Annotated in this window: 46 protein-coding genes, 1 tRNA gene and 1 pseudogene (2 of these 48 only partly in view); 26 read left to right on the top strand and 22 right to left on the bottom strand. The window is 65.2% G+C overall.

Features of this window, described 5'->3' with window-relative positions; translation table 11 throughout:
• Positions 1-689: the final stretch of a M56 family metallopeptidase gene (locus R2834_01395; GenBank protein ID MEZ4698955.1), read on the top strand. 1,960 nt of this gene lie to the left of the window's left edge; the window shows 689 of its 2,649 coding nt (coding positions 1,961-2,649); the start codon falls outside the window, past its left edge; the stop codon is at positions 687-689.
• Here the strand turns inward: R2834_01395 and R2834_01390 are convergent.
• From R2834_01390 to R2834_01370, 5 genes are all read right to left on the bottom strand, one after another.
• Positions 670-1,038, bottom strand: coding sequence for a hypothetical protein (locus tag R2834_01390; protein ID MEZ4698954.1), 369 nt, complete (start codon positions 1,036-1,038; stop codon positions 670-672). The two genes, R2834_01395 and R2834_01390, sit on opposite strands and share 20 nt — an antisense overlap.
• A 5-nt stretch (positions 1,039-1,043) precedes the next feature.
• The gene (locus tag R2834_01385) at positions 1,044-1,430 is read right to left on the bottom strand and encodes a response regulator (protein ID MEZ4698953.1); all 387 of its coding nucleotides are present in this window, start codon (positions 1,428-1,430) and stop codon (positions 1,044-1,046) included.
• Positions 1,431-1,489: 59 nt separating this feature from the next.
• Entirely contained in the window at positions 1,490-3,574 is a 2,085-nt protein-coding gene (locus R2834_01380) for a hypothetical protein (protein MEZ4698952.1), read from the bottom strand.
• A 51-nt stretch (positions 3,575-3,625) separates the two neighbouring features.
• The gene (locus R2834_01375) at positions 3,626-3,895 is read right to left on the bottom strand and encodes a hypothetical protein (GenBank protein MEZ4698951.1); all 270 of its coding nucleotides are present in this window, start codon (positions 3,893-3,895) and stop codon (positions 3,626-3,628) included.
• Between the two features lie 116 nt (positions 3,896-4,011).
• Complete coding sequence (locus tag R2834_01370) at positions 4,012-4,863, bottom strand: hypothetical protein (protein MEZ4698950.1); 852 nt, start codon at positions 4,861-4,863, stop codon at positions 4,012-4,014.
• Between the two features lie 160 nt (positions 4,864-5,023).
• Between R2834_01370 and R2834_01365 the strand changes: the two genes are divergently transcribed.
• Complete coding sequence (locus R2834_01365) at positions 5,024-5,944, top strand: DUF4835 family protein (GenBank protein MEZ4698949.1); 921 nt, start codon at positions 5,024-5,026, stop codon at positions 5,942-5,944.
• 17 nt (positions 5,945-5,961) lie between these two features.
• Here the strand turns inward: R2834_01365 and R2834_01360 are convergent.
• Positions 5,962-6,043, bottom strand: a tRNA-Leu gene (locus tag R2834_01360).
• Between the two features lie 148 nt (positions 6,044-6,191).
• On the opposite strand from R2834_01360, the gene R2834_01355 reads away from it, so the two are divergent.
• The 4 genes from R2834_01355 to R2834_01340 all read left to right on the top strand — a co-directional run bounded on the left by R2834_01355 (position 6,192) and on the right by R2834_01340 (position 12,601).
• Positions 6,192-8,339: a S46 family peptidase gene (locus R2834_01355; GenBank protein ID MEZ4698948.1), complete on the top strand. Its 2,148-nt coding sequence runs from the start codon at positions 6,192-6,194 to the stop codon at positions 8,337-8,339.
• Positions 8,340-8,407: 68 nt separating this feature from the next.
• Positions 8,408-10,651: a S46 family peptidase gene (locus R2834_01350; protein ID MEZ4698947.1), complete on the top strand. Its 2,244-nt coding sequence runs from the start codon at positions 8,408-8,410 to the stop codon at positions 10,649-10,651.
• Positions 10,652-10,904: 253 nt separating this feature from the next.
• A complete protein-coding gene (locus R2834_01345) occupies positions 10,905-11,867 on the top strand; it encodes a TIM barrel protein (GenBank protein ID MEZ4698946.1) in 963 nt (320 codons plus the stop codon).
• Between the two features lie 32 nt (positions 11,868-11,899).
• Complete coding sequence (locus R2834_01340) at positions 11,900-12,601, top strand: c-type cytochrome (protein ID MEZ4698945.1); 702 nt, start codon at positions 11,900-11,902, stop codon at positions 12,599-12,601.
• A gap of 114 nt (positions 12,602-12,715) precedes the next feature.
• Here R2834_01340 and R2834_01335 read toward each other — a convergent pair.
• Positions 12,716-12,808: pseudogene (locus R2834_01335) on the bottom strand (DUF1232 domain-containing protein).
• Positions 12,809-13,296: 488 nt separating this feature from the next.
• Here R2834_01335 and R2834_01330 point away from each other — a divergent pair.
• The 14 genes from R2834_01330 (at position 13,297) to R2834_01265 (ending at position 29,253) form a co-directional block, all read left to right on the top strand.
• On the top strand, positions 13,297-16,251 hold the full coding sequence (locus tag R2834_01330; protein MEZ4698944.1) for a glycosyl hydrolase: 2,955 nt from the start codon (positions 13,297-13,299) through the stop codon (positions 16,249-16,251).
• 123 nt (positions 16,252-16,374) lie between these two features.
• Entirely contained in the window at positions 16,375-17,049 is a 675-nt protein-coding gene (locus R2834_01325; protein MEZ4698943.1) for a response regulator transcription factor, read from the top strand.
• A gap of 225 nt (positions 17,050-17,274) precedes the next feature.
• The gene (locus R2834_01320) at positions 17,275-18,288 is read left to right on the top strand and encodes a tetratricopeptide repeat protein (protein ID MEZ4698942.1); all 1,014 of its coding nucleotides are present in this window, start codon (positions 17,275-17,277) and stop codon (positions 18,286-18,288) included.
• Positions 18,285-19,661 carry a VCBS repeat-containing protein gene (locus R2834_01315; GenBank protein ID MEZ4698941.1) on the top strand — a complete coding sequence of 459 codons (1,377 nt, stop codon included), beginning with the start codon at positions 18,285-18,287 and terminating at the stop codon, positions 19,659-19,661. Before R2834_01320 ends, R2834_01315 begins: the two co-directional genes overlap by 4 nt.
• Positions 19,549-21,465 carry a choice-of-anchor D domain-containing protein gene (locus R2834_01310; protein ID MEZ4698940.1) on the top strand — a complete coding sequence of 639 codons (1,917 nt, stop codon included), beginning with the start codon at positions 19,549-19,551 and terminating at the stop codon, positions 21,463-21,465. The genes R2834_01315 and R2834_01310 overlap by 113 nt, the downstream gene beginning before the upstream one ends.
• Positions 21,466-21,567: 102 nt before the next feature.
• Positions 21,568-23,259 carry a hypothetical protein gene (locus tag R2834_01305; GenBank protein ID MEZ4698939.1) on the top strand — a complete coding sequence of 564 codons (1,692 nt, stop codon included), beginning with the start codon at positions 21,568-21,570 and terminating at the stop codon, positions 23,257-23,259.
• A gap of 12 nt (positions 23,260-23,271) precedes the next feature.
• On the top strand, positions 23,272-24,270 hold the full coding sequence (locus tag R2834_01300; GenBank protein MEZ4698938.1) for a MotA/TolQ/ExbB proton channel family protein: 999 nt from the start codon (positions 23,272-23,274) through the stop codon (positions 24,268-24,270).
• Positions 24,246-24,905 (top strand): hypothetical protein, encoded by a 660-nt coding sequence (locus R2834_01295; protein MEZ4698937.1) that lies wholly within the window; start codon positions 24,246-24,248, stop codon positions 24,903-24,905. The genes R2834_01300 and R2834_01295 overlap by 25 nt, the downstream gene beginning before the upstream one ends.
• A 34-nt stretch (positions 24,906-24,939) precedes the next feature.
• Positions 24,940-25,341 carry a biopolymer transporter ExbD gene (locus tag R2834_01290; protein ID MEZ4698936.1) on the top strand — a complete coding sequence of 134 codons (402 nt, stop codon included), beginning with the start codon at positions 24,940-24,942 and terminating at the stop codon, positions 25,339-25,341.
• A gap of 19 nt (positions 25,342-25,360) precedes the next feature.
• Positions 25,361-25,792 (top strand): biopolymer transporter ExbD, encoded by a 432-nt coding sequence (locus tag R2834_01285; protein MEZ4698935.1) that lies wholly within the window; start codon positions 25,361-25,363, stop codon positions 25,790-25,792.
• Positions 25,789-26,862, top strand: a complete 1,074-nt coding sequence (locus tag R2834_01280; GenBank protein ID MEZ4698934.1) for a hypothetical protein — start codon at positions 25,789-25,791, stop codon at positions 26,860-26,862. Before R2834_01285 ends, R2834_01280 begins: the two co-directional genes overlap by 4 nt.
• 31 nt (positions 26,863-26,893) lie before the next feature.
• Positions 26,894-28,237 carry a hypothetical protein gene (locus tag R2834_01275; GenBank protein ID MEZ4698933.1) on the top strand — a complete coding sequence of 448 codons (1,344 nt, stop codon included), beginning with the start codon at positions 26,894-26,896 and terminating at the stop codon, positions 28,235-28,237.
• Between the two features lie 276 nt (positions 28,238-28,513).
• Positions 28,514-28,828 (top strand): hypothetical protein, encoded by a 315-nt coding sequence (locus R2834_01270; GenBank protein ID MEZ4698932.1) that lies wholly within the window; start codon positions 28,514-28,516, stop codon positions 28,826-28,828.
• Positions 28,825-29,253 (top strand): hypothetical protein, encoded by a 429-nt coding sequence (locus R2834_01265; GenBank protein MEZ4698931.1) that lies wholly within the window; start codon positions 28,825-28,827, stop codon positions 29,251-29,253. The genes R2834_01270 and R2834_01265 overlap by 4 nt, the downstream gene beginning before the upstream one ends.
• Positions 29,254-29,307: 54 nt before the next feature.
• Here the strand turns inward: R2834_01265 and R2834_01260 are convergent, their stop codons facing one another.
• Positions 29,308-29,715, bottom strand: a complete 408-nt coding sequence (locus R2834_01260) for a hypothetical protein (GenBank protein MEZ4698930.1) — start codon at positions 29,713-29,715, stop codon at positions 29,308-29,310.
• A 536-nt stretch (positions 29,716-30,251) separates the two neighbouring features.
• Here R2834_01260 and R2834_01255 point away from each other — a divergent pair.
• Together R2834_01255 and R2834_01250 are read left to right on the top strand one after the other, a co-directional pair.
• Positions 30,252-30,842: a hypothetical protein gene (locus tag R2834_01255; protein MEZ4698929.1), complete on the top strand. Its 591-nt coding sequence runs from the start codon at positions 30,252-30,254 to the stop codon at positions 30,840-30,842.
• A 93-nt stretch (positions 30,843-30,935) separates the two neighbouring features.
• Positions 30,936-31,664 carry a DUF6503 family protein gene (locus R2834_01250; protein ID MEZ4698928.1) on the top strand — a complete coding sequence of 243 codons (729 nt, stop codon included), beginning with the start codon at positions 30,936-30,938 and terminating at the stop codon, positions 31,662-31,664.
• A gap of 386 nt (positions 31,665-32,050) precedes the next feature.
• Here R2834_01250 and R2834_01245 read toward each other — a convergent pair whose 3' ends face one another.
• The 5 genes from R2834_01245 to R2834_01225 form a co-directional block, all read right to left on the bottom strand.
• Positions 32,051-33,295, bottom strand: coding sequence for a peptidoglycan DD-metalloendopeptidase family protein (locus tag R2834_01245; protein ID MEZ4698927.1), 1,245 nt, complete (start codon positions 33,293-33,295; stop codon positions 32,051-32,053).
• Positions 33,296-33,568: 273 nt separating this feature from the next.
• Positions 33,569-34,123, bottom strand: coding sequence for a cob(I)yrinic acid a,c-diamide adenosyltransferase (locus tag R2834_01240; protein ID MEZ4698926.1), 555 nt, complete (start codon positions 34,121-34,123; stop codon positions 33,569-33,571).
• Positions 34,120-34,908, bottom strand: a complete 789-nt coding sequence (locus tag R2834_01235; GenBank protein MEZ4698925.1) for an ABC transporter ATP-binding protein — start codon at positions 34,906-34,908, stop codon at positions 34,120-34,122. The genes R2834_01240 and R2834_01235 overlap by 4 nt, the downstream gene beginning before the upstream one ends.
• Positions 34,905-35,042, bottom strand: coding sequence for a hypothetical protein (locus R2834_01230; GenBank protein ID MEZ4698924.1), 138 nt, complete (start codon positions 35,040-35,042; stop codon positions 34,905-34,907). The genes R2834_01235 and R2834_01230 overlap by 4 nt, the downstream gene beginning before the upstream one ends.
• Positions 35,033-36,391 (bottom strand): gluconokinase, encoded by a 1,359-nt coding sequence (locus tag R2834_01225; GenBank protein ID MEZ4698923.1) that lies wholly within the window; start codon positions 36,389-36,391, stop codon positions 35,033-35,035. The genes R2834_01230 and R2834_01225 overlap by 10 nt, the downstream gene beginning before the upstream one ends.
• 40 nt (positions 36,392-36,431) lie before the next feature.
• Here R2834_01225 and R2834_01220 point away from each other — a divergent pair, with 40 nt between their 5' ends.
• Positions 36,432-36,980, top strand: a complete 549-nt coding sequence (locus R2834_01220) for a hypothetical protein (GenBank protein MEZ4698922.1) — start codon at positions 36,432-36,434, stop codon at positions 36,978-36,980.
• Here the strand turns inward: R2834_01220 and R2834_01215 are convergent.
• The 5 genes from R2834_01215 to R2834_01195 all read right to left on the bottom strand — a co-directional run bounded on the left by R2834_01215 (position 36,977) and on the right by R2834_01195 (position 47,237).
• On the bottom strand, positions 36,977-38,656 hold the full coding sequence (locus tag R2834_01215) for a patatin-like phospholipase family protein (GenBank protein MEZ4698921.1): 1,680 nt from the start codon (positions 38,654-38,656) through the stop codon (positions 36,977-36,979). The genes R2834_01220 and R2834_01215 overlap by 4 nt on opposite strands.
• Before the next feature lie 63 nt (positions 38,657-38,719).
• Positions 38,720-39,685, bottom strand: a complete 966-nt coding sequence (locus R2834_01210; GenBank protein MEZ4698920.1) for an L-threonylcarbamoyladenylate synthase — start codon at positions 39,683-39,685, stop codon at positions 38,720-38,722.
• Between the two features lie 56 nt (positions 39,686-39,741).
• Positions 39,742-42,783 carry an efflux RND transporter permease subunit gene (locus tag R2834_01205; GenBank protein MEZ4698919.1) on the bottom strand — a complete coding sequence of 1,014 codons (3,042 nt, stop codon included), beginning with the start codon at positions 42,781-42,783 and terminating at the stop codon, positions 39,742-39,744.
• Entirely contained in the window at positions 42,780-46,079 is a 3,300-nt protein-coding gene (locus R2834_01200) for an efflux RND transporter permease subunit (GenBank protein ID MEZ4698918.1), read from the bottom strand. The genes R2834_01205 and R2834_01200 overlap by 4 nt, the downstream gene beginning before the upstream one ends.
• A 99-nt stretch (positions 46,080-46,178) precedes the next feature.
• Positions 46,179-47,237: an efflux RND transporter periplasmic adaptor subunit gene (locus R2834_01195; GenBank protein MEZ4698917.1), complete on the bottom strand. Its 1,059-nt coding sequence runs from the start codon at positions 47,235-47,237 to the stop codon at positions 46,179-46,181.
• A gap of 183 nt (positions 47,238-47,420) precedes the next feature.
• Between R2834_01195 and R2834_01190 the strand changes: the two genes are divergently transcribed.
• Entirely contained in the window at positions 47,421-48,389 is a 969-nt protein-coding gene (locus R2834_01190; protein MEZ4698916.1) for an isoaspartyl peptidase/L-asparaginase, read from the top strand.
• A 1-nt stretch (position 48,390) separates the two neighbouring features.
• Here the strand turns inward: R2834_01190 and R2834_01185 are convergent, their stop codons facing one another.
• From R2834_01185 to R2834_01170, 4 genes are all read right to left on the bottom strand, one after another.
• On the bottom strand, positions 48,391-50,355 hold the full coding sequence (locus R2834_01185) for a TonB-dependent receptor (protein MEZ4698915.1): 1,965 nt from the start codon (positions 50,353-50,355) through the stop codon (positions 48,391-48,393).
• Between the two features lie 92 nt (positions 50,356-50,447).
• Positions 50,448-51,848, bottom strand: a complete 1,401-nt coding sequence (locus tag R2834_01180) for a SpoIID/LytB domain-containing protein (GenBank protein MEZ4698914.1) — start codon at positions 51,846-51,848, stop codon at positions 50,448-50,450.
• Between the two features lie 128 nt (positions 51,849-51,976).
• Positions 51,977-52,831, bottom strand: coding sequence for a LytTR family DNA-binding domain-containing protein (locus tag R2834_01175; GenBank protein MEZ4698913.1), 855 nt, complete (start codon positions 52,829-52,831; stop codon positions 51,977-51,979).
• Positions 52,832-52,864: 33 nt separating this feature from the next.
• Entirely contained in the window at positions 52,865-55,414 is a 2,550-nt protein-coding gene (locus R2834_01170; GenBank protein MEZ4698912.1) for a histidine kinase, read from the bottom strand.
• Between the two features lie 704 nt (positions 55,415-56,118).
• Here R2834_01170 and R2834_01165 point away from each other — a divergent pair.
• Both R2834_01165 and R2834_01160 read left to right on the top strand, forming a co-directional pair.
• Positions 56,119-56,907 (top strand): TatD family hydrolase, encoded by a 789-nt coding sequence (locus R2834_01165; GenBank protein MEZ4698911.1) that lies wholly within the window; start codon positions 56,119-56,121, stop codon positions 56,905-56,907.
• 116 nt (positions 56,908-57,023) lie between these two features.
• A protein-coding gene (locus tag R2834_01160; GenBank protein ID MEZ4698910.1) for an ATP-binding protein crosses the window boundary here: on the top strand, positions 57,024-57,671 show its 5' portion. The gene runs 2,487 nt beyond the window's last position; 648 of the gene's 3,135 nt are visible here — the first part of the coding sequence; its start codon is at positions 57,024-57,026; its stop codon lies beyond the right edge, outside the window.

The raw sequence follows: 57,671 nt of genomic DNA, 5'->3' as shown, positions 1-57,671 counted from the left end.
ACGTCGAAGTGCGGCGCGTGGCGGCGCAGGCGCTGAGTCAACTGAATTACGAGGGGGATGGTCGCCCGACCGTGGTCGGCAAGGCCTTCTGGGGCAGCGTTGGCGCCGGATCGCCGGCCACGCTCACCACTCCATCCGCGGATGTCATCTACAACGCGGCCCGGTTAGATGCCCTTCGAAGCACGATGGACAGCAGCCGCACTTTCGCCTCCCGGCAGCGTGCGGAGATGCTTCAAAACCAGCTGGCCGAGTATCAGGCCCAATCCATCTCCGGTCGTTCGGTGTTCGAAGTCCGCTCCTCGCAGCACGCGCAGGATGTGAAGCGCGATCTGGAGGCGGCGGAGCTGGTCTATCACAATTTGCTGGTTCACCTGACGCAGGAGCAGGATGCCGAAAAGAAGCAGGAAATTAAGAGATCGGTGGAGGAGTTGAGGGCCCGGATCGGCGCATTATCGAATGAGATCGCCAGACTGCAATCGCGCACGGTAATTCGTGGATCGGGCAACGCAGACGCCGTCATCTATCGGGATCAGGTGCAGGAGCTTCAAATTACCGAGTTGATCGGGCTCATCGAACAGAACCCGGCCGGCGTGCAATGCAAGGAGGCGATGGAAAAGCTGGAGGCCCTGAAGGACGTCAACAGCCGCGCGCGGATTGCGGTGGATACGCTCAGCTGCGAGAAAGAATAGCGTCGTAATGCGCGAGCGCCGCCGGCGTGGCGACGATGCGTGTCCCGTTCAAATCTACTTCGTAGAGGGAGGCCTGGCTATCTTGCCGGGCCTTCCACGTTTTTATCTGCTCGGCGATGAATTGCACCGCGCCGTCGTTTGAACGCAGTGCCAGCGTCTGGGCGTCGATCCCCAGCTCCTGCTGCATAAAAACAAGCCAGCTGCCGTCCGTCAGCACGGCGCGGACGTGCCCGTCCTGGACATACAGCTGGCGGATCGTGCCGGAGAGGTCGGGCGCGAGATAGCGTCCGAGACGCGAGGAAGCAATCGGACGCCCCCGCGATTGAAGCGATGCGCGGCGGGCGGCCATCGGGGCTAGCCGGCCAGGACCTGGTTGATGGTATCGAGGAGTTGCTTCTGCGTGAACGGCTTGCTGACGTATCCGTCGAATCCCATGTTGATGAACCGGTTGCGATCCCCGGGCATGGCGTAGGCCGTCAGGGCAATGATCGGCACCTTCGCGTATTCCGGCTGCTGGCGCAGGAGATGCAGGAGGTCGATGCCGGTGCGCTCCTCGCCGAGATGGATATCCATGAGCAGCAGGCTGTACGTGGTATGCGCCGTGAGCTGGATGGCCTCGTCCACCTTGCAGGCGAGTGCAATCTGATAGGAGGACTGCAGAAAATACCTCAGCAGGATCTGGGTATCGACATTGTCCTCGACCACCAGGATGCTCGTTTTCGAGCCGGCTTGTGCACTCATGATATCGGAATCAGAAAAATCTTCAGACGTGGACCGCATGGCTATTGCAAGGTTTGTTTTCATCGTTTCAAACGCAACTGGACGCGCACGGCGCGCGCCAGCAAACCTTCAAATTGATCCGGGCCACTCCCTGTACGCCGCATCGTCGGATACGACGACTGCTCGTATTTGAAGTCGATCGACAGTACGGGCCCCAATCGACGCGAGAAAAGAATATAAAACCGATCGCCGACACCCGCATACTGCGTGACAGAAAAGCGTGAATATACGTCATCCTCGTACGCGAAGGGGGTTGTATCTGCACTTGAGGAGGAGAAGGAAGCCCACCGCGCCACGAGCCGCGTGCGATCGGAGGGCGACCAGCGCACGTCGGAATACAGGAGGAAGCCCTCATGCGCCCGCGAAGCCCCCGGCGTGCGGCTTCGGATGCGTTCACCGCGCACGCCAAGCTGCACCTTCCGGCTATGCGTATACCGCACATCCACCCGAAGCACGCTCCGCCGCTCATCGCTCAGCCCGTCGATCAGGCGCCCGAGGCCATCGACGTGATCGGCACCGGTTTCGCCGCGGGTGGTCCGAAACTGGATATACGATGCCAGAAAGGGGTGAGGGCGATGGCTCAGTCGGACAGAAAACGCCTGTTCGCGCGCCGGCAGGGGCACCGTTGCGCCGACCCAGGGATGGGAAGCCGTGTCGAGATACGTCGACACGTCGAGTGCGGGCGAGAGCGCGATCTGTAGCGCCATGTAGACCCCGCGCTCGTTTTGGGCCATCGTGCCCGAGGCGCGAAACGCGTTGCCCAGGGTCGGCGTGAACGCCGGCGGGTACCGGCGCGCGAGCCAGAGCGCCTCGATACGCGGCGCCAGGCGCACCTGCACGCCGGCGAGCAGTCCGTACGCACTCGCGCCCGTCGTCCCCGCTTCGAGGAATACATTCCCGGACGGCAACGCAAACCGGCCATAGACGCCGGCGCCCCGCTGGATGCGCCCGCGCACGGCGTAGATCTGGTGCAGGGCCGGTCCCGGTTCGAGCGGGAGGGTAAGCCGGCTCTGATAGGCCAGCATCCCGAGCCGGAGGCCTCCGCGCTCGATCATCCAGCGCCCGCCGGCGACGATTTGCCCGGCCGAACCGCGCCGCGCGCGTTCGCCTGCCGTCCGATGCAGCCCGGTCCGGTCGATGCTGCGCAGGGTGGGGCGCAGCGCCTCGTCCACGAACAGCGAATCTACCGAGGCGGACACCGCACGTTGGGAGGCGAAGAGCAGCAGCCGCGTCCCGCCGCCGGGGTGCAGTTCGACGCCGACGCCGCGATAGAACGCGGATTCGCCGGCGCTGCCATAGGGCTTCAGGCCGGACTCCGAGGCGACGGGGTCCCGCGCCGGCGCCGCGCCGGCGAGCGATCGGTAGGGCGGCCCCAGCAACAGGCCGGATCCAGTTTGAACGAGATAATCGCCAAGCACCAGACGGCGCAACGCGCGCGGACCGGCATAGGCCAGGCTTCCCGAGACGTGATCGAAACCGTATTGCCGCGCGCCCGGCGCCCAGCGGAACGCCTCGCCGGCGTCTTTTTCGCCCGCGCCCCGCAGGGATAATGCGCCCCGATCGATCCGGAATCGGGTGTAGACGGCGTCGGGAGAGCCGGCAAACGGGACGCTTCCGGTCTCGGTCGCCCGGTAGCCGCGTCGGAGCGTGAGGTCACGGCTCGCGCGCTGGAGCCACTCGACGCGGATTGGGCCCCGCCAGCGCGTCGGCGCGGGGTCGGGCGATGCGGTCGCGACGAACGGGCGCAAGCGGTCGATGGTGGCGTCATCGAAGCCCGGCACCAGAAGCAGTTCGTCCAGCGAGGTCAGGGCAGGGCCCTTCCGGAGGCGTGCGGCCAGCGCGGTCTGCTGCGCCAGCGAGAGATAGGGGAGCTGGTCGACCTCGTCCGCCCCGGCGCGATGGAGCACGAGGGGCTGTTCGAGGAGGCGTTGCCAGGATAGCAGGAGGTGTTCCGCCTCGGTTTCGTCCGGCGGCAGCGTGGCGAGGAGGGTGTCCCAATCGTCGAACGGCAGCGGGTTCGGCTGGGCGACGGACGCGGCGGGTAGTTGGAAGGAGAGGGAGACGGCCAGCAGCGCCAGGGCGCCGGCCTCGATCGGTGTGCGCATGGAGGTAGCCGGTTGGGGAAGGGGCTACCTCTTCTAGACAGGTTCGCGGGCTCAGGCGTACCGTTCGGCGCGACGATTTTTGATCAGGTGATAGGCTACGGCCGCAAAAAAGGACACAAACCAGACGGCGAAGGTGGCGCCGAAGAGAAAGGTCGGCCGGCTGCCGGGTGTCGTCATAAACGGCTCGAACCGGGCGGCATACCAGGCACCGATGGCATAAAAGAACCAGTAGAGCGACATGATGGCCGCGAAGACGCCGGCCTTGTGGGAGATCGCGTTTTTCGTGCGCGCCATGAGGGATGCCAGGAGGGTGCGGTTCATCGGGTCAGGAGGCTGGGGGGAGCGAGGCGGGTGATGGCTCTAATTAACGAAAGGCGTCCGCCGGCGGGGTAGGTCGGCGTGCGCGACCGTCCGGGACTTTTGGCGCACCCGCACTGCTATTTCGCGCCGCGACGCGTCAGATGAATGGCCAGCGAGGGCGTCCACCCCAGGAGTTCGTGGTGTTCGGCGGCGGCCTCGATGCAAATCCAGGGCGCGCGAACCGCAAATCCGCCGCTGAGCCGCAGCGGGCTCCCGCCGGCGCCCCCTCGAAGCTCCAGCGCTGCCAGCGGACGCCAGGCGACGCCGGCGTGGAGGGCCGAAGCGGTACGCGATGTCATCTTCATCGCGAGCAGGAGTCGCACCGGGCCGTCGCGGGGCGTGTAGGCGATGCCGGCGCTCAGTCGCCTCGGGAGCGGTTCGCCGCGTATCCAGGAGGGCCCGTTGAGGTTCTCGGCGGCGGCGCCGAGACGCAGGGCCGGCCCGATGTCGGCCTGCCAGCCGATGGCGAGCCCGATCGCACGCGCCGCACCATAGCCGTCGATGCCCAGATGGTAGAGGGTGAGCCTGGCGCCGACATCCACCGCGCGCCGCGTCCCGGGAAACAGCGGGCGCGCAACGCCGAGCGACCAGGCCGTTTCCCGATAGACCTTGTCGCCAAACGTTGCGCCACTCGCGGTGACATGCGCGAGGCCCACGGGCATTGCGAACACGCTGCCGCCGGAGCGGAGGGCCGAAAGGCCGTACCCTTCGGAGGCGACGACCGCGGCGTGGACGCCGGCCAGTCCTGCCCAGGCCGCCGGGTTGGCAACGCCCCAGACGTCGCCTGAGAGCGCGGTGGCCGCTCCGCCGAGTGCGGCGCTGGCGGGGCCTTCGCGGAGCGGCTGGCCGGCGACTGGCGAGGCGCTCAGCCACAGGGCAAGGAGGAGGATCAACCCGGCGAAGGAGGGCCGGGTGCAACGAAGGGGCATGCGCGCATACGATCGGTGAGGGTGACGCGTTTATCCTTCAAGACGTTTTTACGTGTGCCGGCGTACCGTGCAACCCGCTAAATGCCCTTTCGGTGCGGAAACAGCACCCTCATTCGCTCGTAACAGCCACGAATCTGATTCGCAAGCCCATCGCAACCGCATGTCGAACGCAGCCCGTCGTGTTTCAACGCGCCTGAACGGCCTCTGGCTGATCCTCGCGCTGTGGGCCCTTGCATCCCCATCCTCCCGCGCGCAAGAGTTCAACTGCCAGGTCAGCGTCTCCATCGCCCAGATCACGGGCTCCGACTTCACCTTTCTGCAAGAGCTGGATGAGCAGATCGAGCTCTACATGAACGAGCGGCCGTTCACGCAGGACCGGTTTCAGGACATCGAGCGCATCGACTGTTTCATGCAGGTCATTTTCGAGGAGGCGATCACGCTGACCAGCTTCCAGGCTCGGCTTGTGTTATCGAGCCGGCGTCCCATTTACGGGGTGCCGCAGGTCTCCACCGTGCTCCAGATCAGCGATGCCAGCTGGCAGTTCAACTACGCCCAGGGCACGCCGCTCACGCACGACCTGGAGCGGTTCGACCCCCTGACGTCGGTGCTCGATTTCTACGCCTACATCATGCTGGGCTACGACTACGACACGTTTTCGGCGTTTGGCGGTACCCCCTATTTCGAGCGCGCGCGACGCATCGCCGCGCTGGCGGAGTCGCAGGGCGCGATCGGCTGGTCGGATCTCGGGGACAACCGGGGCCGGAAAGATTTGATCGAGCAGGTGCTGGACCCCCGGTTCAAGCCGCTACGGCAGGTATACTTCGATTATCACTACGACGGGCTGGACGCCTTCGTCTCCGAGACGGAAGTGGCCCGGTCGAGCATTCTGTCCGCGATCGAAAGCCTCGACGATCTGTACGACGAGATGTCCCGATCGTATGTGTTCGACCTGTTTTTTACGAGCAAGGCAGAAGAAATCGCGGCCGTCTTCGACGACTCACCGCTCAGTTCGCAGGCGTACGATGTGCTGCGGCGCGTCGACCCGGCCAACCTGTCCAAATACGACAAGCTGGTGAATTAGCGCAACCGGAGGGAGGGTGCGAGAGGGGGGACTCGAACCCCCACTCCATGCGGAACTAGATCCTAAGTCTAGCGCGTCTACCAATTCCGCCACTCTCGCAAAAAAAAGCGAAAACTGATATGGCACTAAGCCCTCCGAGGTTCCTTTTGAGACCGTGGAGAACGGCGCGCGCGGGCGCGTCGGATTTGATTTAACATCCCACCATGCATTCGAAGCTATGATCAGAGGAATCAGCGGAGGCACAGCCGTGCTTCTGGGCGTACTGGCGCTGATCGCGATCCCCGCAACAGGGTTCGCCCAGACGCCGCAAACCGACCCGATGAAGGCCGGCCGGTTCGACAACGGCAAGATGTGGACCTTCGACTATCCGCCGGCGGACTACTTCGAGGAGGCCTATGGCTTCGAGGCGACGGACGACTGGTTCGATCGCGCCCGTCTCGGCGCCCTCCGCATCCCCGGGTGCACGGCCTCGTTCGTGAGTTCGACCGGCCTCGTGCTCACCAACCACCACTGCGGGCGAGGCCCCGTGGCGCAGGTGACACAGCCCGGCGAAAACCTGCTCGATGAAGGATTTTATGCGCCGTCCCTCGCGGAAGAGCGGCAGGTGCCCGGCTTTTATGCCGATCAGATGATCGCCATCGCGGATGTGACGGATGACGTGTATGCCGCCCAGGAAGGGATGGAAACCGACGCCGAAAAGGCCGCGGCGCGGGACGAGGCGATCGAGCGCATCAAAGACCGCATCACCACCGAGGCCGGCGGCGCCGACGCCGGCATCGTCGTGGAGATCACGCCGCTTTATCACGGCGGCCGGTACGCGGCGTACACCTTCCACCGCTACACGGATGTCCGGCTCGTCATGACCCCCGAGTTGCAGATGGGCTATTACGGTGGCGACGACGACAACTTTACCTTTCCCCGCTACGCCCTCGACATGACGTTCTTCCGCGTCTACGGCGATACCGGCGAGCCGCTCGAAACCGAGCACTATTTTACCTGGAGCCTCGAAGGTGTGCAGCCCGGCCACCCGGTGTTCGTGATCGGCAACCCCGGAAGCACCAGCCGCCTGGAGACCGTGGCGCAGCTTGCGCTCCGCCGCGACGTGACGGACAAGGATCTGCTTGCGTTTATCACGAGCCGGCTGGGCGCGCTCCAGCGCTATCAGGCGTCGGTGCCCCCGTCCCAGCATGATCCCGCGACGCGCAATCAGATCTTCTCCCTGCTTAACGCCCAGAAAGCCTATACCGGCCAGCAGGCGGCCCTCGCGGACCCGATGATCATCGCCCGGAAGAAGGACGCCGAACGCGCCTTCGCCGCGGCGATCAAGGCGGATCCGGCCCTCGCGGCGGAATACGGCGGCGCCATCGAAGCCATGGCCGCCACGCAGGAACAGCTGCGCGAATTCGCGGCCGAATACGGCGCCTTCTTCGCCCTGACGAGCGGCGCCTACTCGTCGGCGTTGATGCGGCGGGCGGTGACGGCCTATACCTATCTCGAGCGACGCGCCGGCGGGCAGGAGCCGGCGGCGCTGGCCGCCCTCGAAACCCAGTTCAAAGGCATCGCCGACCAGCCCGAGATGCTGGCGCGTGAACTGCTCGCGGCCCGTCTGCAGGATTTCATGACCTACCTCGGCGCCGACGACCCGGCCGTCGCCGGCATCCTCGCGGGCGCCTCGCCGGCCGAGCGCGCGCGCGCGCTCATGCAGGCCTCGGCCCTCGCCACGGCCGATCAGGCCGCGCGGGCCTTCGACGAGGGCACGTTGTCGATGGATGACCCGGCGGTCGCCATGGTCGGGACCTTCGTCCAGCGCTATCGGGATTTCCAGAGCGGGTTCGCCGGCCTCAGCGCCCGGCAAACCGAACTCGCCAGCCAGCTCGGGCGCGCCCGGTTTGCGGTGTACGGCACGGACGTCCCGCCGGACGCCACGTTTTCGCTCCGCATCGCGGACGGTATCGTCGACGGCTATGCCTACAACGGCACCTATGCCTCGCCGTTCACCAGCTTCTACGGCCTCTACGACCACTACTACTCCTACGGCGCCGGCAGCGCGTGGGACCTCCCGCAGCGCTGGCTCAACCCGCCGGCGACGTTCGATATGGGCGTGCCCATGAACTTCGCGTCCACGAACGACATCATCGGGGGCAACTCGGGCTCGCCGGTGCTGAACAAGGACCTGGAGCTGGTCGGACTGATCTTCGACGGCAATATTGAGAGCCTCTCCGGCGAGTTCATCTATCTACCCGAGAAAAACCGCTCGGTCGCCGTCGACGCCCGCGGCATCCTCGAGGCGCTGGATGAGATCTACGATGCGGATCGCATCGTGCTCGAACTGACCGAAGACGAACTCGTCCCCACCGAAGACGAAGCCGACCGCCGGCTGGGAAGCCTTCGTTGACGCGGGCCGCATCCGACGGCCTTCCAAGACATCGATTGTTACGTAGTGCTATGATCCGGATCAGTGATATGAAATCATCCGCGCGGTTCCTCTTCATCGTCTTCGCCTGGGCCCTGGCCGGCGGCTGCGCCACCACGACCAGCGAAATGGCGGTCATCACCGAGCGGCCGAAGGCGCCGACGGAGAACGCGACGCCCAGAAACCAGCCGGCCGCCACGGCGCCGGCGGCTCCCGCCGACACCATCCAGGCGGGCCGGTTCGACGGCGGCAAGATGTGGACGTTCGACAACCCGCCGCTCGCCTATTTCAAGGAAGCCTACGGACTGGAGCTGAGCGACCAGTGGTTCGAAGTCGCCAGCCGCTCCGCCCTCCGCTTTGGCGAAAACTGTTCGGCGTCGTTTGTCTCCCGCCGCGGCCTCGTGATGACGAACCACCACTGCGCCCGGGAGAGCATCACCAAGGTGAGCCGGCCCGGTGAGGCGCTGCTCGATCGCGGGTTTTATGCCCCGTCGCTCCAGGAAGAACGGAAGGTGGAGGGTCTGTATGTCGACCAGCTGCTGATGATCACGGATGTCACCGACAAGGTGACGGACGGCATCCCCGACTATCAGAACGACGAGGAGGAGGCCGATGCGCGCGAGCGTGCGATCGACGCACTGGAGGAACGCATGACACGTGATGTGAAGGGACAGGATACGACCCGTCTCGTCCAGATCGTCTCGCTCTACAACGGCGGGAAATATTCGGCCTATACGTTCAAGCGCTACAGCGATGTGCGCCTCGTCGTCGCGCCCGAACTGCTCATGGGCAAGTTCGGCGGCGACCCGGACAACTTCACCTACCCGCGGTATTCGCTGGATATGTCGTTTTTCCGCGTCTATGCGCCGGACGGGACGCCGATCGAGACCGAGTACTTTTTCCCCTGGAGCACCGCCGGCGTGACAGAGGGCGACCCGGTGTTCGTGGTCGGCAACCCGGGGTCGACGAGCCGGCTCAATACCGTCAGCCAGCTCGAGTACGAGCGTGACTACGACCTGCCGCAGCAGCTTGAAGTCCTGACAACCTTCGCCGGCGTGATGAAAACCTACCTCGACGCGCAGGGCGACACCGAGGAGGACAGCGAACTGCGGAACGCCTACTATTCGCTGTCCAATTCGATCAAGGCGATGGAGGGCCAGCTGGCCGGCCTGCGCGATCCCGTGCTGATGGCCAAAAAGCGCGCCGCCGAGCGTGACTTCCAGCGTGCCGTCGCGGCCGATTCGAAGCTCAACGAAGAATACGGCCGGCTGCTCGATGACCTGCAGGCGGTCCAATCCTCGAAGAAGGCTACCGCGCGTCAGGCCGGCGCGTTGACCTATTACGGCTCCTCCATCGGTTCGCGCATCCTCACGCGCGCCCTGTACGGCTATGCCTATACGCTCCTCAAACAGCGCGGCGCCTCGGCGGAGACGCTGGACGACCTGCAGAAGGATGCCGGCGAACTCAAGGATTACCCGGATGAGGTCGAGCGCGGGCTGATCGTCGCGCGGCTGCATCAGATCGAAAAATACCTCGGACGCAACGACCCGACGCTGCGCGGCATCCTGCAGGGGATGACGCCCGAGGCGCTCGCGGATTCGCTCGTGGCGTCGTCGGCGCTGGCGGACTCCGCCGGCTTCATGGCGATGCTCGATGGGACCTACCTGTCGAGCAAGGACGTCTCAGTGCCAGTCATCAATGCGCTGGCGCCGCTGTATTTCACGCTCGGGCAGCAGATCGGGAGCTTCGGGGACCGCGAGTCCAACCTCAACGCCCAGCTGTCGCGCGCCCGTTTCGAGGTCGCCGGCTTCAACAGCCCGCCCGACGCCACGTTTTCGCTCCGACTGGCCGACGGCGTCGTGAAAAGTTATCCCTATAACGGCACGCGCGCGCCGATCATCACGACCTTCTACGGCGTCTACGACCACTACGTCACCTATGGCCCGAAGTCCGAGTGGGACCTCCCCGAGCGCTGGAAGCGCCGGCCTCCGACGTTCGATCTTTCCACGCCGCTGAATCTGGTTTCGACCAACGACATCACCGGCGGAAATTCGGGATCGCCGCTGCTCAACAAGAATCTTGAGGTGGTGGGGTTGATCTTCGACGGCAACATCGAGTCGCTGCCGAACGAGTACGTGTTCAGCGATGACACGGCGCGGGCGATTTCGGTCGACGCGCGCGGCATCATCGAGGCGCTCGACGAGATGTACGACGCCGACCGGATCGTCCTCGAACTGACCGCCGGCCAAATGGCCGCGACCGAGCAGGAAGCCGACGCCATCAGGGCGCAGTAGGGCCGGTCCACAACGATACCCGTGGAATTTGAACTGGGGCCCCGGGCGCAGAAGCGCTCGGGGCTTTTTTGTGCTCGGCCCGGTCGCTCTGCGGCATCGTGAGACGGACAAAGGGCCCCAAGCGCGCAAAATGAAGCCCCGGGGTTCGGTAACGGTTGCATCCTTCGGACGGGAATCCTACATAGAGGCGTCGCAGGGGGCGGAATCGGCGCCTCGCGGGACGACCGACGTCAATAACACGGAGCGTACGACCATGGATCTGACAAGACGGGATTTCGCAAAATGGGCACTCGCCGGAGCGGCCGGACTGAGCGGGCTGGGGCCCTTCGCCGGCTACGGCGCGGATGCCTGGGCCGCCGCGCCGGCCGGGCCGAACCGGTCGCTCATCCACGGCGTCCAGTTCGGGGTCCAGCCGTTCTGCTACCACGATCTCGTGATGAACCGCGAAAACCGCCCGGAGCTGGTCCGGCGGATGGTCCAGAACGGGTTCGGCATGGTGGAACTGCATGCCACCTGGTGCGAGCCCCGCTTCAACGCGCCCGGCGTTTCCCCCGCCGAGGCGCGCGAAAAACAGCGCGAATGGCGGGTGAATGCGCCGGCGGAGTACTACCAGGCCATACGGAAAGAATTCGACGACGCCGGCATCGAGATCTTCACCTATTACGTGAATATGGATGTGTCCTACCAGAATGTGTTTATCGACTACACCGACGAGGAAGTCGATGCCACATTCCGGGCTGCGAAAATCCTCGGCGCGAGAGGGTGCATCGGATCCCAGGGACTGAAGGCCACGCGGCGGCTGGCGTCGTTTCCAAGCAAATACGGCATGTTCATGTCCGTGCATAACCACGCCAACCTGTCGGACCCCGACGCCATCAACAACGAGGAGAGCTTCATCAAGGCCTTTTCGTACTCGCCGGATATCATGGCCACGTTCGATACGCGGCACTACACGGCGGCCAATGGGGATTGTATCGCGTTTCTGGAAAAGCACCACGAGCGCGTGCGGAACGTCCATCTCGGCGATCGGAGAAAGAACCAGGGACGCAGCGCGCCCTTTGGCCAGGGGGATGCGCCGATCATCGAGATCCTGCGGTTGATCAGGGACAACGCCTGGCCCATCGTCGTGATGCTCGAATTCGAGCATGGGACGCTGCGGACCGGTCTCGAGGAGACCCAGCTGATGTTCGACTACTGCAAACGGGCCCTCGCCTGACCTTCCACCCGATTCGAAGAGGACAGATGATCATGCGATCCTTTTTTACGGCATCCCTGCTGCTCGCCAGCGCCTTGCTCGGCGCGGATGCGCTGCAGGCGCAATCCCGGACCGGTTACGATCAGGCCTATATCGGCGACCCGCTGCCGGACCCCCTGATGCAGCATAACAAGGAGACCTTCGTGCTCTACGGCTGCGCGTATTGCCACGGCCTGTACCTCAAGCCGGTCGGCGAGGCCGCCGACCTGCGGATTTCGCCCGTCGTGGGCGCCGACGTCGATGCGAACCTGATCAGTCCGATCCTCCGCAACGGCATCCCGCAAACGCCCAAGTCCTCCCCGATGCCCCAGTTCTCGGATCTGAGCGAAAGCGAGATCCGGGCGATCGCGGCCTACATCCATTACGCGCGCGCCGAGGTGCGCTATCGGGATCTCATGGCCGCGCCGGCTTCGGCCGGCGACGCCTCGGCGGGCCGGATGTACGTGGAGCAGAACTGCGCCTCGTGCCACACCGTGCGCGGCGATCTGGCAGGGATCGGTGGGAAATACGACGCGGCGTCGCTGCGCAAACAGGTTCTGCAGCCGGCGCGTTTCGAGGGCGCGGCATCCTTCGCCATGGAAAGCCGCCAGAATAGCGTGTTGAAGGATGGACGAGCAAAGCACCAGGCCCTGCTCGAGAACTACGCCGAGCCGGATGTCTCGAATGTAGTCGCCTTCCTCCGCACGTTGAAATAAGACGCCTTCCGGCCGGCCGGCGACCGCCTCTCCTTCGGTGCGCTACGACTTCTGGCGCGTTTCCCACTCCTCGAACTTCTTGAGTTCGGGGCGGAGCGACTGATAGAGCAGGGCGATGAGCGCGGCGTCGTCCAGATACCCGATGCCGGGGATCAGGTCGACGATCAGGTCCATCGGGTTGATGAAATAGAGGAGCCCCGCGATGACGAGTACCAGCGGGGTTTTGGAGAAGTCGGTGTAGTCCTGCCGCAGCCAGCGGTACAGGAGCCGGGATAACGAGCCCAGTTCGCGCCGGAAGCGGGGGAGCAGCGCCGGCGTCTTGCCGGCCTTGTCGACCGCCTTTCGCAGCAGATCCCAGATACGCATCCGCCGCCCGAGCAGGCGCTGGGCCGACCCGATGCTACGGCGCAGGAAGGGCTTGAAGGGCGCCAGCATGGCGCGCGAAACGGGCTTGGGGGACGACGCCTCGCCGGCTGGACGACGACGCGCGCTCAGCCAGGTCCAGGGCCGTTTTCGCCGCGCTTGAGAAGGTGTTTCCTGCATCGTATCCTTGGGGCACTTCGTCGGTGGCGTAAGGTCACCGTGAGTAAGCCCACACATGCGCGTTGTTCCTTTCGTAACCGCTTAGATGCCGGCGCCGACACGGGGTACGCCCGCATTCCGCGATCATTCGCCGCACAGGACTCTTTCGCTCGATGAAATCCAATCCGTTCCGCAGTTTCTGGCTCATCCTGGTCCTCGTTGCGCTGTGCGCCGCGCCGCCGGCGGAGGCCCAGCGCCGCTCGAGCCGCGCCGCCGAAGCAAACGTGCATGCGCCCACGCCGGCCGGCGAGCGGCTTGCTGCGCGCGATGCCCGTCAGGCGCTGGAGGCGTCGTCCCTCGTGAACAACGTCGCCTTCCGGAATATCGGGCCGACCGTGATGAGCGGGCGCGTGGTCGACCTCGACGTCGATCCATCCGACGGCACCCGGTTCTACGTCGCCTACGCCTCGGGCGGACTCTGGCGGACGGACAACAACGGCGCGTCGTTTGAGCCGCTGTTCGACGATCAGCCGACCATGACGATCGGTGACATCGCGGTGGACTGGCAGCGGGGCGTCATCTGGGTGGGTACGGGCGAAAAAAATGCGAGCCGGTCTTCCTATGCCGGCACGGGGATCTACCGCAGCGACGACGGCGGCAAGACCTGGACACATCGCGGCCTCGCAGAAACCCATCGTATCGGGCGGATCGTGCTGCATCCCACAGACCCCAATACCCTCTGGGTGGCGGCGTCGGGGCACCTCTATTCTCCCAACGCCGAGCGGGGCGTGTATCGCTCCGATGACGGCGGCGCGACGTGGACGAGGACGCTGTTTATCGACGACACGACGGGGGCCATCGATCTGGCTGTCGATCCCGGCAATCCCGAGGTGCTCTATGCGGCCATGTGGCACCGCACGCGGTCGGCCTGGGATTTTGTCGAGGGCGGTGCGACATCGGGCATCTACAAAAGCATCGACGGCGGAAAGACGTGGACGCTCGCATCCGGTGCGGGCAGCGGCTTCCCGGGCGGAGAGGGCATCGGGCGGATCGGTCTGGCCGTCTATCCCGACAACCCGCGCATTGTCTATGCCGTGGTCGACAACCAGACCCGCCGGCCGGCGGATGAAGAGGCCGAGGCGGAAGCGGAAGCCGGCCTCACGCGAGATGCGCTGCGCGACATGAGCCGCGACGCGTTCCTCGAACTCGAAGCGGATTCGGTCGACGCCTACCTGCGTGACAACGGCTTTCCGGAGCGCTATACCGGCGAAAGCGTCCTGGAGGAGGTCCGGGACGGCGTCTACCTGCCTCGCGCGCTCGTCGAGTATCTGGAGGATGCGAACGCGCAGCTGTTCGATACCGACGTCACCGGCGCCGAGGTATACCGGTCGGATGACGCCGGCGCCTCCTGGCGGCGCACGCATGACGCCTACATCGACGACCTGTTTTATACGTACGGCTATTATTTTGGCGAAATACGCGTCGCGCCGCACGATGCCGACCGCATCTACGTGCTGGGCGTCCCGCTGATCGCCTCGTCGGATGGCGGCAAGACGTTCGAGGCGATCCACGGCGACAACGTCCATTCCGACCATCAGGCGCTCTGGGTGAGTCCGACGCGCCCCGGCCATCTCCTCAATGGCAACGACGGCGGCGTCAATATCTCGTTCGACGACGGCAAGAACTGGGTGAACGCCAACACGCCGGCGGTGGGGCAATTTTATGCGATTACGGTCGACGACGCCAGACCCTACAACGTGTATGGCGGTCTGCAGGATAACGGCGTGTGGGTCGGCCCGAGTACCTACGAGGCCAGCTTGCGGTGGCGGATGCGGGGCGAATATCCGTACAAATCGCTGCTCGGCGGCGACGGGATGCAGGTCCAGGTAGACACCCGCACGAACGACATCGTGTATACCGGCTCGCAGTTCGGTTTCTATTCGCGCATCGAACGCAGCACGGGGAAACGCGCGCGGCTGCGTCCGACGCATGTGCTGGGTGAGCGGCCGCTGCGGTTCAACTGGCAGACACCCATCCTGCTGAGCCGGCATAACCAGGATATCCTGTACATGGGGTCGAACAAATTGCATCGCTCGCTCAACCAGGGGGACGACTGGACGACCATTTCGGGGGATCTGACCCTGGGCGGCAAACCGGGCGACGTGCCCTACGGGACGCTCACCACGATCGACGAGTCGCCGCTCCAGTTCGGCCTGTTGTATACCGGCAGCGACGACGGGCTCGTCTATCGATCGCCCGACGGCGGCGTCACGTGGACGCGGATCTCGGACGGGCTGCCGCAAGGCCTGTGGGTCAGCCGCGTCGAGGCCTCGCATCACGACAAGAACCGCGTGTATGTCTCGCTGAACGGGTATCGCTATGACGATTTCACCCCGTACGTCTACCGCTCCGACGACGCCGGCGCGACCTGGCGGCGGCTCGGTTCCGCGCTGCCCGCCGAGGCCGTGAACGTGGTGCTGGAAGACGCCGTCAATCCCGACCTCCTCTACGTAGGCACCGATCACAGCCTGTACGTGAGCCTGGATGGCGGTGCGACGTTTATGGCAATGAACCGCGGGATCCCGCATGCGCCGGTCCACGACCTGGCCGTGCAGGAGCGGGAGCAGGAGCTGGTGGTGGGTACGCACGGGCGTTCGCTCTACGTGGGCAGCCTGGCGCACATCCGCCAACTCAGAGAGCCGTTATTGGAAGAAGAGGTGCATCTATTTGCCGTGGAGGGGGTGACCGCGTCGGATCGGTGGGGCCAATCGTTTTCCATGTGGAGTGAGCCGAGCGAGCCTGAGATACGGCTGGGCTATTACAGCCGCGAGGCCGGCCCGGCGACGATCCGCATCCTGGGCGAGGCGGACGAGGAGCTGGCCGTACTGCGGGACGAGGCGGAAGCCGGGCTGAACTATCCGGTATACGACGCCTCGATTGCGCCTGAAACCGTCGAGCGATGGGCGCGGGAAGCGCCATCGGAAGGGGAGGAACGGCCCACGGCCTCGGACAACGGGAAGACGTATCTTCCTGCGGGCACGTATACGGTGGAGGTCGCGCGCGCCGGCGCGACCGCTCGGGGATCGCTGAAGATTGCCGCGCCGAACGCCCGGACATCGGGGCGTTAGGCGCCGACGCCGGCAAATAAAAAACGTGTCGGTGTCGTTCTGAAGTCCTATTTTTTGCATTGTTGGATAGAGGCCCGCCCAGACTAGGCAGTACGTAACAAAAGCTGACGCGCGAACCAGTACATGCATCCAGAAAAAGATTTGGCGCCGATCCGCGTGGTGCTGGCGGACGATCATCCGCCGCTGCGCGCGGGGATCCGTATGCGGCTTGAACAGGAGCGGGATATCACCGTCATCGCAGAGGCCGACAACGGCCGCGACGCCTTGCGGCTCGCGCGCGACCTCAAACCCCATCTCCTCGTGCTCGACATGGAGATGCCCGACATGTCCGGCGTGGATGTCGCGCGGCAGTTGCGCGAGACGGACGACACCATCCGCATCCTCGTCCTGAGCGCCCATGAAAACGAGGACTACCTGGAGCGTCTTTTCGAGAGCGGCGCGGCGTCCGGTTACCTGACCAAGCAGGAGTCGCTCGAAACCATCGTCGCCGCCGTGCGCGGCGTCGCCCGGGGCGAGGAAGGGTGGCTCAGCCGGGAAGTGGCCGCCGCGATGATGAAACAGCGGCGGGGCGGGACGGCCAAAACCGATCCCGCGATGGAGGAACTCAGCCGGCGCGAAATCGAGGTCCTCAAACTCATGGCCCGCGGGTACAACAACGTGCAGATCGGCGAGGAGCTGTTCATCGCCGAGAGCACGGTCAAGAAACACGTCAGCAACATCTATACGAAGCTGGAGCTCGGCTCCCGCGCCGAGGCGACGGCCTGGGCGTGGCAGCAGGGGCTGGTGGACAAGGGCTGAGCGGCCCCTCCTCATCGTTCTGATACGCACCTCTTTTCGGCATACTATTTGTCGATGGAAAGAACGGCGCTCGGCCGGCACATTGTGCTTCACGCCATGCCGGCCCGGGCCCTGTTCGTACGTTTCCAATCCATTCCGGAGCAACGTCTGCCGACGATCCCTTGTCGGCCAGACGCGGGCAACCACCCCCTTCTGCGCCCCCCGGTCTAGCTGAAAAGGCTCGCCTTGTTGGATAAAGTTTATCTCGCGTCGCTCCTGCTGTGTGTCATGGGGGTGGCGATGGGCTGCGACAGCGCCCTGATGCGGGAAGTCGCCTACCACGAACGTGTCGGGAATCTGGACGAGGCGCGCCAGGCGGCGGAGCACGTCGCCACGACGCGGCCGGCCAATACCGAGGCCCACTTTCTCCTCGGCCGCATCCGGCTGGAGCAGGGCGATTTCGCCGGCGCGCATGCCGCCTTCGAGCAGGCCAGCGTCCGCACGGCCCGCTACAACGAGCAGATCGCGTTCCTGCTCGAATCTGCCTTTCGCAACGCGATGGCCAGCGGCGCCAGCGCCTACGCCAGCAAGTCGTTTCCTGAAGCGGCCGCCCATTTCGACGACGCCACGCAGATCAATCCCGAGTCGATGGATGCCTTTCGGGCGCTCGGACACGCCTCGGTACAGGCCGGCGACCGGGCGTCCGCCATCGCGGCCTACGAAGCGGCCGTGCAGCTCGATGAGACCGATTTTGAGGTCTGGAACAACCTCGCCGAACTGACCGCCCTCGAGGGCGCCTACGAACAGGCGATCGGCTATGCCCGGAAAGTGCACGAGATGGATCCGACCTTCCGCCCCGGACTGCGGCGTCTGGCCTTCGTCGAAGAAAAGCTCGCCCAGTACGATGAGGCCGAGGCCCACTATCGCGCACTGGTCGATGGCGGCCACACCCACGCCGACGAGCGCAATCTGGCCTTCCTGCTCTATAACCGGCAGAAGTATGCCGAGGCGTTGCCGCATCTGCAGGTGCTGGCCGATCACGCGCAGCCGGACTGGGACGTGCTCAAGATCCTGTGTGAATCGTACCTCGCCGTCGAGGATTTTTCGCGGGCCATCAGCGTGGGGGTGCTGCTCCACGAACGCCGGCCGGAAGACCGCGATGTCGTGAGCAACCTGATCCTGGCGTACGAGAAGGTGGGCGACACCGAACACGTGCAACACTTTCGCGCACAGCTCGCGCGGATGGAGGGTGAATTATGAGTCCCCGCCGTCTTTCGTCCACCTCGTTCGCGCTGCTGGCCCTCGCCATCACGTTTCTGGGCAGTCTGCCGGCCGCCGCGCAGGGTCTGGTGCCGGCGTTCGTGCAGCCGACGCCGTATTCGGCCAACGTGCTGCCCTACGAACCGATCCGGCTGACCTACGACACGCCGATCGACACGACCAGCTTTTCGGGCGCCGTCTTTCGGGTCTACGGAAGCCAGGGCGGGCTCTATGAAGGCACGCTCTCGTACGACGAGGCCACGCTGACCGTCATCTACACGCTGCCCTGCGCCATGCGGGAGGGCGAGCGGGTGTCCGTGACCGTGTCGGGCATCCGGGCGCTGTCGGGGGCTTCGCAGGCGCCGTTTCAATGGCAGTTCGTGCCCGCGGCGGCCTACGGAAGCGGCCGGTTCGAGGGCCCCGATGTGTTCAGCCTGGGCGCCGGCGATGCGCCGGTGCACCTTTACGCCGGCGATCTCGACGGCGATCTGCTGCCCGATGCCGTCGTCGCCAACAGCGGCTCGAACTCCATCGCCATCTACCTCAACCAGGGCAGCCGGCCGCGCCGGTACAGCCAGCGGATCGACGTGCGGGTCGGTTCGGGGCCGTACGCGATTTCCGGGGGAGACTGGAACGCCGACGGGGCAGTCGATCTCGTCGTCAGCAATTTGCTCGAAAGCACGCTCACGCTGGTCTTCAACGACGGCAACGGCCTGTTCAGCACGCAGACCCTCGACACCGGCGAACGGCCGGTGCGCACGGCGGTGGGGGATTTCGACAACGATGGCGATCAGGATATCGCCGTCTCGGCGTTCGGCGTCGATCAGATCTATGTCCATCTCAACAACGGCGACGGCACGTTTGCGCCGCCGGCGGTGTACGACGTGGGCGCCTCGCCGGCGGGACTCGTCGCGGGCGACTTCGATAACGACGGGTTTCTCGATCTCTACGCCGCCAGCCTCGGCGATCAGCGTCTCGATTACCTCCACAACGACGGCACCGGCGCTTTCGAGCCGACCGTGACGACGCCGCTGCCGTTTTCGCCGGCGGCCATCGAAGCCGCCGACGTGCTCAGCGCGGACACGACCCGGTACGGGGATGCGCGGCTCGATCTGGTCGTCTCGGCGCAGGATTCGCGCAACGTGGTGGTCCTGCAAAATACCGGCAACGGCGCGGCGCTCCAGCTTTCGCAGGCATTGCCGGTCGATTCCACCTCGTCGCAGGCGCTGGCGCTCGTCGTGGCCGACATCGACAGCACGGATGCCCTCGGGGCCTTTCGAGGGCTGGGGCAGGATTTCGACCTCGACGTCGTCACCGCCCATCTCGCCGACGGCGAGATCCGGCATTCTGAATACCGCCGGCCAGGGGTTTGAACGCGCTCTGCCGGCCGCCTATCAGACCGGTGCGCTGCCCCAGGATGCGAATCCCATCGCCATCACGGCGGCGGACGTTGATGGGGACAGCGACATGGACCTCCTCGTGGTGAACACCACCGCCGGCAACCTCGCGGTCTTTTACAAGATCGGTGGGCGCGAGGCGCCGCTGGACGTGCTGCCTCCGGTCCTGGCCTACGGCGAGCTGTGTGTGGATGAGGATTCGACGCAGACCGTGCAGGTCCGCAACAACACCAACCACCCGGTGTCGGTCGATGTCAGCGTGCGCCCGGATGCCGGCGTGTATTTCCCGGATACCGCGGCGCTCGTGCTCGAGCCGGGCGAGAGCGGATCGATCGCCGTCCGCTTCACGCCGCTCGCGGCGGAAGACTATGTCGCCGAACTCGTGCTGCGCACGCGCATCCTGGCGGAGTTGTGCGGCCTCGACGCGCAGCAGAGCATCGTGGAGGTCACCGTGCCGCTGGTGGGGCGCGGCGTGTCCTCGCGGTTCACTGCGACGCCGGACACGCTCGACTTCGGCATGGTCGTCGTGGGGGATTCGCTGGTCCGCTCGTTCGATCTGTTGAATGAGGGAAATATCGCGGGCGACCTCAGCAGCTTCTTCGCCAGCAGTCCGCTTTTCGAGGTGCTGGCGCCCATCCCGCCCGAGACGATCGTCGCCGGCGGCCGTCAGGCGGTTGACGTCCAGTTCAAGCCGGATGTGGCCGGCGTCTACTTCGATTCGCTCCGCGTCGCCACGGTGGACCTCTGCGGGCGGGATACGTTCTACGTCTTCCTGCGCGCCGAGGCGGTGGATCCGCTCCCGGATCTGATCCCGCGTAACCTCGCGGTGGCGGCCGGCCTCGCGCTGACCGGCCTCCGCGTCGGCGACAATCTCCAGGTGCTGGCCGATCTCGAAAACCTCTATTACCCGGTCCCCGACACGTTCCGCAACCGGTTTGTGCTGGTGCGCCCCGACGGCGTCAGCGAGCCGGTGGGCGATATCGTCACGCCGGGGATGAACGTCGAGATCCTGCCGGGCCTGACCAGCAGCAGCTTTGCGCTCACGCAGGCCGGCGCGCACCAGGTGTGTTTCGATGCTGACGTGCTCCTCGACATCCTCGAGGTCGATGAGGAAAACAACCGGGTCTGTATCGGCCCCTTCGACGTGCGTCCGTTGCTTCCCGATCTGTTTGCCGCCGATCTGGCGCGAACCGATGGGCTCGCCGACCCGATCACACGCGGCCAGACCCACGACTTCACCGGCGTGGTGCGCAACATCGGCGACCTGGATGTCAGCGAGCCGTTCCGGGTCGAGATCCGGAGCAACGATCAGGTCGTCGATTTTGCGACGATCGAGGCCCTGGCCGCCGGCGCGGAAACGACCTTCACGGCCAGCGTCGATTTCCCCGATCCGGGCACCTACACCCTCGTTTTCCGCGTCGACGCCGACTTCGGGATCGATGAGATCCTCGAGGACAACAACGATTTCGTGCTCGGCCCCTTCGAGGTCGAGCTTCCTGACGCCCTGCCGGTGGCGCCGAACCCGTTCACGCCGAACGAGGATGGCTTCAACGACCGCGTCGCCTTCCGCATCGCGGAGTTCGGCCTGACGCAACCCGTGCTGCGGATCTTCAGCTTTGAAGGCCGGCTCCTCCGCACGTTCGACCAGGTGGTGGATGGCGCGCTGGAGTGGGACGGCCGCGACGACGACGGGCGCGAGCTGCGCCCCGGGGTGTACCTCTACACGGTGGAAGAGGAGCGAGATATCGTCGCCACCGGACACATCACCCTGGCCCGGTAGACGAGGAGGACGCCATGAACAGGATGCACTACCTTCACGCCATGACCCTGGCTACGCTGCTGCTCGCGCTGGTGGCCGGCCGTGACGCGCGCGCAGCAGCCCATGATGGGCCCCTCCGTCAGCATGGAAGACCCGATGGCGGCGTTCGCCAACCCGGCGATCCTTTCGTTCCAGCGGGCCCGTCTCGCGCTCGGCGCGAAAGCATACCATCTCGGCTTCGGCGAATCCGGGGGCATCCCGTTGCGGCAGGGCGCCTTTGCGCTGTCGTCGCCTTTCCTGCTCTCGGACCGGTTCGGCGCCGGCATGCTCGTGCAGTATTTCGACAGTCCGATTTTTCAGCGCACGTCGATCGGCGCCGGCGTGTCGGCGCGTTTTCTCAAGTTCCTGTCGGTGGGGGCGCAGGTGGCCGCCTACAACCTGTCGTACGACGCCGCCAACTTTGTCGAGTTCGATCCGGCTGACCCCGTGTTTGCCGGCGGGTACAGCCGGACCGTCATCAACGCCACGCTCGGCGCGTTCGCGCAGCCGCTGCCGGCGTTGAGCCTGGCGCTTGGCGTGCGCAATGCCAACGGCCCCGATCTCTCGCTCGTGGGCGATGGCGTAACGCTCGCCCCGGAACCGTTTATCGGCGCGGGCTACGCCGTGGGGCCGATGCGCGCGCTCGTCGAGCTGGTGGGCACGGCGTACGGGCCCGAAACGCGCTGGAGCGTGGAGGCCGTGTCGCTCGCCGGCTCGTACCTTCGTTTCAGCAGCACGACCGATCTGGACCAGGCGCGGCTCGAAGGGCTCCTGCATGTCGGCGGGCCGATCAGCGTGAGTTATGGCTACGAGCTGCCGCTCGGCGCGCTCGGCGGCGCGACGAACGGGTCGCACACGTTCAGCCTCGTCTACGAGTTCGGCCGCACGCCCGATCTGCCCGATCCCATCATGCCGCCGGCACTGCTCTATACGACCGATCTGCCGACGCTCGACCCGGTGCTGCGGCCGCGGGTGTACACCAGCGCCACGAGCGACTACCTGCGCTACTACGAGCAGGTCATCGTCCGTGAGATCGACAGCGACATCCCGGAGGCGGCGTTGCGGCAGCTCTCGAAAGCCGACCTCGGCGCGCTGGATTCGGTCCGCGTGGCGCGGGTGCAGCCCACCGAGCCGGCGCCGATCGAAGACCCGAACGACCGCGTGGTGATGACGGGCACGTACTCGTCTCAATATGAAGCCTCAGTGCGGGAAGCCGGACGCGTTGTGGGACGTGACGACTCCAGAACACTGCGCGTCACCGCGCCGGCCGACGCGCTGCTGCGCGCCACCGGCGTGCGCAACCGCCTGGTCGGCCAGGGCATCCCCGGAGACCGCGTCGAGATTGTGCCCGCCCCCGCCGACTCGACGCTCGAACGCGCCACGCAATCCAGCTTTTTGCCCGAAGAACACGCGCTCGTGCTCGAACCGGCCAGCACCCTGCTGTACTTCCTCGGCGCCAACCAGGATGGCGTCGCCACCGGCTGGGAAGTGCGCGTCGACGATGCCGAGGGGAACACCGTGAAGACGTTTGCCGGCAGCGGGCAGCTGCCCGATGAGCTGGCATGGGACTGGCTGGACGATACCGGCACCGTGATTGCACCGGGGGTCTATCAGTACCGCCTGTACTGGACCGATCAGCAGGGCGAACGCCATGCGTCCAACCGGCGCAAAGTCTACGTGCAGAAATTCCTGCGCAAAGTCACCGTACGCGTCACGCGAGACATCGAGCCGCTTCAGCAGGACGCCGACCGCATTGAACTACGTATCCAACACTAGATCGTGAGATCCATGAACCGATTACTGCGCCTATTTCTAGTGATCATTGCCGCCGGCGTGTTTGTCGCGCTCGGCGGTGCCGGCCTCAGCGCCGGCGCGGAGAGTGCGGGGAGCGCGCTCCTGCCCGTCCAGGCGGCGGACGCGCCGTCCGACGGGTTCACCATGAACAACCTGTGGACGCTCACCGAGCAGGCCGGACCGCTGCGCTGGCCGATCTTCCTGGTGTTCATCATCGGGATGTTTCTGGTGACCCTGAAGTGGTTCGAACTGATGTCCGACCGGCGCGAATCGAAAGATCTGGAACACGTCGACTTCCGCCTGATGGGCCTGCCGCAGATCATCAAGACGATCTCCGGCCAGAAGGACAGCATGCTGGCGCGTCTGCACGCCACGATGCTCAACGTCTTCCAGTCCCAGCAGAACCAGGCCGACCTGCACGACGAAATCGCGAACTACATCCGCTACCAGCAGGACCGGTTCGACACGTTCAAGCGGCGGGTGGATTTTATGTCCGACACCGCCGGCGCGCTCGGTCTGCTCGGCACGGTATGGGGCATCTTTACCGTGTTCTCCCAGGGCTTGCTGGACGATCAGGTGATTCTCACCGGCATGGGCTTCGCGCTCATCACCACCCTCATGGGTCTCATTGTCAGCATCATCCTGAACCTGAGCTCGACCGAAGTCTTCGGCTTCTTCAACCGCCGGCTGGAACGGATCGGAGCGAAGTCGGACGAGCTGCGCTTCCGCCTGATGGAGCTGGCTCTTCCCAGCGCCGCCAAGGGCGACACGCACCTGGATCTCGAGCCGCTCGTGAACGATCACCTCGCTCCCGTCGTGTCCGTGTCGGGAAACCCGGTGACCAGAACGGAGACGGTGCGTCCGGCGCCCGAGGGAAAGCCTATCGCGCAGGTAGAGGCGGTCCTGCAGGACCGGTTCTCGAATAGCGCCTTTACGGCGATTCGGGTACCTCTGCACTGCGCAAGTCGATGTTGTCCGCCAGCGTCGATGTAACCCGCCAGCCGCACGCGCTGCGGCTGCTGAATGCGCCCAAGGAGGAGGCGGCCGGCCGAACGATCAAGCAGATCGTCGTCCAGCTCGTCGACGAGGCCGAAAATGCGATCCCCGGACGCAAGGTGGTCATCGGGGTCGACAAGGGCGAGAGCAGCCTCAACACGGGAGACCCCGAGGTAACGCTCACGACCGACGACAAGGGGGAGGTCCGGTTCGACTGGAACCTGCCCCATCGCGCCGGCCTGCAGACTTTCACGGCGAGCGTGCCCGGGTCGGAGGCGGCGGGCACCCGCATCAGCCACACGGTCATGGCCAAACCGGGGCTTCCGCGGAAGCTGAAGCAGTTCGGCAACAACCAGGGCGGTGCGGCCGGCGAGAAGCTGCCCAAGCCGCTGAAGGTCCAGGTGCTGGATGAATACGAGAACCCGATCCCGGAGTGGCCCGTGGTCTATGCGGTCGAGCTGGGCGACGGCTCGTTCGACAACGGCAAGCAGGAAATCAAGGTCAAGACCGACAAACGCGGCGAGACGGGCATCGCCTTCCGCGTGGGCAGCGAGCCCGGCTTCAACACGGTGAAGGTGACGGTGGATGGCGTGGGGCGTGACCTGAAGTTTCAGGCCATGTCGATGTCATGACCGTGCAGACCCCTGATTTCAAGCGAGGGAAGCGATGACGAATTCCGGCTTCATCATGCGGTTCGTCGATGTGGTGCTGATCATGCTCTTCGGCTTCATCACCATATCGAACCTGCAGGACACCGACGTGGCGCTGCCCGAAAGCGCCGAGACCGAGCCCATGCCGATCGATAGCGAGGAGATCGAATTTATCGGCATCCTGCCCGACGGCACGTTTCTGATCGAGGACGAGCAGACCAAGATCAGCAGCATCGAAATGCTGCGCGGGTACCTCACCCGGCGCGTCGCGCTGCTTCAGCAGGAGGCGCGCCTGAAGGTGCGGATCCGCAGTAGCTGGGATGCGCCCGTTCATTACGCCCTGGACGTCGCCGCGTTGTGTGACGACATGGGTATCCAGAAGTCACTGGAAGTCGAACTCAACCTCAGCGGCGATTGAGCGCCCCGAGCCCGCTACGATGCAACGTAAAGGCTACATCATCCGCTTTATCGATATCGGACTGATCATCCTCTTCGGATTTCTCATGATCAGCGATCTGACGGTCATTTCGCAGATTCAGCTGCCGGGCGTGGAGAAAGACGCGCCGGTGGAGCCGCCGGCGGAGGATACCCGCATGATCGGCGTGCTGATCGAGGAGACGGGGCTCTACCAGGTGCGCGAAATGGCGACCGACGAACCCCTGTATGTCAACATCGAACAGATGGCGGACCTCGAGTCGCTCGTCGGGCAACTCGTGCGGGATCAGAAGGACGCCGGCGGAGACGTCGAAATCGTCATCGAGCCGCATCCCAATGCCGTGATGCAGCGGCTGGTGGACGTGCACGACATGTGCGAGCGTCTCGGCGTCCGGAAAAACATCAATACCCAGATCGGCAGAGGCGGCGCATGATCCTACCCGAACCCAGAGGCGACGCGGCGAGCCGGAAAGGACGGGCGCTGCTCGTGACCGGCGCGGTGAGTCTGCTCTCGTACGGACTCCTCCTCGCGGCCTCGTATTCCGTCGACAAGCCGACGCGCCAGGTCTTCCGGGAAGTCGACCTCGCCCTGTTTGCGCCGCCGACGCCGGTGCTCGCGCCCGATCCGGCCCCATCGGAAAGCGCCGCGCCCGAGGAGGCGCCGCGTGAGACGACGCGCGAGAAGCCGGCGACGGCCGTCCGGTCGCTCGACCAGCTGGATTTGAGCGCCTTCCTCCCGCAGGAACTGGACGTGTCGTCGAACGACGCCCCGCCCGAGCCCACGCGCTCGCGCCAGCCGGCGGCGGGCGCCGGCGGCGTGGAAACCGCCGACGCGCTGTCGGGCCTCGGCGACCTGAGCGCGCTCGACGGGTTGAACAGCGCGTTGCCGGCCGCCGGCCGCGGCCGGGCCGGCCGCACCTCCGGCAATCCGAACGGCGGCGGCGACATTGCGATCGCATCGGGCTCCGGGGGGCAGGGAGCCGCGCGCGTCGGCGAACAGATCGGCGGCGACACCCGCGTGGTGGGCGGGCAGCAGGCGCGCCAGAACGCCGGCCTGCAGCAGGGCCCGACCGTCGAGCGCATTTCGCTGGACGCGCTGGGCGACGACTATGCCAACCTCGAAGTGCGCGAACTGGTGGACTGGATGAAAAAGCACCCCGCCGAGCTGCCCATCGGCATCCGGCAGCTCGTCCGCCATCGGCCCTCGTTCCTGTCCTCTATCGCGGCCTTCACGGTCGACGGCAAGGCCTACGAGCTGTATCTGATGTGCAAGGAAAGCCTGTACGAGGTGCACATCGTGCTCGTCGAGAAGGAGGAGGCGACCTACCTGGTCGACCGCAGCTTCCAGAAAATGAGCGCCTATCTGCGCGAAGGGGTCGTCCGGCGCGACGGACGCGACATCGTGGCCGTCAATTCCCGCCGGGATGCCGCCTCGAACGAACGGTCGCGCGAATTCTACGGCCTCTTCCTCTCCTGGTGGGAGCAGGCGCGTGCCGAACGCTAACCGCATTGCCCGAGACGTACGTACCGTGAATATGCACGCATCCATCCGCATTCTACTGCTCGTCAGCCTGTTCGTCGCCGGCTGTTCGGGCTCCCGGCATGCAAGCCGTCCGGCGCAGACCGATCTGGACATGCTCGTCGTGCCCGCCGGCGTGGACAGCACCGTCGCTGCCTACGCCGATTCGCTGAGCAAGGCCTCCTTTGTCTCGATCCCCGATCAGGAGCAGGCCTCCGAGGTCCGGGAAGAGGCCGTCACGTGGACGGCCTACAGCGACACCCTCTGGGAATTTCTCGAACTGGCCGCCGACTCGTCGGGCCAGGTGGATCCGGTGGCGGCCGAATCCGCGCTACGCGCCGCCAACCAGGCGGCGGGACCGCTGAATCAGCTCATCCAGCTCGCCCGCGCCGGCGACCTCGATTCGAAGGAGGGGACCAACCGGCAGACGGTGCTGCTGAACCAGGCCCAGCAGGCGCTGGAGCAGTCGATCCGGCTGAACCCCTTCGACGAGCAGACGCAGAGCGTGCTCGCGCGCGTATACACCGCGCAGGCGCAGCGCCTCGGGAAGGCCGACGCCTACGAGGAGTCGATCCAGGTCCTTGAAAAACTGACCCGGCTTCGGCCCGACCAGCACGCGCTGTTTCTCGCGCTGGCCAACAACTATTACCAGACCAAGCGGTGGGCGCCGGCGCTGCAGAACTACCAGCTGGCCGAGCAGGTGTATCTGGATACCTACGACCTCGTGCCCGACCCGGCCGACGCGGTCCTCGACTCGATGCTGCTCTTCCAGTACGTCGTCCGGCAGGCCGACGTGCACGTCTGGCGCCGCGACGCCCCTTCGGCGCGCTCGGCGTACGAGCGGGCGCTGGCGCTCGCGAGCATTCCGGAAGACGTCGACTTCGTGAAGGGCGAACTCCAGTGGATTTCGTGGGACAACGGCAACATCGCCGCCAGTTTCGCGCGCGACTCGCTCGTTCAGCTCGAGCAGGACGGTGATCTCAGCGGGGCCGAGCGGGGCTTCGGCCGGCTCCTGGGCCAGCTGTCGACCCAGCCTGCGCGCGACGAGATGGAATGGCGGCTGGCGGCGGTCCAGTACAAGAACGGGAATGGCGACGAGGCCGCCAGCCGGCTGCTCGGCCTGGTGCAGCGCACGCCGGTAGACGCCGCCGGCGTGCCGGTCGACTCGCTGTACACGCGTTATTTCGACACGTTCGGCACGATCTGCTTCAACCAGGCGATGATTTATCTGGGCGAACGGCGCGACAACCGAACGGCCCTGAAATATCTCGAACAGGCGGCCTCGATCCCGTGGAAAGACCGGCCGAGGGCGTATCTGGAGAGCGCAGAAGCTGCTGCGCAGCAGCGTCACGGGCGGTAGCGCGCCGAACTCGCGCTCAACGAGGTCGAACGGCTGTCGGGCGAGGATCAGAAAACGCTGTACGGACTGCTCGCCACCTTCCATCGCACCGAAGGCAATTTCGCCGAGGCGCGGAAGTATCTCGAACTCTATCGATCCATGTAGTTGGCCGGCCCCTGCCGGCGCGGAGCGTCACCATGCAAATCGTCCTGTGTATCCATAAGCCGGGAAGCGGCCGGGCCGCGCCGCCCGCGATACGTGGCGTTTTATGGGCGCGCGCGTCCGCAATGTGTCGCCGTGCTCCTGCTCGCCGGGACGCGGACGCAGCCGGCGATGGCGCAGGCGAAGCTCGATTTCAGCCAGGTGACGAGGCCGGTGGTGGAGGTCAACGACCCCGAACTCGTCAACTTCCTCCTCGATGCGCTCATCATCCTCACGGAAGGCGAAACGACCGCGCTCGAAGTGATCGACATCACCAGGAACGGCTTCGGGCCGGACGACGTGGTCGTGGTTCATCCGTCGATGGAGACGCATAAGCTGCCTCCCGTGCTGCCGGCGGACGTGCAGAGCCTGATGAACGGCTGGCAGCTGGAAGGCCAATACCTGGTATGACGGCGCGAACGACCGGGCGTCCGTCTACGACCCGCAGCGCGACCGAACTCAAGACGAGCCGGGAAAAGGCCGAACGCGCCATCCTGTACGATCTACTCAAATCGCTCGAGCGGAATTACCGGGATGCGCCCGTCAGTCTGCTGTTTGAGCGGAATGACGAGGCGTTCACCTTCCAGATGTGGGACTATGAGCAGGAGGCGCTGGCCTATACACCGCCTCCGCCGGCTCAGCCGGACACCGTCAATGCCTACGATATGCTCTTCGTGCTGCGGCAGGATTCCCTCATCATCGCCGACACCGTGATGTTCGACATCCTGTACCTGCGGCAGCAGGTCGAGGAGATCATCTGGATGCCCGACATCCCGGAAAATCGGGACGAGACGACGGCCGCGCACGTGGGGGATACCCCGTTCCGCCGGCAATGACGCGAAACAAGGCTCAATTGCGTCGCGACGGGCTTCGCTGACACGCGATGGCGGTCATTTGGGGAGCCCGAACATGTCCTCCAGCGCATTTCTGACCATCGGGTCGAACCCTACGCGATGGAAGAGCACGATGTTGCCTTCCAGATACACATCGTACAGCGCGAGCGTCTCGGCGACGTTCGACTCTTTTTTGGCCTGGGCATCGTCCCGGAAGAAGTACACATCTACAATGTCCCGCTCGTTGAGGAGCAGACGCTCCCCGAAGGTCGACGTGATGGTCGCCTCCGAAATCGGTCCCTTTTCGCGCGCCGTGATGCCTTTTTCGGAGAGGCGCTGCATGAACTCAGAGAGGTACAGCTGGGATTGGCTGTTGTTATTCGGCGCGTTGAGGTTGGCGCAACCCTGCATCATAAACAGGGCACCGAGTGCCGCTACCGGCATGATGCGCAGAAAAAACCGCATGGAGGATCTCGACGTAGGTGAGTAGGGGTCGCCGCCGGCATCTTCGTCCGGTGGGAACGCAATATAGGCATTGAGGCACGTTATATAGACTGCCGGCTCCGAATCAGGTTGCCGGGGGGTTGAAGATTGCCGCTACCGGTCGATACCTGAGCCAGAGCCGCCGCGCCGTCTGTCGAAGGCAAAAAAGTGATGGGATTTCTTTTGCCTCCTTCGGAACGTGGTGGTGCCGTGATGATTGTATGTTATGAGAAGATGATGAGAACGTTAACTGTGTAGGAAACGAGCGTTTTTTGCGGCATCGGCGCCGGCCCCCCCGCCGGACGGTGTACAGCAGTTCGAATCCCCAGGACGTAGGGCGCATTTCCCGGATCCGGCACGGCGCCGGGATGGGCCGTGTGGCGTCCTGCACACCATGCGGACCCAGGGTGGGGGCGTCCTTTGTTGTTTTTCCCCGATATCGATATCGCATCGCAATGGTACACGTTAATAAACTTTATCTCCTGGGCGGTCCGCCGGCCGTTGGCAAATCGTACCTGATGGAGAAGATTCAACGCGGAGGCCTGCCGTCGATCGTCTCCGAACTGGATATGGGCGATCCCTCCCGCATCGTCTTCGCGCGCGCCCAGACCCTGGTCGACATCAAGGAGCCGGTCGTCAATCGACTCGTGCTCCACTACGACTTCCTCGGACCGTTCGTAAACGGCAAACAGGACTACTTCGCCAAGGATGCGCTCGGCCTGATCGCGGATGCCGATGAAGTGGTTTTTGTGACGATGTGGGTGCCGCCGGCTGTGCTGTCCAAACGCATTCACGACCGCAGGGTGCGTGAAACCATTGCGTTTATGCCGAAATTGGCGCTGGGCAAGGAAGGATTCAACCAGCAGATCCATAAGCTGAAGCGCTTCAAGATGATTCAGGATCTGTACGATAATCGGGAGCGCCTCGGTCAGCAGTATGCGAAATGGCTGACGTTCTGCGCCCAGTACGCCGGCAAGCCGCACTACGTCCTGATCAACATGAAGGACGAGGAGACGCTATTCCCGCTCAATCGCTGGGACGACATCAACGCCGATTACAAAGCCGTGCTGCGCACCAAGCAGCCCAGCTCCTCGACGATGCTGGTCTGACCGTCGGGGCGTCGGTAGCCGGCGTAGTTCCGTCTAACGCGGTAAGGAGTCGAACGCGCGCGTATGCGAAATCGGGCACATAGCATCCTCCTGTTGGGGGCATTCCTGGGGTTCACGGGCATGGCGGCCTCCGTGCATGCACAGACGCTTTCAGGGAGCGAGGTCCTCGCCCGGAGTCTGGCGCATCACGATCCGGCCGGCGCGTGGTACCAGAAGGCGCACCGGCTCCAGTTGCGCGAGACACGACCCGGCGGCGCCGACCGCACGACGGACGTGGTGCTCGATTATCCCGCCGGCCTGTTCGTCATGACCATGGAACGCGACGGACACCGGCTCGAGATGCGCATGCATGAAAGCGGCAGCTGCGTCGCGACGATGGACGGGTCGACGCAGATCGCGGAGGAGGACCTCAAGAAATACCGCATGGATTGCGATGGCATCGCCTGGTGGCGCGGCTATCAGGAGTATCTGTACGGGCTGCCCATGAAACTCCACGATGCCGGCGCGAAGCTGGGCGAAGCGGCCGAGCGCGTCACGTTCAACCAGCATGAGACGCTCGCCGTCCGCGTGAGTTATGCGGAAGAGGTGGGGTCAGACGTCTGGTATTTCTACTTCGACCCGGCCACCTACGCCCTGATCGGGAGCCGCTTCTACCACGACGAAGCGAAAAACGACGGGGAATACCTCTTTTTCGACGAGGAGATCGAGGCCGGCGGCATAACCCTGCCCCGCATCCGTGCCTGGTACGTCAACAGCGACGATCGATACCTGGGCACGGACTACGTCGAGGCCTACGAACAGGTCGAGTCGGGGCGGCGTTGAGAGGTGGAGGTCTAAGGTTTAAGGTTTAAGGTTCGAGGTTTAAGGGAATCTGATCCTTAAACCTCAAACCTAAAGAAACTGTTGAGGAATAAAAATGGGTTGTCTTCCTGAGCCCCCGGCGCTTGCGACGGGGTTGGCGAAAGCCCGCCCCCGCGAACGCGGGAGGACCTCCCGAATCACTCGCGCATGGCTCCCATGAGCGTCTCACGGTGGTTCGAGAGCTCCCCGCGTTAGCGAGGACTGGCATTCATCACGCCCACCGCAAGCGGAGGGCGTTCATGATGACGTCCGAGAAAGATTTTTGAAAATCCGATCAGTCTCTCAAGGTTTAAGGGAATCTGGTCCTTAAACCTCGAACCTCAACCCTTGAACGGCCCCGCCCCCGGTCAGAGCAGGCCGGCGAGTTCGGCTTTCATCTGCTCGAACGCGGGGCGATAGGATTCGGGGAGGGGTTCGGCGGTATCCGGCAGTTCCTGGCGCAGGGGATCCACCTGGACGCCATTCTTCCAGAACCGGTAGCACAGATGGGGCCCCGTGGCCAGTCCGGTGCTGCCGACGTAGCCGATCACGTCGCCCTGCTTGACGAAGACGCCGTTTTTTACGCCGTTGGCGATGCCGGACAGATGGAGGTAGCCGGTCGTGTAGGTGCTGTTGTGCTTCAGCTTCACGTACCGACCATTGTTTTTCGTGTAGGAGGCTTCGAGCACCACGCCGTCGGCCGTGGCGCGGACGGGCGTGCCTACGGGCGCGGCATAGTCGGTGCCGAGGTGCGCCTTGTAGCGCTTCAGGACGGGATGAAACCGGTTGCCCGAATACCGCGAGCTGATCCGTGAGTATTTGAGCGGGGCCCGCAAGAAGGGCCGGCGTAATCCGTTGCCGTCCTCGTCGTAATAATCCACCCGCCCGTCGTGTTCGAACCGGTAGGCGGTATACGTCCGCCCCTGATGCACGAACCGGGCGGCCAGCACCTTGTCGATCCCGATCGACGCGCCGTCGATGTACTGCTCCTCGTAGACGGCCGAGAAGGCATCGCCCTTCATGATCCGATAAAAATCCACCTGCCAGGCGAAGACCTCGGAGAGATCGACCGCGAGGAGCGGGTTTTTGCCCTGCTCCTGGAGCGTGACGTAGAGCGAGCCATCGATGGGGCCGGCGGCCTGCTGCTGCCGGACCTGCACCGCGCGGCGCCCCTCGATCACGCGCAGGGTGTCCCGCAGGTCGAGCACGACGAAGTCGATCGCGTTTTTTTCGTAGACGAAATACGCCGGCGTGTCCAGCGCCTCACCCGAGGCATAAAATCGGTAGGCGTTGCCGGCCCGGATCCGGCGCGCATCGAGGGCCGGGCGGGCCGCCTCGGCGATCTCATGGACGCGTCGCGCGGGGATGCCGCCGCGCCCCAGGATGTCGGAGAAGGTGTCGTTGCGCTTGACGGTACCTTCGGTCACGGCAAAAGCATCCTCGCGCATGCCGTAGGTATCGAACGCTAGCGGTTCGTCGGACACGATGCGAACCGGCGCGGCGCCCGTGGTCCCGATGGACGACGTGGCGCGGGGATAGAGGAGGAAAAGGACAACGAACAACAGGTACGTGCCGATCAGAGCCCGTACATAATAACGACGTCGGTGGGGCATGCGTGCGTGGACCGTGAGCGCGTTCGAACGAGTTTGGGGATTTCGGGGGCGCGTTTCAAAACTACGAAATGCCGGCGAGAAAAAACACCCGGTCCTTCCCCCCAGGGCAATCGCATTCTCGCCGTGGCCGTGAGAAGCGTATGGGATTTTGGGTGCATGGGGGCATTTTTTACAACAAAACCTCCCATACTCCCATACCCCCATACTCCCACACCGGGAGATACGCGCGTTTGAACAGAATGCGATGGCCCTGTCATGCCTCGCCGATCCCCGTCACCCGGGAATCCAGGGCGTCTCGCCGGAGCCGTCGCGATGATTCGACCAGCGGGCCAGGACGAACAGGAAATCGGAAAGGCGATTCAGGTACACCGGGGCGAATTCATTCACCGGCTCGGCTTCGGCCAGCGCGACGACGCATCGTTCCGCGCGTCGCGCGACGGTTCGGGCGATGTGCAGCGTGGCCCCCAGCGCATGGCCTCCCGGCAGGATGAAATGACGGAGTTCGGGCAGGTCGGCTTCGAGCGCGTCGATCTCGGCCTCGAGGCGGGCGATCTGGTCGGCCGTCGTCCGGGGCACCATGGCGCGCGCTTCGAGCGGGGTGGCGAGGTCGGCGCCGACGATAAAAAGGTCTTCCTGGGCGTTGCGGAGGAGGTCGGACAGGCGCCCGGCGTCGGGATGGCCGTCGGCGTGTGCGCGCGCGAGCCCGAGGACCGAGTTGGTCTCGTCGACCGAACCGTAGGATTCGATGCGCAGGTGATGCTTGGGGACGCGGCCGCCCCCGAAAAGGCCGGTCGTGCCGTCGTCCCCGGTGCGGGTGTAGATTTTCATGATGGGATGGTGTGGTTGAAAACGATGACGGGCCGGCCGCCGGGATCGGTCTCGACGCGCGCCTCCATCCGGAACACCTCGGCGATTCGGGCCGGCGAGAGCGTTTCGGCCGGCGTGCCGCCGGCGACGAGGCGCCCTTCGTGCAGCACGAGGACCGCATCGGCGAACCGGGCGGCCAGCGCCAGGTCGTGGACGACGGCGAGGACGGTCTTGCCCGAGGCGACGAGCGCTTCGAGCCGGCGCATGAGGTCGTACTGATGATACAGGTCCAGATGTAGGGTCGGCTCGTCGAGCAGCAGGAGGGGCGTATCCTGGGCCAGCGCCTGCGCGAGGAACAGCCGCTGCTGCTCGCCGCCGCTGAGCCGCGTTACCGGTCCGTCGGCATGCCGGCGCAGGTCGAGCGCATCCAGCAGCGCGTCGACGCGGGCCGCGTCCTCCGGGCGGTCCCCGCCGATCCAGGGGCGGTGCGGCGTGCGCCCCAGCGCCACGAATTCGCGGACGCTGAACTCGAACGACACCGAGGCCGACTGGCGGACAAACGCCAGCTGGCGCGCCAGCTCCCGCGCCGGCCAGGCGGCGACCTCGCGGCCGTCGAGCTGGAGGGCGCCTTCGTAGGGGAGCAGGCCTCCGATCGCCCGCAGCAGCGTGGTTTTGCCGCTGCCGTTGGGGCCGACCAGGCAGGTGAATCGCCCACGCTCGACCCGGGCATCGATACCCTGCAACACGGGGCGGCGGCCGAGTTCGACGCAGAGCGCCCGGGATTCGATGATCGGTTCGTTCGTCACAGCAATTCGGCGAAGGCGCCATCGAGCCGGCGGTACAGCGCGTCGAAGGCGCGGTGCCGATCGGCATAGACGCCGTGGGCGGCGGCAGGCGGTGCGCACGTTCGTTCGATGGCGAAAAGGGCGTCTAACGCCATGCGAGGCAGGGGTTCCCCCAGGGCTTCCCAGCCGAGCAGGACGGCGCCGATCGCCGAAGCGTCCCCGTCGCCAGCAGATGAACGGGCCGGCCGAAGATATCCGCCAGAATCTGGGTCCACAGCGGCGAATTGACGAACCCCCGTGGCATAGAGGCTCGTGACCGGCGGGGCGCCGGCGGCAGGCGGTCGGCGATGGCGTACAGGGTGTGGATGACGCCCTCCAGCGCGGCGCGGAGGAAGTGCGCCAGCGTATGCTGGATGCTGATGCCGAAATACACGCCCCGGGCCCGGGCATTCCAGTACGGCGCGCGCTCCCCGAGGAGGTAGGGGATGCAGAGCAACCCCTCGGAGCCCGCCGGCAGGCCGGCCGCTTCCTCCAGCAACGCCTCCATATCCAGCGGACTTTTCCCCGGAAACCGCTCGGCGAACCACTGATAGACAATGCCGCCGTTGTTGATGGGGCCGCCCTGGATGTAGGTGCTTTCGTCGAGGATGTAGCAGAACAACCCGCTGGCCGGGTCGAAGTCCGCCCGGTCCGTGGCGATGCGCACCGCGCCGCTCGTGCCGATGGTCACCGCGAGCCGTCCGGGCTCGATGGCGTCGACGCCGAGGTTGGCGAGGCATCCGTCGCTCGCTCCGACGACGATGGGCGTCGATGCCGGCAGGCCGCTTCGGCTCGCCGCCTCGGCCGTGAGCCGGGGGAGGATATGCCGCGTGCTGACCGCCGGCGAGAGCTGCGCCACATCGATCCCGGCGAGGGCCAGCGCCTCCGGATGCCATCGGCGCAGCCGGATGTCGAACAGCCCGGTCGCGGACGCGAGCGACTCGTCGGCCACCCACTGGCCGGTCAGGGCGTGCAGGACGTACTCCTTGATCGATACGAAGCGATGCGCCCGTCGATGGAGGTCCGGCCGATCTTCCGCCAGCCAGCGCAATTTGCATAGCGGCGTCATGGGATGGATCGGCGTGCCGGTTGCGGCGTACACGCTATCGCCCGCCGCCGTCGCGCGGAGCGCCTCCGCCTGCCGCGCGCTGCGTGTGTCGGCCCAGGTGATGCATCGTGTCAGCGCGTTTCCATCCGCGTCCATCGCGATCACGCTGTGCATGGCGCTGCTGAACGACAGTCCGGCGACCGCTGCCCCCCGCAGTCGTACCTGCATGTCGCGCAAGACGCGGTAGACCGCCTCCAGAATCTGGTCGGGGTCCTGCTCGGCGGTCGAGGCGTCGGGCGTCAGCAGCGGGTAGCCGGCCTCGCACCGTGCGACGATCCGGCCCATCCGGTCGACCGCGACGGCTTTGGTGCTGGTGGTCCCCAGGTCGATGCCTATCAAAACACGTGTATCTGACATACCGGCTCTCTGTCACCCCGCTCGTTCTTGCATGAATCGTATGAAACCCTCTCGTTCTATTGTGGCCGTGGCGGCCGGTCTGGTCCTGACGCTGCTGTCGGCCGGCTGCGATACGCAGGCCGCCCAGGAAGAGTTCATTGACGAGGCCAACGCGCCGGCCTCGGGCATCACCATCATCCTCGACGACAGCTTCGGCGGCGCCACCTGCCGGGAGGATGCGGACGACTGGCGCATCGCGCCGGTCTACAACGGTGTCGTCTTTGTCGACCGACCGCCGGCGCCCAACCCGGTTTCGGGCTCGCTGGTCACCATCACCATCCGCGTGCTCCAGTTCGACCGGGTCCGCGGCGGGCTGGTGCTGCGCTCGTTCGGCGCGGCCAACACGCTGCTCGTGCTGGACACCATCCTCGACGCGACGGCGCCGGGCGAATATATCTTCCAGTTCAGCCCATCGCTGCTGAGCGCCAACGGCATCCACCGGCTGTTCATCTTCGATTCCCTCGGCGAGATCGTTTCGTACGGCGACCTGTTCGTCACCTCGCAGCCGGCGCCGACGTGCGCCGTCGCCATCACGCAGGTAGGAGGCTAACGCGGCGGGCGGACCGGCATCGCGCCGGCGAGCGGCGTCAGCAGGGCGTAGGGATCGTCGTTGAGCGCGCGCCAGTCGGCCTCGAGCCGGTCCCACAACGCCTGGATATCGGGCGTCATCGGCATCCGCGGGGCATCCTCGTTTTCCACCTTGGCGCCGGCCAGTTCGTAGTTGGCGGCGATGTATTTCATCAGGTTGTAACACAGCGTGGCCTGTCCGGTGGCCACGAGGCACGGCAGCTCGTATTCGGCTTCGAACCAGAGCCCGGTGGGCAGGCCGGCCGCCACGCCGATCACGCGGCGCAGCGTCGGCGTAGGGTCGAGAAAACCTGTCCGGAGATACCGGTACTGCGGATTTTCGGGGGTGAGGTCGTAGATGAGGGTCGACAGCTGCCGGCCGGCGTACTCCGGCGACTCGTACAGCAGGTCGTACCCCATCTGCCGGATGCGTTTCATGAAGACGCGCGACGAGAGCGCGAACAGCGACGCCATGCGCGCCACGCCCATCTCGACCACCTGGGTCAGCGTGAGCCCCTTGATATCCGACCACAGCGCGCGATCGGCGTGGGGCACCCGGCGGATCGCCGCCCTCGCCTGCCGGCGCACCCAGAAGATGATGATCGCCATCGCGGCGACGAGGACGAACGGGAGCCCGAGGAGCAAGGCCTCCAGCACATCGAGCGACGCGGCGCGGTCGAAAAAGCGATAGCCCAGCAGCGCACCGTACACGGTGGCGACGAGCAGCATGGCCTGTGAGATGCGGTTGACCGTGTTCAGGGTGATCGGGCTCCCGATGTCGACGGAGGGGAAGTCGTACAGCGTTTCGTGCGCCTTGTCGACGTCGGATATCACGAGGAGGCCCAGGGCATCCGTTTCCGGCGTTTCGCCCGGGTCGAGGTTATTGCGGTCGCGGCGTTCGGCGAGCAGGAGGCTGTCGAATCCCTGGTTGTCGTACACGCCTCCGTCCATCAAGGCGATGGGCCGAGGCGCCCCGCCCCGCTCGAACTGCGTTTTCAGCGATGCCGGCAGCTTGCCGCCCGGCCAGGCGAAATCGAACGGGAAGGCGATCGGTTCGAAGCCCCCGGGGAAACACGAGGACGCGGCCACGATATCGCCCAGCCGTATCCCGGCGGCCTCGAGCCGGCTCAGTCGAATCGAGCTGTTGCCGATGAACCCGCGCGTCTGGCTGGTCTGAAACCGGAAGGCCTTGCCGGTCTGAAACTCGGTAGCGTTGAAGGCGATTTCCTTGATTGGCAGGCCGGCGTCCAGCACGTCGCCAAACACGTACGGCGTCCCGTCCGGCCGCGAGCAAAGCGTCCTGGTATAGACATCGGCCATCGAGATGATGAGCGCCTTGCGTCCGGAAGGCACGTCGGGGTGTTCCTCGCTCAATCCGGCGAGGCCTTTGCGCAGGACGACCTCGTGCGTCAGAAACCCGTAGAACGACGAAAAAAACGCCTCGAACGGCTTTTTTTCGATGAGGGCGAGCACGTAGGCCGCGCCGGCGAACGTGCCGCCCGAGACGGTGGAGAGTGCCTCGACCTGATCGAGCAGGCCGGCGCGATGCAGGTAGGCGAGGGTGCCGAGGTGAAAGCCGGCGGCGCGAAAACCGCCGCCCGACAACGCGAGCCCGATGCCGTGATTCAAGCCTCGGGATGCGGGGATGGGTGTGGGCATGCGAATGCGGGGTACGGTGGATGAACAGCGCAAAGTACGCATTCCGGCGAAAGCCGCCCACCCTCAGCCGGCTGCCGCACGCGTAAGCCGATCCATCAGGGCGCGCCCGATGCCATCCTGGTCCACGCGCTGGCAAAAGATGGTCTCGAGATCCAGCCGATCCGCGCGGCGGAAGAACTGGAAAAGCTGCTGCGCATACGCCGGCACGTGCTCCGGCGCCTCGTGCAATCCGAGCGCCTCCATCCGGGGGTGGGGCGTCAGCCCGATGTAGGCGTTTTCTTCCTCCGCCGGCACCTCCGACGGCCCATCCACCAGCACGACCCGCGCCTGCGGTGCATAATGCCGGTGTTTGAGACCGGGGCTGCGGACTTCCTCGAGCCGGCTGAGGTCCGCATACCGCGCCGCCGGCGCGATCGTCCGGATCTCCTCCAGCGAAACGGCGCCGGGCCGCAGGATCAGCGGGTCCGACGTCGTGCAGTCGACGACGGTCGATTCCAGGCCGACGGCCGACGGATCCCCCTGGAGGATGCAGCCGATGCGCCCCTTGAGGTCGGCGTAGACATCCTCCCAGGTAGTCGGGCTCGGCCGGCCCGACCGATTGGCCGAAGGGGCCGCGACGGGCGTGCCGCAGGCTTCCAGAAACGCCCGCGCGATCGGATGGCTCGGCATGCGGACGGCCACGGTAGCCAGGCCGGCGCTCACGATGTCGGGTACGTCGGGGTGGCGGGGCAGGACGAGCGTGATGGGGCCGGGGAAGAAGGCTTCGACGAGCGCCCGCGCGACGGGCGGGACGGACGCCGCGACGCGGTCGATGTCCGCCGCGTCGGCGACATGGATGATCAGCGGGTTGTCCGCCGGCCTCGATTTGGCGGCGTAGATCGACGCGATGGCCGCCGGCTGGAAAACGTCGGCGCCGAGGCCGTAGACGGTTTCCGTGGGAAACGCCGCGAGCGCGCCGCGACGGATATACGCGGCGGCCTCCTCAGGCGAATCCGTCAGGACGGTGGCGATCGGGACGGTTACGTTCATGCGACGGATCACGCGCGACACCCGAAATTGATTCCCTCCCGATGGCGCGGCGGCGGTCACTTTTTGGCGGCATACGCCACGCGCCGGCTCCAGTCGCGGAGGTCGTCCAGAAGAATGTAGATGGTGGGGAGGATGATGAGGGTGACGACCGTCGAGAACGACAATCCGCCCACGATGGCGCGCGCCATCGGGAAATACGGCGGGCCGTCGCCGCCGAGCTGCGTCGTCCCGACGCAGAGGGGGATGAGGCCCAGCACGGTCGTGGCGGCGGTCATGACGATCGGACGGAAGCGGTCGTGGCCGGCCTTCAGGATGGCCTCCCGCCGTTCCAGCCCCTCGCCGCGCAGGAAGTTGATGTGGTCGATCAGCACGATCCCGTTGTTCACCACGACCCCGATCAGGATCAGCACCCCGATCCAGGACATGATCTGCAGCGTCGTGTTGGTAATAAAGAAGAACCAGAAGACGCCGACGATCGCATAGAGGATCGAGGTCCAGATCGCGGCCGGGTGGATGAGCGACTCGAACAGCGCTGCCATCACGATGTAGATCAGCACCAGCGCGAGGAGCAGGTTCACCATCATGAGCTGCTGGGATGTCTCCTCATCCGAGCGGCGCTGGCTGTAGCCCCACTGGTAGCCCGGCGGCAGCTGGTAGTTGGCCAGCACGGCTTCGAGCTTCTCGCGGCCCTCGTCCTTGTTGATGCCGTCGAGGTTGACCTGGATGCCCAGCATCGTGATGCGGTTTTCGCGCTGGATCGACTGCGGCCCGCGGCGCTGCTTGAGGTTCGCCAGCGCTGCGAGGCGCACCGTCTCGTTGCCGGCGCCCTGGACGGACAGGTTTTCCAGATCCTGCAGGCTGCGCTGGTCGTCCCGCTGGAACGCCAGCCGCATCTCGACCTCGCCGTCGGGCGTGCGGTAGCGGCGGAGGTTGTAGCCGCGCATGGCGGTCGACACCGTGGTGGCGATCTGCTCCGTCGAAAAACCGTAGCGCCGCGCCCGTTCGCGGTCCACCACCACCTGGATCTCTTCGTCGCCGCGGGTCGCCTCGGAGCGCACGTCCGTAAAGCCGTCCACGCGCCCGAGCACGCGCGCCACCTCGTTGGAGATCTCGACCAGCCGCTCGCTGGATTCGCCGGAGAGCACCACGCGGATGCCCTCCTCGTCATTGCCGCTCTGCCAGCTGAAGGACGGGTTGGCGATGGCCATCTTGGGCATGCCGGCGCGGATGTCGTTCTGGATCTCCTCGAGGCTGCGCAGGGCGTCCTCGCCGCCTTTCAGGAGCAGGGAAGACTGCGCGTATCCGGGGGTGTAGTAGCTGTAGACCGACTCGATTTCAAACGAATCCCGGTGCGCGAAGAGGAAGGCTTCGACTTCCTCGACCGCTGTCTCGACGCGATCCAGGGTGTAGGCGCCGTTGATGTGGTAATGCAGCTCGATGCGCCGCTCCGTCCCTTCGTCGTCCGGGAAAAAATCCATGTTGACGAAGCTCATCGGGATGATCACGCTCGCCAGCGTGCCGATCATGAGGGCGACGGAGGCCCACCGGTGATCCACCAGCCAGGTCAGGACGCGGTCGTAGCGCAGCACGATGCGGTCGATGTAGGTCTTCTTCTCCAGATCCTGAGGCGCCGGCTTGAGCCGCGCCATCAGCAACGGCACGACCGTCATCGACAGGATGAGCGAGATGCCCAGCGCGATGCAGATCGAGATCGCGACATGCTTCAGGAAGAGGGTCACCTCGTCCGCCGGGCTCACGATGAACGGCAGAAAGACGATGCCGGTTGTTATGGTGCCGGCGGTGACGGCGAGCGCCACTTCCTTCACGCCGCGGCGCGTGGCTTCGACGGGCTGGTCCGGGTCGAGCGTCTGATGCCGGTGCACGCTCTCGGTCACGACGACGGCGTTGTCGACGAGCATCCCGACCGCGAGCATCAGGCCCATCATCGAGAGGATGTTGAGCGACAGCCCCGTGAAATACAGCGCCCCGAGCGTGATGATGATCGACACCGGCACGGCGAGGGTCACGATGAGCGTCGTGCTCATCCGCCGCAAAAACAGGTACAGCACGATGAGCGAAAACAGCGCTCCGATGAGGCCGCTTTCCAGCAGGTCGCGCAGCGACGAGACGATGCCGTCGGCCGCGTTGTTCATGTAGAAGATGTTGATGCCGGTCATCTCCGGGTCATCCTTCAGCGCCTCGATCTCGCGCTCGACGAGCCGGGCGACCTCCACGGTGTTGGCGCCCGATTCCTTCGAGATGTTCATCCCGATCGCATAGGTGCCGCTGAGATGCCGGCCTTCCGTGCGTTCGGGCTCCTCGAACGACACCTGCGCGATGTCGTCGAGCCGCAGGCCTTCGCGGTTGAGGACCAGTTCCTGGATCTGTTCGAGCGACTTCAGCTCGCCGAGCGGCCGCAGGGTGAAGCGTTTGCCGCCGTCGGTGATCCGGCCGGCGGTGAGCGAAAAATCGCTCTGGCTCAGTTCGTTCGCCAGCTCCACGAGGTTGATGTTGTGCGCCGCCACGCGGTCGGCCATCAACTCGATCCGCACTTCGCGCGGGTACACGCCGTAGAGTTCGACCTTCGACACGCCGTCGACACGTTCGAGCCGGCGTTTCAGCTTCCGGTTCAGCAGCTCATACGCGCCCGACAGATCGCGCTCCGACGAGATGCGCATCATGAGCACGGGCATGTCGTTCGTCGAGAACTGGAACGTGAAGTACCGCTCCACATCCGACGGCCATTGCTTCTGGATGCCGTCGATTTTTTCGCGGACTTCGAGCGCCTTCAGCGTGGTTTCCTCGCCCCAGTCGAAGCGCAGGAAAATCTGCGCCCCGCTCTCGTCCGACGTGGTGCTCATCAGCTTGAGGCCGCTGATCGTGGCGAGCACTTCTTCCGCCGGCCGGGTGATCTGCTTCTCGACTTCCTCGGGCGTCGACCCGCGGTAGGGGATCTGCACGAAGACGCCGGGGAAGTCGATCGACGGGAAATATTCGAGCGGCAGCAGCCGCGCCGCGATCAGCCCCACGACGATCAGGGAGAGAAACGTCATCAGCACCGTGACCGGACGGCGGATGGAGAGGTCGGTCATGCTCATGGTGCGGTCTCCATCGAAGCGTCGGCGGCCGGCGGGGCGTCGGGGCGCCGGTCGAGCAGGGTGTACATCACGGGAATGACGACCAGGGTCAGCAGCGTCGACACCGACAGGCCGCCGATGACGGTGATGGCCATCGGGGCGCGGATCTCGGCGCCCTCGCCAAAGCCCAGCGCGAGCGGGAGCAGGCCGAGGGTCGTCGTGAGGGTCGTCATGAGGATCGGTCGCAGCCGCATCTTGCCGGCTTCGAGGATCGCATCCACCTTGCCGGCGCCCTGGGCGCGCAGCTGGTTGATGAGGTCGACGAGCACGATGGCGTTGTTGACCACGATGCCGGCGAGCAGGATCAACCCGATGAACACGACGACGCTGATCGTGGAATTCGTGATCCACAGCGACACGATCGCGCCGATCAGGGCCAGCGGGATGCTGAAGAAGATGACGAAGGGATGCAGCAGCGACTCGAACTGCGAGGCCATGATCAGGTAGACGAGGAAGACGGCCAGCAGGAGGGCGAGCAGGAGCGACTGAAAGCTGCGGTCCATCTCCTCACTCTGGCCGCTCAGCCGCACGCCGATGCCCGTCGGGATCGGGGTGCCGTCGATGATCGCGTTCAGCTCCTCCGCCGCGGCGCCGAGGTCGCCGTAGTTGAGGTTCGCGCTCACGATGGCGACGCGTTCCTGCCCGATGCGCCGTATCTCCCCCGGGCCGGTGTTGATGACGACGTCCGCCACCGCGGAGAGGGGAATGGGGCGCGCGCTCTCGGGGTTGATGATCAGTTCGCGGATCCGGTCGATGTCCTGCCGGTCGCGCTCCTGGACGCGCACGAGCACGTCGATCTTGCGATCGCGCCACGAGTACCGGGTCGCGATGTCGCCGCGTACGCTGCCGACGACCCGGCGCGCGAGTTCGTGGACAGGGAGACCGAGCGCGGCGGCGCGCTCGCGGTCGAAGAAGATCTGCACCTCCGGGTTGCCCCGCTCCATGGTCGACTTGACGTCGGCGAAGCGGTCGGACGCGCCCATGCCGGCGGCGATGGCCTGCGAGACTTCCTTGAGCCGTTCGAGCTCGTAGCCGGAGACCTCGATTTCGATCGGGGTGTCGAACGTGAAGAGGGTCGGATAGCTGAATTCGTACTGGATGCCGGGTTCGTTGCGTAGCGCGCCGCGGAGCGTCTCCATCGCCGTGGCCTCGCCGCCGGGGCCGGCGGCAGGATCCAGCGCCACATGCACCTCGCCCCAGTTTTCGCCGCCCTGATCGGGGTTGGCGTCCATCCGGTTGCCCGTACCGGCGACGGCGAAGGACGAAGAGATCGCCGGGACATCCACGGCGGCCAGCTGCATGCGCCGCAACACCTGGTCGGTTTGCTCGAGCGGGGTGCCCGGAGCGAGTCGGAACGAGACGTTGAACTCGCCCTGCGTCAGCTGCGGGATGAGTTCGACGCCCAGCTGCGGCACGAGCAGCAGCGAGCCGGCGAAGGCCAGCACAGCCAGTCCGAGCACGGCGCCGCGATGGCCGAGCGACCAGCGAAGGACCGGCTGATACCGGTCCGCCAGGAAGTTGTAGCCGCCGTTGAACAGGGACACGAGCGGCGTAAACGCCAGACGCATGCCTCGCCCGATGAAGGAGGCGGTTTTGTAGATGCCGTAGGCGACGGCGTTCGGGAAGCGGCGAAACACGGCGATGCGCGTCGCTTGCATGGCCCGGCCGAACGCGGTGCGCGGCGTCTTGAGCGGCGGGGCCTCGGGCGGAGCGACCGGACCGTCCTTGCGGAGCGAGGCCATCATGGGGATCAGCGTGATCGCCACGATCAGTGAGGCGAGGAGGCTGAAGGTCACCGTGAGCGCCTGGTCGCGGAAGAGCTGGCCGGCGATGCCCTGCACAAAAACGAGCGGGAAAAACACGGCGATGGTGGTGAGCGTCGAGGCGACGACGGCCTGGGTCACTTCCCGGGCCCCGAGGCGCGCCGCTTCCATCGTGCTGGCGCCCAGCTCGCGGTGGCGCGCGATGTTTTCCAGCACGACGATGGAGTTGTCCACCAGCAGACCGATGCCGAGCGCCAGCCCTCCGAGCGACATGATGTTCAGCGTCAGGTCGAAGCCGTACATCATGTTGAACGTCGCGATGACGGAGACGGGGATCGAGATCGAAATGATCAGCGTGGTCCGGAAGTCGCGCAGGAAGAGGTAGAGGATCAGGATGGCCAGGATGCCGCCGACGATGCCGGCGTTGACCACTTCGTTGACGGCGTTTTCGATGAAGGTCGACTGGTCGTAGACCTTCTCCATCGTCATGTTCGCCGGCAGCGAGGCCTTGATCTGCTCAAGCCGGCGTTCGACGTTGCGCGCCACATCGACGGTGTTGGCGTCGCCTTCCTTGTAGATGGCGACCTCGACGGCCTCGCGGCCGTTGATGCGCGTGATCGCCTCGCGCTCCTTGTAGCCGAGCTGCACCGACGCGATGTCCCGCAGGTACACCGGGGTAAGGCCGCCTTCGGCCACGATGACGTCGCCGATCTCGGAGACGCTGCCAAACTCGTTGACCGTCCGCACCAGATACTCCTGGATGCCTTCTTCCAGCCGGCCGCCCGAGAGGTTGACGTTTTCCGAGCGGAGCACCTGCGCGACCTGGCTGACGGTCAGGTTCAACTGCGACAGTTTTTTCTGGTCGAGCAGCACCTGAACCTCATCCTCGAGGCCGCCGCTGACCTTGACGGCGGCGACGCCGGCGGTCGACTCGATGTCCTTCTTCAGCTGCTCGTCGGCGTAGCGGCGAAGCTGCTTGAGCCCGGCGTCATCGAAGTTATCCTCCTCCTCGACGAAGGCTACCGGCGTCTCGCCGGCGTCCGCGACGAGCGCGGCGTCGGATGTCTTGAAGAGCCCGAAACGCATGATCGGATCGAGCGAGGGGTCGAACCGGAGCAGGACGGGGCGCTCGGCTTCGAGCGGGAGCTGCAGGGCGTCGAGTTTTTCACGCACCTCCATCCGGGCCACGTCAATGTCCGCCCCCCAGGCAAACTCGAGCACGACATCCGATTGGCCGGTGCGTGAGATCGACTCGAGCTTGACGAGGTTCTTGACGACGCCCAGCGCTTCCTCGATCGGTTTGGAGATCAGGTTTTCGATCTCCGCCGGCGCGGCGCCTTCGTAGGTCGTGCGCACCGTGAGGGTCGGGAACGTGAGGTCCGGCAGCAGATTGAGCGAAAGCCGGCTCAGCGAGACCGTTCCGAACAACAGCACCGCCAGCGTGAACATGGCGATGGTGACGCGCCGCCGAATCGAGAGGTCGATGATGCTCATGGACAGTTCAAGGGAATAGGTTCAATGTTCAAGGACAGGCAGCATGAGGCGAGCTCGTGCTACAGAATCCCCTTAAACCAAGATCTTGGAACGTTAAACTCAGCGCCAGATGACATCCACGCGACTGCTGTCGCGGAGGCTGGCCTGGCCGGCGGTGATCACGGTGTCGCCCTCGACGATGCCCGACAGAATCTCGAAATGCCGGCTGTCGTTGTAGCCCCGCTCGACGGTCTTGCGGAACGCCTCGCCGTTCTGGACGATGTATACCGAAGCGACTTCGTCCTCTTCAACGACGGCTTCCTTGGGGACCAGCAGGGTGCTCTCGCGGGTGTCGTAGACGATCTGGATCCGCCCGAACATGCCGGGCTTCAGCTGCTTGCTGGCGTCCCTGACCTCGATGGTCACCTTGAACGTACCGGTTTCGGGGTCGACGATCGGGCTGATGCGTTTGATCGTCCCGCTGAACACGTTCTGGGCGAGGGCATCCACCGACAACCTCGCCTCCTGTCCCACGCGCAGTTTGCCCAGTTCGCGCTCCGGCGCGTACATCACGGCGAGAAGCGGGTCGAAATCGGAGATGTGAAAGGCAGGGTCGTTGATCCGGAGCGTATTGCCGACCTTGATGTGGCGCTGGGCGATGATGCCCGAGATCGGGGCGCGGATGGTCGTATAGTCGAGTTCGAGCTTCGCGAGGTTGTAGGCCGCTTGCTGCGCCTCGAAGTCGGACCGGATGCGCTCGTACTCTTCCACGGAAATAAGCTGCTTCTCGTACAGCCCCGTATTGCGCTCGTGCTCCCGTTTCAGCTTGTTCAGGTTGACTTCCGAACGGGCCAGTTCGAGCGCGAGGCGTTCGCCGTCGAGCTGCGCCAGGGCCTGGCCGGCTTTGACGTATTGCCCTTCCTCGACAAACAGCTGGGTGACAACGCCGCCGGCCTTGGTGGCTACGCTCGCCTCTTCCTCGGCCTCAAGGGATGCGGTCCCCGTATAGTAGGCTGATATGGGGCCCATCGACGCGGTGACGGCCTCCACGGGGATCGATGTTTCTTCCTCTTTTTCGTCCTCGGGCGCCTTGGATTGGGCCTCGCCGCTGCATCCGCTGGAAGCGGTCAGTACGAAGGCCATCAACAACAAACTGGCGAACGACAGGAGTATACGCATACAAATCCTTTGCAAACTACGTTTCGGAAGGGGTTTCGGAAGCCAGTACGGGTGGGCTCCGACGGGTGTTACAGGCTTCACAAAAAAGGCATGCCACCGGCCCGCCGGCGCCTCCTGGCGGGTGCGGCGGCTCCGGTCGTATCTTCCCGCGCTTCATCAACCACCACGGGATCGAGATACACCATGGCGTCACAAGTTGTCGCAGGAGCGCTGCACGGGCCCGGGCCGGCCCTGCTCATTCATGGGGGAGCCTGGGATATTCCGGACGAGGAATGCCCGGATCATCTCGACGGCCTCGAGCAGGCAGTCGGACTCGGGAGCCGCCTGCTTGCCGAGGGGGCGACGGCCGTGCGGACGGTTCGGGAGGTTGTAGCCCTGCTCGAGACACACGGCGCGTTCGATGCCGGCAGGGGAGCGGTGCTCACGCGCGAGGGGACGGTGGAACTGGATGCCGGCATCATGTGCGGCAGCACCTTGCGCTTTGGCGCGGTGGCCGGGGTTCGCACGGTGGCCAACCCGATCTGCGCGGCCGATCGGATTCGTGAGGTAGGACGCGGTGAGTTTTGTCTGCTTGCGGGGGGCGGCGCCGAGGCCTTCGCGCGTGAGCAGGGGCTGATGCTCGTGGAGCCGGCCGCGCTGGTGCACCCGCGCGAACGCGCGCGCTACGAACGGCTTCGCGATCGAGAGGGCTACCACACCAGCCATCCGTTTCACCGGGAGCCGGCCCCGCGTGGAACCGTGGGATGTGTCGCGCTCGATGCAGCGGGCCGGCTGGCGGCGGCGACCTCCACCGGCGGGACGCCCTTCCGCCCGTCGGGTCGTATCGGGGATTCGCCGCTGCCGGGATGCGGCTTCTACGCGGATGACGGGGCCGCGGCGAGCGCCACGGGATGGGGCGAAGCGATTGCGACCGTCGCGCTGTGTGCGCGCGCTGTCGACGCCGTCGGGCGCGGCGCCATGCCGGTCGATGCCGCGCGGGAGCGCATGGACGATCTGTTCGGGCGCGTCCAGAATGCCGACGGCCACGGCGCCACGGGCGGGCTCTTGCTCATGAGCCGTACGGGCGCGGCGGCCTGGGCCTTTACGACGCCGCGCATGGCGCGCGCCGGCTGGCGCCAGGGCGGCGCGCCGTGGTGGCGCATCGACCGCTGAGTCAGAGCGTCACGTTCAGGCCGGCCTGGATGCTGCGCCCCGGCGACGGCTCGAAATAGCGCCCCCCGAAGGCGTTCACGACGATCGAGCCGGCGTAGGTCCGGTCAAGCGCGTTGGCGAGCCGTACGAACGGCATCGCCGTGTAGCGTCCCTTGCCGAGTTTGCCGCCGACGTTGAGGTCGAGAATCGTGTAGCCTTCGTTTTTCGCGGAGTTGGCGTCGTCGACGTAATAGGACGACACGCTTTCGCTCGACACCCGCACCCAGAGCGGGCCGACGGCGTAGCGGGCCGACGCGTACAGGCGGTGATCCGGAACCCCGGGCAGGCGTTTGCCGGCCAGATCATCCTCATCGTATTCGTAGAGGCCCCCCGTGTAGGTCGCCGAAAGGTCGAGCCCCGGCGCCACCGGGAAGGTGACGAACGCCTCGACGCCCTGGTGCGTATTGGCCCCGCTGTTCCGGTAGAAGGTGCGGTCGCCGCCGGCTTCGGTCTGGAACGGCGCCAGGCGATCGGTGATGCGCATGCTGTAGAGCGCCACGTCGTAGCGGACGCCCTCGCCGCCGATGGAGCCGCGCACGCCGGCCTCCACACCAAACACACGCTGCGGGTCGGCGTCCGGGTTGAAGCCGCCCGTGAGGTCGGGGCGGTTGACGAGTTCGGTGGTGGTCGGCGTCTCGAAGCCCGTGCGGACGTTTCCGTAGAGGTGCGTCTGCTTCAGGCGGTAGGAGAGGGCGATGGATGGGCTCACGGCCGAGAACGTCCGGTCGCCCGACTGGTCTCCGTTGGAAAGCAGATGATCTTCCATCGAAAACTGGACGCGGTCCGCACGGAGCCCGACGCTCACGTCGAACGCCGGCGAGAGATGGGTCGTCAGGAAACCGTAGACGGCGACGTTCGAGACATCCTCCTGCTGGTCGAGCGACAGCACGTCGCCCGGCTGACCGCCGTCGTTGTTGAGGTTGAGGCGATCGTCCGACTGCAGGCCGGCGTCGGCGCCGAGGCCGACGGTCCAGAGCGGCCCCTCTTTCTGGAGCGAAACGCGCGCGCCGCCGGCGGACCGGCCGAGGTCGACGTAGGCAAACGTGAGCGGGTTGTCGAGGTCGCGCCGGATGCCGTAGAGCGTCACCTGGGCCAGGCCGAACGGGGTATCCTGATACAGGGACGCGCCGGCCTGGTACTGCGTGCTGCGTTTGGCCGCGAGCGCATTGATGTTGCGGCTGTCCGCCTGGCTCGGGTTTTCGTCGAACTGGGCGAGGGTGAGGGCGCCGGGGTTTTCAGCGTCCTGGTCGGCGAATGCGCCCATGAGTTTCAGTCGGGCTTTTGTGCCGATCGCGATGTCGCCGTGCAGGGCGGCCCGCGTCAGCCGGCTGGCGCTGTAGTCGCGAAAGCCGCCGCGCCGGTTGTCCGACACGAAAGCGTGCACGCGCTGACCTCCCGGCAGGGCCACGGCTTCGGCGGCCAGCTGCTGAAAGCCGTCGCTGCCGCCGGCCCCGCGGAGCCGCGCATACCCTTCACGCCGGGTGTCGTCGGTGGAGAGGAAGAGCACGCCGCCGCTGCCGTTGCCCCAGAGAAAGGAGGCCGGACCGCGCACGATTTCGGCGCGGCGGATCATCGAGGGGTCGATGATGTCCGTGATGGCCTGGCCGTCGGGCATCGTGAGGGGGATGCCGTCGAGGATCACCTGGACGCCGCGGACGCCGAAGGCACTGCTCCAGCCCATCCCGCGGATCGACATGCGTTCGCCGAGGGCGGCGTTGTTGCGGTCGTTGACCCAGAGCCCGGGCAGTTCGCTCAGGACCTCATCGAGGCTCACCGCCGGCTCGTACTGGACGCGTTCGGAACGGGCCATGCCCATGGCGGCCAGCGGCGATTCCGCCGAAGGCGTGCGGGATGCCTCGACCGCGATGCCGGGCAGCGTCATAGACAGGGTGTCCGCCGGCAGCTGCTGCGCGCGAGCAGGCGACATGGAGAGGAAGAGGAGAACGGCGAGGCAGGCAATTCGGGTGAACAACGGGGTAGGGATCGAAGGGGGTGAAGGGGTACGGAATACCCCGGGGATTACCACCCGATCCGGCGTCGCGACGTCTTTTTCGCGCTCTCGGCCGGCGCGGGCAACTCGAAGTCAATCTGGATCGGCGGGGCTTCCTCCACGACCTCGGGCTTCGAAGGCGATTCCTCGCGCGGGAAGCCCATGGCCTGGGCGGTCGGGACGTTGGCGTTGCCGGCATTGCCGGCGACGAGCTCCTCGTACCCGGATGGTTGACCCACCGTCACGCCCTCAAAATAATACGCGAGGATCTCGTTGTACAGATGCCCTTGCTTCGACATCTCCAGCGCGCCATACTGGCTCAATCCGACCCCGTGCCCGAAGCCCTTGCCGGTAAAGACATACGAGTCGGCTTTGCTGTCGACCGTGAACAGGGTGCTGCGCAGCTTGTCCTTGCCGAAGCGGCGGTTGACGGTCAACCTGAACGCATTGCTCCGGATCGACCGCGGATCCCCGTTGCTCTGGAGGAGGAGCACGTTTTTCACGCGGCGATCCCGCCCGATGCCATCCACCCGGATGCCGGTGACTTTCATGTCGTTATCTTCCGATAGCGCCTGGAGCAGTTCCTTTTTGGGGAGTTCGATGGTCCAGTCGGAATAGGGAGAAATCGCATCGTACGGGTCGCGTTTCCCGCGCAGATAGGGCAAGACGAGCTGGGCGTCCCACACTTCCTCGTGGTTCGCGGTGTAGCCGCCGCTCGAGGAATGATAAACCGCCTCGATCAACTCGCCGCCGTAGGTCATAACCTGGCCTTCCGTCCGGCGGGTCGCCTCGCGCGCGGTCCGCGTTATCGGGGAGACGCCGTGGTAGACCTGCCAGATGTCGTGATCCGGCAGCTCGTATTCGGGACCGTGTTGCAGGAGTGACCGCCAGGACAGGGTGCGGATGCAGATCGCCATGGCCTTCGAGGCCTCGAGTTCCTCGAACCCGAACTCGCTCGACAGCACGCTTTCAACATAGTCCTCAATCGCTACCTGATTCACCATTTTGACGGTGGCGGCGCGGGTGGGGTCGACCTCCACCTTCATCAGGCCTTTGTAGATGTGATCCCTCGTCGGCTTGCTCTGCGCCTCGGCCAGTTCGATCGTCAGTTCGCCATCGTCCGGCTGGATGAGGCGAAGGCGGATGGCATAGATGCCGCCGGCATCGCGGAGCTTGAAATACAGCCGGGAGCCGCTGGTCGTGATGGTCAGTTTTTCGTTCGGCTTGAGCCGGGCGATGGCGTTGGGCTCGTTCGCCGAAAAGAGGTCCAGCCCCTGTGAGCCGCTGACCACGATGGTTCGAGGCAGGGCGCTTTTGAGCAGACGGACCTGGACGGAATCGAACGGCGTCGGCTGCGCGGTGGCCGGCGTGGCGACGAGCGCGGCCAGCAGGAGTGACGTTGCCCAGATGCGTGCGACGAGCTGCGGCATGTAGAGCGATGGGATGGGAGTGCAACCTGCAAGAATAACGGAATATACGCCGGCGAAGGACAAATAGCTCCCCAAACGGATATTTTTCACCCGGTATGCGGCAGATCGGCCCGGTGTGAAAAACGGACTTACTTCTTCAGATCGACCATCAGCCGATCTTTTAATACCTTCGAACGCTCGCGGCTCGCGATCACTTCGTGCCCGCCCGAGAGGATCAGCTTGTAGCGTCCGCTGAACCAGGGAATCATCTCCTTGATGTGGTCGATATGGACGATCGCGGAGCGGTGCACGCGCATGAAGGTATCCGGATCGAGATGCTCCTCCAGCTGCTCGAGCGTGTAATTGACGATGTGCTGCCTGATGCGGTTCTTCGCGGGATCCGTGGGCTCGGCGAGGATATAGAGCCGGGTGATCCCCTCGTTGATCTCCGCCGAAGCGAGCCGCTCGATGGGGATGACGAGGATGCGGTCCCGATAGGGGATGGAGATCTGGCGCATGAACGGAGACGCGCTGGCCGGCGCCGCGGCTGCATCGCCGCCGCGGGTGCTCTGCGTCTCGAGCCAGTCCAGCAGCTTCCCCAGCCGGTCGTCGTTCTCCTGGCGCTCCTCGTGCGTGCCGGTCGCGCGCTCGGCGCGGGCCACCGACTCCTCGAGCCGGCCCCGTTCGATGGGCTTGAGCAGATAGTCGATCGCGTTCGCCTCGAATGCCCTGAGGGCGTAGTGGTCGTAGGCCGTGGTGAACACCACGACCGGCATAGCGTCCTTCGGGATGCGTTCCAGCACCGCGAAGCCGTCGAGCTCCGGCATCCGGATATCGAGGAAAAGCAGGTCGATCGGCTGGTTCTGGATCACCTCGAGGGCCTCGACGCCGTCGCCGGCCTCGGCCACGATCTCGAGCCGACCCTCCTGGGCCAGGCTGGACAGCATGGTGCGAAGGCGCTTCCGGGCCGGCGGCTCGTCGTCAACAATGAGGGTGCGCAGCATGGGCATTCGAAAGAGTCAACGGAAACAGGAGCGTCAGGGCGACGCCGCGGCGGGAAACAAGGCATCCGCATCGACGGCCGCGCGGGGGCGGGGCAACCGCAGCGTGACGTGGGTGCCGGAGTCTGGTTTGCTACGAATCTGGAGCAGGTCCGTTTCCCCGTACAGCTTTTCGAGCCTCGTGGCGATGTTTTGCAGTCCGATGCCGAAGAAGGCGGCCCGGGACACCTCCTCGGTCGCATCGAAGAGGTCCTCGATTCCCACCCCCGTGTCGCTGATGACGAGTTCGACGCCGTCGGTCCCGAACTGCCGGCCGGCGATGCGCAGGTACCCCACGCCGCGCTTCTTTTCGAGGCCGTGCTTGACGGCGTTCTCCACGATGGTCTGGAGCGCAAACGCCGGCACCGGATGCATGCCGTACTGGGGGGGGATGTCGATGTGCACGTCCAGCTGATCGCCGAAGCGGGCTTTTTCGATGCTGAGGTAGTGGTTGACGAGCCGCCGCTCCTCGTCGAGCGTCACGTACGGACGGCTGCTCGTGTTGAGGATGTGCCGGAAGATCGAGGCCAGATGCTGGACGGTAGCCTCCGCCTCCTCCGGACGCTCCTCGATCAGGGCGATGATCGTGTTGAGCGCGTTGAAGAGGAAGTGTGGATTGATCTGGGCGCGCAGCGCCTTGAGTTCGGCCTCGGCGCTGACGCGGATGAGGGTTTTTTCCCGCTCGACGAGCAGCAGGCGCTCGATCGCCAGCGCCAGCTGACCGCTCAGGCCCCTGAGCAATTCGAGATCCTCCAGGTTGAACACCGAGCGCCGGCGCGCGCGGCCGCCGATCAGCAGGAGCCCCTCGAGCCGGCCTGCTTCCCCGATGGGGATGGCGAGGGCGGCGCCGCGATCCTTCAGCATCTGGTGGGCATCGGTGGACAGCGCGCTTTCGTTCAGTTCGGGCATCACCGCCCAGATCTTCCCTTCCTCCTCAAAAACAGGCCAGATGCTCGATGCCATCCGCTCCGTGACATACGGCGGCTGCGGGTGATACGCGGCGGAAACCCACTCGGTGGCGGAGTCGTCCGGCCGTATGAAAAAGACGCACCAGCGGGTGTCGAACGCTTCGCCCACCGTCTGCACCGTCTGCTGGGCGAGGGAGTAGAGATCCACGATGGTCCCCATCTGCCGCTGATACTGGCTCAGGGTCTGACGCAGGATCTGACGCTCCGTCGTAAAAAAGCGGGGCGCGTACGACCGCACCCGCTGGACGATGCGCTCGAAAACGAACAGGAGGAGGATGACGTAGATGCCGGCGAGCACCTTCTGCGAAACGACGAAGTCGTCGACGTACCGCTCCATGATCTCCATGCCGCCGAGGAAGGCGAAAAAGATCACCCCGAGCAGCGTCAGGTACGTCAACGCGCGGTTGAGGACCTTGTCGATCTTGCCCTGCTTGAGCGTGGCGAGGGACACCAGGATCATGGGCCCGAGCGAAAGCAGCTGGGCGCTGACGATCAGCCAGCCGGCCGTCACGTCGGGCGCCGACCCGAACAGGGGCAACACGCCGAGCACCAGCAGCGCCATCGACACCGCGAAGAGCAGCGTCAACGCGCTCCCGATCCGGCTCCAGCCGCCGACCATGTCCTCCGCCTCGTCCCCGCGGATGGCGTACAGCGCCAGCACGAGCGCCGCGGCGAGGGCGACGTAACAGGAGGCGTAGAGGAGCAGGGGCGCGATGAGGCTGTCGAGCGAAAACGGCCCGAGGTTGCCCTTCACCGTCGCGATCAGCGCTGCCAGACCGAAAATGACGGTGGGGACGTAGATGAGATGCCGGATGCGCCCGAGCCGGCCGGCGCCGATGAGGTGCGTATCCCCCAGCACCTTGCGCAGCAGGAGCGCCGGGAAGATGATCCACCCGAGGATGCTGAGTACCGTCAGCATCTGAAAGACGAGATCGTAGGCGCTGCCGGTGATTTCGGCCGGGCCTACCGTCTCGACCAGCAGCAGCCGCACCCAGTTGCCGAAGATCCAGAACGAGGAGGTCAGGATCAGCAGCAGCGAAAGCTGCGCGCGCTTGGCCTTGCGATTCCGTATCGCGAGCGGCGCGACGATCAACAGACCCAGCACATGGAAAAACGCCGCGAGCGCAAAGCTCCAGATGGAAAACTGCCAAAGCGAGGCGGAGAGCGGGTACAGAAAGGCCGGATAGCGGGTTACGCGGACGCGGGCCTCGATGACCTGCTGCTCCTCGCCACGGAGCACGACATAACTGCGGGTGCTCCCCGGGGGGATGCCGTTGACGGCTTCCTTGAGGTCCTCGGCGTTAAAATAGACCTGCTGGTCGAGCGAAAAGAAGATGTCGTTCTCGGCGATGCCGCCGCGCGCCGCCGGCCCCTTCGGCGCCACGAACGTCGCCACGATCCCGCCGTCTACATCCTGCCAGGACACCCAGTCGAACCCTCGTTCCGACGCGCCGGGCCCTTCGAGCGGCACGATCCGCGCCAGCTGGATCCATTCCCACGCCACCTTGCCGGCCGGTATCAGCACGAGCAGCGGCACCAGGATGACGAAAAATGGCGCTATCTGAATGAATCGTTTCACGCGTTTGCCTGCAGATGTGCCTGAAGATACGCACTGGATGCGGATTGCGCTCCCGGAGGGGGCTCGCTGCGCTCGCGGTCATTGGTCAGGGCTCGCTGCGCTCGCGGTCATTGGTCCGGGCTCGCTGCGCTCGCGGTCATTGGTCAGGGCTCGCTGCGCTCGCGGTCATTGGTCACTGATGCGAATCAGCCGTTGAAACGTTCAGCAAAAAGAAATGTCATCTCGACCGAAACCCCCGCGTACGCGGGGGGAAGCGGAGAGACCTCCTTATGCCGAGCACTGCGCCTTTGAGGATGCGGCAGCGTCGCGATCTCCACATGACATTCAAAAGCCCATGTTAAGGAGGTCTCTCCGCTCCAATGCCGGCAAGCCGGCGTCTTCGGTCGAGATGACATTATTTTGGGATATTTTGCCCTAATTCAACTACTTATTGGCATCACTGGTCATTGGTCACTGGGGTCGGGGCTCGCTGCGCTCGCGGTCATTGGTCATTGGTCACTGGGGTTGGGTCGGGGCTCGCTGCGAGTGGGGACATTGGTTAGGGCTCGCTGCGCTCGCGGTCATTGGTCATTGGTCACGGGGCATGGCTCGCTGCTATTGCGGTCATTGGGCATGGGCCTGCGTCGAAATGAAACCGACGGGGGAATAGGCTGTTTTGCGATTTACAATTTCCGATTTCCGATTTCACAACGTTCTCGCCTGCTATGCTGATCGATACCCACGCGCATATTTACCTCGATCGATTTGAACCGGATCGTGACGCCATGATGGGGCGGGCGAAGGAGGCCGGGGTGGAGGCTATAGTGATGCCGGCGATCGATGTGGCTTCGGTGGAGCAGGCCCTGGCGCTGTGTGATCGGTATCCGGGACTGTACGTGATGGCTGCGTTGCATCCGTCGGAGACGAAAGCGGCGCGGGAGTCGGACTTCGAGGCGATCGCGTCGTTCTGTGCGGATGCGCGGGTGGTTGCGGTCGGGGAGTCCGGGATGGATTATTACTGGGACCGGTCGTTCGATGCCGAGCAGGAAAGCGCGTTCCGCCGGCACATTCGCCTCGCCATCGAAACGGAATTGCCCCTCATCTTGCACAGCCGCGACAAACAGGGGCGCGACGAAGTCCATCGCGACATGGTCCGCATCCTCAAGGAGGAAGGCGCCGGCGATCCGCGGTTGCGCGGCATTTTTCACTGCTTCGGCGGGCCGGCGTGGCTCGTCGACGAGGCGATCGGGATGGGATTCCTGCTGGGCATCGGCGGCACGCTGACCTTCAAGAATAGCGGCGTCGCCGAACTCGTTCGCGAGGTGCCGCTGGAGCATCTCGTCCTCGAAACGGACGCCCCGTATCTGGCGCCGGAGCCCCACCGCGGCAAGCGAAACGAGCCGGCGTACGTCCGGCTCGTCGCCGAGCGGCTGGCGGCGATCAGGCAGCTTTCGCTCGACGACGTAGCCGCCGTCACCACGCAGAACGCGCGCCGGCTGTTCGGTATCGGGTAGGTGTCGGTCTATCATTCCGCTGTTTCCGGCGGTATATTGGGGTTGGAGCGTGCAATCAGCTTCAATTTCCAGGAAGGATGCGTTTATTCGTGGCCGTTCTGTTCGCACGGCGTGCCATGCCATTTCAGTCCCGTCGCCACACCACTGGGCGCCAGAAGCCGGGCATTATCCTCGTTCTGGGCGCCATCCTGGCCGCGCTGCCCAACGCCGGCGTCGCCCAGCGCGCGGACCTGCACCTGAATCGTTACATGGTGCGCAACTGGTCGGCGATCGACGGATTGCCGGTGGATTATGTCGGCGAAACCAGGTTGGGCCCCGATGGCACGTTATGGGTATCGACCTTTTACGGACTGGCCCGGTTCGATGGAACGTCCTTCCAGACCCTGTCCAACGACGCGGTCAGCGGCTGGGGACGCTCGAACCGGATCGCCGGGTTTTGCCCCGATGACGCCGGCGTGTGGTTTTTGACAGCAGGCGGTGACGATGCGCTCTACCGGTGGGACGCGGATACGGAGGACCGAGTCGTTCAGTATGCGACGGGCATAAATGCCTTGATGTGTCTCGGCGACCGCATCGCCGTCCGATCGAAGGATGAGATGCGATTGTTTGAAGGAGGAAGTTGGGCGAGACGGTTTCCGGCCAATGAGACGGAGCAGCTGCTGGTGGATGGCGAATACACGTTGTGGATGAGCGGCATCGGTCGCCTGACCCGCATCATGCGGGATACCGCGATCGTCTACACATCCGCAGAGGGCATCCCGCCC

Source organism: Rhodothermales bacterium (genome assembly GCA_041391505.1).
In the GTDB taxonomy this organism is placed as follows: Bacteria; Bacteroidota; Rhodothermia; order Rhodothermales; family JAHQVL01; genus JAWKNW01.
This window is presented reverse-complemented; position numbering and strand designations above follow the sequence as displayed.

Excerpts from the sequence above, each read along its gene's own strand:
- R2834_01200 (MEZ4698918.1), bottom strand. The coding sequence starts at position 46,079 with ATGAGCATCATCGACCTCTCGATTCGGCGGCGCGTCACCATCGCCATG.
- R2834_01330 (MEZ4698944.1), top strand. The coding sequence starts at position 13,297 with ATGAAATCCAATCCGTTCCGCAGTTTCTGGCTCATCCTGGTCCTCGTT.
- R2834_01225 (MEZ4698923.1), bottom strand. The coding sequence starts at position 36,391 with ATGTCAGATACACGTGTTTTGATAGGCATCGACCTGGGGACCACCAGC.
- R2834_01310 (MEZ4698940.1), top strand. The coding sequence starts at position 19,549 with ATGCCCTCGGGGCCTTTCGAGGGCTGGGGCAGGATTTCGACCTCGACG.
- R2834_01175 (MEZ4698913.1), bottom strand. The coding sequence starts at position 52,831 with ATGCTGCGCACCCTCATTGTTGACGACGAGCCGCCGGCCCGGAAGCGC.
- R2834_01300 (MEZ4698938.1), top strand. The coding sequence starts at position 23,272 with ATGAACCGATTACTGCGCCTATTTCTAGTGATCATTGCCGCCGGCGTG.
- R2834_01215 (MEZ4698921.1), bottom strand. The coding sequence starts at position 38,656 with ATGCCCACACCCATCCCCGCATCCCGAGGCTTGAATCACGGCATCGGG.
- R2834_01185 (MEZ4698915.1), bottom strand. The coding sequence starts at position 50,355 with ATGTCGCCTGCTCGCGCGCAGCAGCTGCCGGCGGACACCCTGTCTATG.
- R2834_01255 (MEZ4698929.1), top strand. The coding sequence starts at position 30,252 with ATGGAGAAGATTCAACGCGGAGGCCTGCCGTCGATCGTCTCCGAACTG.
- R2834_01385 (MEZ4698953.1), bottom strand. The coding sequence starts at position 1,430 with ATGAGTGCACAAGCCGGCTCGAAAACGAGCATCCTGGTGGTCGAGGAC.
- R2834_01365 (MEZ4698949.1), top strand. The coding sequence starts at position 5,024 with ATGTCGAACGCAGCCCGTCGTGTTTCAACGCGCCTGAACGGCCTCTGG.
- R2834_01325 (MEZ4698943.1), top strand. The coding sequence starts at position 16,375 with ATGCATCCAGAAAAAGATTTGGCGCCGATCCGCGTGGTGCTGGCGGAC.
- R2834_01350 (MEZ4698947.1), top strand. The coding sequence starts at position 8,408 with ATGAAATCATCCGCGCGGTTCCTCTTCATCGTCTTCGCCTGGGCCCTG.
- R2834_01305 (MEZ4698939.1), top strand. The coding sequence starts at position 21,568 with ATGATGGGCCCCTCCGTCAGCATGGAAGACCCGATGGCGGCGTTCGCC.
- R2834_01285 (MEZ4698935.1), top strand. The coding sequence starts at position 25,361 with ATGCAACGTAAAGGCTACATCATCCGCTTTATCGATATCGGACTGATC.
- R2834_01345 (MEZ4698946.1), top strand. The coding sequence starts at position 10,905 with ATGGATCTGACAAGACGGGATTTCGCAAAATGGGCACTCGCCGGAGCG.
- R2834_01340 (MEZ4698945.1), top strand. The coding sequence starts at position 11,900 with ATGCGATCCTTTTTTACGGCATCCCTGCTGCTCGCCAGCGCCTTGCTC.
- R2834_01260 (MEZ4698930.1), bottom strand. The coding sequence starts at position 29,715 with ATGCGGTTTTTTCTGCGCATCATGCCGGTAGCGGCACTCGGTGCCCTG.
- R2834_01230 (MEZ4698924.1), bottom strand. The coding sequence starts at position 35,042 with ATGGCGTTAGACGCCCTTTTCGCCATCGAACGAACGTGCGCACCGCCT.
- R2834_01165 (MEZ4698911.1), top strand. The coding sequence starts at position 56,119 with ATGCTGATCGATACCCACGCGCATATTTACCTCGATCGATTTGAACCG.
- R2834_01190 (MEZ4698916.1), top strand. The coding sequence starts at position 47,421 with ATGGCGTCACAAGTTGTCGCAGGAGCGCTGCACGGGCCCGGGCCGGCC.
- R2834_01220 (MEZ4698922.1), top strand. The coding sequence starts at position 36,432 with ATGAAACCCTCTCGTTCTATTGTGGCCGTGGCGGCCGGTCTGGTCCTG.
- R2834_01205 (MEZ4698919.1), bottom strand. The coding sequence starts at position 42,783 with ATGAGCATGACCGACCTCTCCATCCGCCGTCCGGTCACGGTGCTGATG.
- R2834_01375 (MEZ4698951.1), bottom strand. The coding sequence starts at position 3,895 with ATGAACCGCACCCTCCTGGCATCCCTCATGGCGCGCACGAAAAACGCG.
- R2834_01315 (MEZ4698941.1), top strand. The coding sequence starts at position 18,285 with ATGAGTCCCCGCCGTCTTTCGTCCACCTCGTTCGCGCTGCTGGCCCTC.
- R2834_01265 (MEZ4698931.1), top strand. The coding sequence starts at position 28,825 with ATGACGGCGCGAACGACCGGGCGTCCGTCTACGACCCGCAGCGCGACC.
- R2834_01295 (MEZ4698937.1), top strand. The coding sequence starts at position 24,246 with ATGTTGTCCGCCAGCGTCGATGTAACCCGCCAGCCGCACGCGCTGCGG.
- R2834_01280 (MEZ4698934.1), top strand. The coding sequence starts at position 25,789 with ATGATCCTACCCGAACCCAGAGGCGACGCGGCGAGCCGGAAAGGACGG.
- R2834_01240 (MEZ4698926.1), bottom strand. The coding sequence starts at position 34,123 with ATGAAAATCTACACCCGCACCGGGGACGACGGCACGACCGGCCTTTTC.
- R2834_01370 (MEZ4698950.1), bottom strand. The coding sequence starts at position 4,863 with ATGCCCCTTCGTTGCACCCGGCCCTCCTTCGCCGGGTTGATCCTCCTC.
- R2834_01180 (MEZ4698914.1), bottom strand. The coding sequence starts at position 51,848 with ATGCCGCAGCTCGTCGCACGCATCTGGGCAACGTCACTCCTGCTGGCC.
- R2834_01195 (MEZ4698917.1), bottom strand. The coding sequence starts at position 47,237 with ATGCGTATACTCCTGTCGTTCGCCAGTTTGTTGTTGATGGCCTTCGTA.
- R2834_01275 (MEZ4698933.1), top strand. The coding sequence starts at position 26,894 with ATGCACGCATCCATCCGCATTCTACTGCTCGTCAGCCTGTTCGTCGCC.
- R2834_01290 (MEZ4698936.1), top strand. The coding sequence starts at position 24,940 with ATGACGAATTCCGGCTTCATCATGCGGTTCGTCGATGTGGTGCTGATC.
- R2834_01380 (MEZ4698952.1), bottom strand. The coding sequence starts at position 3,574 with ATGCGCACACCGATCGAGGCCGGCGCCCTGGCGCTGCTGGCCGTCTCC.
- R2834_01245 (MEZ4698927.1), bottom strand. The coding sequence starts at position 33,295 with ATGCCCCACCGACGTCGTTATTATGTACGGGCTCTGATCGGCACGTAC.
- R2834_01210 (MEZ4698920.1), bottom strand. The coding sequence starts at position 39,685 with ATGAACGTAACCGTCCCGATCGCCACCGTCCTGACGGATTCGCCTGAG.
- R2834_01390 (MEZ4698954.1), bottom strand. The coding sequence starts at position 1,038 with ATGGCCGCCCGCCGCGCATCGCTTCAATCGCGGGGGCGTCCGATTGCT.